Origin of the sequence: Streptomyces sp. NBC_00448 (assembly GCF_036014115.1) — a bacterium.
In the GTDB taxonomy this organism is placed as follows: Bacteria; Actinomycetota; Actinomycetes; order Streptomycetales; family Streptomycetaceae; genus Actinacidiphila.
This window is the reverse complement of record NZ_CP107913.1, coordinates 860,070-915,894: the sequence shown is the minus strand read 5'-3', so window position 1 is coordinate 915,894 and position 55,825 is coordinate 860,070. Positions and strand designations below refer to the sequence as shown.

53 protein-coding genes (2 of these 53 only partly in view) are annotated in these 55,825 nt (G+C 73.3%); 19 read left to right on the top strand and 34 right to left on the bottom strand.

Going from position 1 to position 55,825, the window contains the following annotated elements:
- Positions 1-1,913, top strand: partial view of a S53 family peptidase gene (locus tag OG370_RS03960; protein ID WP_328460624.1) — the 3' portion only. Its footprint begins 109 nt before the window's first position; only the last 1,913 of its 2,022 coding nucleotides appear in the window; its start codon lies beyond the left edge, outside the window; it ends in the stop codon at positions 1,911-1,913.
- A gap of 99 nt (positions 1,914-2,012) precedes the next feature.
- Here the strand turns inward: OG370_RS03960 and OG370_RS03955 are convergent, their stop codons facing one another.
- Positions 2,013-3,677 (bottom strand): MFS transporter, encoded by a 1,665-nt coding sequence (locus OG370_RS03955; protein WP_443060611.1) that lies wholly within the window; start codon positions 3,675-3,677, stop codon positions 2,013-2,015.
- A gap of 268 nt (positions 3,678-3,945) precedes the next feature.
- Positions 3,946-4,983, bottom strand: coding sequence for an NAD(P)/FAD-dependent oxidoreductase (locus OG370_RS03950; RefSeq protein WP_328460622.1), 1,038 nt, complete (start codon positions 4,981-4,983; stop codon positions 3,946-3,948).
- Positions 4,984-5,083: 100 nt separating this feature from the next.
- Here OG370_RS03950 and OG370_RS03945 point away from each other — a divergent pair, with 100 nt between their 5' ends.
- From OG370_RS03945 to OG370_RS03920, 6 genes are all read left to right on the top strand, one after another.
- Positions 5,084-5,653: a helix-turn-helix domain-containing protein gene (locus OG370_RS03945; RefSeq protein ID WP_328460620.1), complete on the top strand. Its 570-nt coding sequence runs from the start codon at positions 5,084-5,086 to the stop codon at positions 5,651-5,653.
- 106 nt (positions 5,654-5,759) lie between these two features.
- Positions 5,760-6,701, top strand: a complete 942-nt coding sequence (locus tag OG370_RS03940) for a class I SAM-dependent methyltransferase (protein ID WP_328460618.1) — start codon at positions 5,760-5,762, stop codon at positions 6,699-6,701.
- Positions 6,702-6,798: 97 nt separating this feature from the next.
- Entirely contained in the window at positions 6,799-6,990 is a 192-nt protein-coding gene (locus OG370_RS03935; protein WP_328460616.1) for a hypothetical protein, read from the top strand.
- A 3-nt stretch (positions 6,991-6,993) separates the two neighbouring features.
- A complete protein-coding gene (locus tag OG370_RS03930) occupies positions 6,994-7,878 on the top strand; it encodes an FAD:protein FMN transferase (protein ID WP_328460614.1) in 885 nt (294 codons plus the stop codon).
- 4 nt (positions 7,879-7,882) lie between these two features.
- Positions 7,883-8,542, top strand: a complete 660-nt coding sequence (locus OG370_RS03925) for a response regulator transcription factor (protein ID WP_328460612.1) — start codon at positions 7,883-7,885, stop codon at positions 8,540-8,542.
- The gene (locus OG370_RS03920) at positions 8,539-9,747 is read left to right on the top strand and encodes a sensor histidine kinase (protein ID WP_328460610.1); all 1,209 of its coding nucleotides are present in this window, start codon (positions 8,539-8,541) and stop codon (positions 9,745-9,747) included. The genes OG370_RS03925 and OG370_RS03920 overlap by 4 nt, the downstream gene beginning before the upstream one ends.
- Positions 9,748-9,759: 12 nt before the next feature.
- On the opposite strand, the gene OG370_RS03915 is transcribed toward OG370_RS03920, so the two are convergent.
- Positions 9,760-12,018 (bottom strand): DUF7507 domain-containing protein, encoded by a 2,259-nt coding sequence (locus OG370_RS03915; protein ID WP_328460608.1) that lies wholly within the window; start codon positions 12,016-12,018, stop codon positions 9,760-9,762.
- A gap of 111 nt (positions 12,019-12,129) precedes the next feature.
- Here OG370_RS03915 and OG370_RS03910 point away from each other — a divergent pair, with 111 nt between their 5' ends.
- Positions 12,130-12,861 carry an SOS response-associated peptidase gene (locus OG370_RS03910; protein ID WP_328460606.1) on the top strand — a complete coding sequence of 244 codons (732 nt, stop codon included), beginning with the start codon at positions 12,130-12,132 and terminating at the stop codon, positions 12,859-12,861.
- A 47-nt stretch (positions 12,862-12,908) separates the two neighbouring features.
- Here the strand turns inward: OG370_RS03910 and OG370_RS03905 are convergent, their stop codons facing one another.
- From OG370_RS03905 to OG370_RS03890, 4 genes are all read right to left on the bottom strand, one after another.
- Positions 12,909-14,645 carry an alpha/beta hydrolase gene (locus OG370_RS03905; RefSeq protein WP_328460604.1) on the bottom strand — a complete coding sequence of 579 codons (1,737 nt, stop codon included), beginning with the start codon at positions 14,643-14,645 and terminating at the stop codon, positions 12,909-12,911.
- An 89-nt stretch (positions 14,646-14,734) separates the two neighbouring features.
- Complete coding sequence (locus tag OG370_RS03900; RefSeq protein WP_328473762.1) at positions 14,735-15,379, bottom strand: response regulator transcription factor; 645 nt, start codon at positions 15,377-15,379, stop codon at positions 14,735-14,737.
- Positions 15,380-15,432: 53 nt separating this feature from the next.
- On the bottom strand, positions 15,433-16,833 hold the full coding sequence (locus OG370_RS03895) for a sensor histidine kinase (protein ID WP_328460602.1): 1,401 nt from the start codon (positions 16,831-16,833) through the stop codon (positions 15,433-15,435).
- 178 nt (positions 16,834-17,011) lie between these two features.
- A complete protein-coding gene (locus OG370_RS03890) occupies positions 17,012-17,818 on the bottom strand; it encodes an SAM-dependent methyltransferase (protein WP_328460600.1) in 807 nt (268 codons plus the stop codon).
- 248 nt (positions 17,819-18,066) lie between these two features.
- Between OG370_RS03890 and OG370_RS03885 the strand changes: the two genes are divergently transcribed.
- The 3 genes from OG370_RS03885 (at position 18,067) to OG370_RS03875 (ending at position 20,033) form a co-directional block, all read left to right on the top strand.
- On the top strand, positions 18,067-18,858 hold the full coding sequence (locus OG370_RS03885; RefSeq protein WP_328473760.1) for an ArsR/SmtB family transcription factor: 792 nt from the start codon (positions 18,067-18,069) through the stop codon (positions 18,856-18,858).
- Positions 18,859-18,908: 50 nt separating this feature from the next.
- Positions 18,909-19,436: a hypothetical protein gene (locus tag OG370_RS03880; protein WP_328460598.1), complete on the top strand. Its 528-nt coding sequence runs from the start codon at positions 18,909-18,911 to the stop codon at positions 19,434-19,436.
- Positions 19,437-19,505: 69 nt separating this feature from the next.
- On the top strand, positions 19,506-20,033 hold the full coding sequence (locus tag OG370_RS03875; protein ID WP_328460596.1) for a flavodoxin domain-containing protein: 528 nt from the start codon (positions 19,506-19,508) through the stop codon (positions 20,031-20,033).
- Positions 20,034-20,212: 179 nt separating this feature from the next.
- Here the strand turns inward: OG370_RS03875 and OG370_RS03870 are convergent, their stop codons facing one another.
- From OG370_RS03870 to OG370_RS03845, 6 genes are all read right to left on the bottom strand, one after another.
- On the bottom strand, positions 20,213-20,638 hold the full coding sequence (locus tag OG370_RS03870; RefSeq protein ID WP_328460594.1) for a hypothetical protein: 426 nt from the start codon (positions 20,636-20,638) through the stop codon (positions 20,213-20,215).
- 199 nt (positions 20,639-20,837) lie between these two features.
- On the bottom strand, positions 20,838-21,242 hold the full coding sequence (locus OG370_RS03865; protein ID WP_328460592.1) for a nuclear transport factor 2 family protein: 405 nt from the start codon (positions 21,240-21,242) through the stop codon (positions 20,838-20,840).
- A 97-nt stretch (positions 21,243-21,339) separates the two neighbouring features.
- Complete coding sequence (locus OG370_RS03860; RefSeq protein ID WP_328460590.1) at positions 21,340-21,945, bottom strand: GrpB family protein; 606 nt, start codon at positions 21,943-21,945, stop codon at positions 21,340-21,342.
- A 34-nt stretch (positions 21,946-21,979) separates the two neighbouring features.
- Entirely contained in the window at positions 21,980-23,329 is a 1,350-nt protein-coding gene (locus OG370_RS03855) for an MFS transporter (RefSeq protein ID WP_328460588.1), read from the bottom strand.
- 173 nt (positions 23,330-23,502) lie between these two features.
- Positions 23,503-24,282 (bottom strand): aminoglycoside adenylyltransferase family protein, encoded by a 780-nt coding sequence (locus OG370_RS03850; RefSeq protein ID WP_328460586.1) that lies wholly within the window; start codon positions 24,280-24,282, stop codon positions 23,503-23,505.
- Between the two features lie 153 nt (positions 24,283-24,435).
- On the bottom strand, positions 24,436-25,170 hold the full coding sequence (locus OG370_RS03845) for an alpha/beta fold hydrolase (protein WP_328460584.1): 735 nt from the start codon (positions 25,168-25,170) through the stop codon (positions 24,436-24,438).
- Positions 25,171-25,277: 107 nt separating this feature from the next.
- On the opposite strand from OG370_RS03845, the gene OG370_RS03840 reads away from it, so the two are divergent.
- Positions 25,278-26,267, top strand: coding sequence for a helix-turn-helix transcriptional regulator (locus OG370_RS03840; RefSeq protein ID WP_328460582.1), 990 nt, complete (start codon positions 25,278-25,280; stop codon positions 26,265-26,267).
- 2 nt (positions 26,268-26,269) lie between these two features.
- Here the strand turns inward: OG370_RS03840 and OG370_RS03835 are convergent, their stop codons facing one another.
- The 7 genes from OG370_RS03835 to OG370_RS03805 form a co-directional block, all read right to left on the bottom strand.
- On the bottom strand, positions 26,270-26,872 hold the full coding sequence (locus OG370_RS03835) for a hypothetical protein (protein WP_328460581.1): 603 nt from the start codon (positions 26,870-26,872) through the stop codon (positions 26,270-26,272).
- A gap of 12 nt (positions 26,873-26,884) precedes the next feature.
- The gene (locus OG370_RS03830) at positions 26,885-27,901 is read right to left on the bottom strand and encodes a LacI family DNA-binding transcriptional regulator (RefSeq protein WP_328460580.1); all 1,017 of its coding nucleotides are present in this window, start codon (positions 27,899-27,901) and stop codon (positions 26,885-26,887) included.
- Between the two features lie 39 nt (positions 27,902-27,940).
- Positions 27,941-30,217 carry an alpha-xylosidase gene (gene yicI / locus OG370_RS03825; protein WP_328460579.1) on the bottom strand — a complete coding sequence of 759 codons (2,277 nt, stop codon included), beginning with the start codon at positions 30,215-30,217 and terminating at the stop codon, positions 27,941-27,943.
- Between the two features lie 160 nt (positions 30,218-30,377).
- The gene (locus tag OG370_RS03820; RefSeq protein WP_328473758.1) at positions 30,378-31,142 is read right to left on the bottom strand and encodes a carbohydrate ABC transporter permease; all 765 of its coding nucleotides are present in this window, start codon (positions 31,140-31,142) and stop codon (positions 30,378-30,380) included.
- Between the two features lie 53 nt (positions 31,143-31,195).
- On the bottom strand, positions 31,196-32,098 hold the full coding sequence (locus tag OG370_RS03815; protein WP_328460578.1) for a carbohydrate ABC transporter permease: 903 nt from the start codon (positions 32,096-32,098) through the stop codon (positions 31,196-31,198).
- Positions 32,095-33,387 (bottom strand): ABC transporter substrate-binding protein, encoded by a 1,293-nt coding sequence (locus tag OG370_RS03810; RefSeq protein WP_328460576.1) that lies wholly within the window; start codon positions 33,385-33,387, stop codon positions 32,095-32,097. Before OG370_RS03810 ends, OG370_RS03815 begins: the two co-directional genes overlap by 4 nt.
- Positions 33,388-33,604: 217 nt before the next feature.
- The gene (locus OG370_RS03805; protein WP_328460574.1) at positions 33,605-34,684 is read right to left on the bottom strand and encodes an Lrp/AsnC family transcriptional regulator; all 1,080 of its coding nucleotides are present in this window, start codon (positions 34,682-34,684) and stop codon (positions 33,605-33,607) included.
- A 317-nt stretch (positions 34,685-35,001) separates the two neighbouring features.
- On the opposite strand from OG370_RS03805, the gene OG370_RS03800 reads away from it, so the two are divergent.
- Positions 35,002-35,916: an alpha/beta hydrolase gene (locus tag OG370_RS03800; protein ID WP_328460572.1), complete on the top strand. Its 915-nt coding sequence runs from the start codon at positions 35,002-35,004 to the stop codon at positions 35,914-35,916.
- A 341-nt stretch (positions 35,917-36,257) separates the two neighbouring features.
- Here the strand turns inward: OG370_RS03800 and OG370_RS03795 are convergent, their stop codons facing one another.
- Positions 36,258-36,605, bottom strand: coding sequence for a hypothetical protein (locus OG370_RS03795; RefSeq protein ID WP_328460570.1), 348 nt, complete (start codon positions 36,603-36,605; stop codon positions 36,258-36,260).
- Positions 36,606-36,759: 154 nt separating this feature from the next.
- Here OG370_RS03795 and OG370_RS03790 point away from each other — a divergent pair, with 154 nt between their 5' ends.
- Positions 36,760-37,707 carry a cobalamin-binding protein gene (locus tag OG370_RS03790; RefSeq protein ID WP_328460568.1) on the top strand — a complete coding sequence of 316 codons (948 nt, stop codon included), beginning with the start codon at positions 36,760-36,762 and terminating at the stop codon, positions 37,705-37,707.
- 146 nt (positions 37,708-37,853) lie between these two features.
- On the opposite strand, the gene OG370_RS03785 is transcribed toward OG370_RS03790, so the two are convergent.
- Positions 37,854-38,801: a hypothetical protein gene (locus OG370_RS03785; protein ID WP_328460566.1), complete on the bottom strand. Its 948-nt coding sequence runs from the start codon at positions 38,799-38,801 to the stop codon at positions 37,854-37,856.
- Between the two features lie 137 nt (positions 38,802-38,938).
- Positions 38,939-39,358 (bottom strand): winged helix-turn-helix transcriptional regulator, encoded by a 420-nt coding sequence (locus OG370_RS03780; protein ID WP_328473757.1) that lies wholly within the window; start codon positions 39,356-39,358, stop codon positions 38,939-38,941.
- A gap of 97 nt (positions 39,359-39,455) precedes the next feature.
- Between OG370_RS03780 and OG370_RS03775 the strand changes: the two genes are divergently transcribed.
- A complete protein-coding gene (locus OG370_RS03775) occupies positions 39,456-39,833 on the top strand; it encodes a VOC family protein (protein WP_328460564.1) in 378 nt (125 codons plus the stop codon).
- 178 nt (positions 39,834-40,011) lie between these two features.
- The gene (locus tag OG370_RS03770; protein WP_443060843.1) at positions 40,012-41,970 is read left to right on the top strand and encodes a Xaa-Pro dipeptidyl-peptidase; all 1,959 of its coding nucleotides are present in this window, start codon (positions 40,012-40,014) and stop codon (positions 41,968-41,970) included.
- A gap of 333 nt (positions 41,971-42,303) precedes the next feature.
- Here the strand turns inward: OG370_RS03770 and OG370_RS03765 are convergent, their stop codons facing one another.
- From OG370_RS03765 to OG370_RS03740, 6 genes are all read right to left on the bottom strand, one after another.
- A complete protein-coding gene (locus OG370_RS03765) occupies positions 42,304-44,070 on the bottom strand; it encodes an MDR family MFS transporter (RefSeq protein ID WP_328460562.1) in 1,767 nt (588 codons plus the stop codon).
- Positions 44,067-44,678: a MarR family winged helix-turn-helix transcriptional regulator gene (locus OG370_RS03760; RefSeq protein ID WP_328460560.1), complete on the bottom strand. Its 612-nt coding sequence runs from the start codon at positions 44,676-44,678 to the stop codon at positions 44,067-44,069. Before OG370_RS03760 ends, OG370_RS03765 begins: the two co-directional genes overlap by 4 nt.
- Positions 44,679-44,805: 127 nt before the next feature.
- Positions 44,806-45,129: a plasmid stabilization protein gene (locus tag OG370_RS03755; RefSeq protein ID WP_328460558.1), complete on the bottom strand. Its 324-nt coding sequence runs from the start codon at positions 45,127-45,129 to the stop codon at positions 44,806-44,808.
- 249 nt (positions 45,130-45,378) lie between these two features.
- Positions 45,379-45,768, bottom strand: coding sequence for a RidA family protein (locus OG370_RS03750; RefSeq protein WP_328460556.1), 390 nt, complete (start codon positions 45,766-45,768; stop codon positions 45,379-45,381).
- Positions 45,765-46,892, bottom strand: a complete 1,128-nt coding sequence (locus OG370_RS03745; RefSeq protein ID WP_328460554.1) for a mandelate racemase/muconate lactonizing enzyme family protein — start codon at positions 46,890-46,892, stop codon at positions 45,765-45,767. The genes OG370_RS03750 and OG370_RS03745 overlap by 4 nt, the downstream gene beginning before the upstream one ends.
- A 160-nt stretch (positions 46,893-47,052) precedes the next feature.
- Positions 47,053-47,817 (bottom strand): creatininase family protein, encoded by a 765-nt coding sequence (locus tag OG370_RS03740; RefSeq protein WP_328460552.1) that lies wholly within the window; start codon positions 47,815-47,817, stop codon positions 47,053-47,055.
- Positions 47,818-47,858: 41 nt separating this feature from the next.
- On the opposite strand from OG370_RS03740, the gene OG370_RS03735 reads away from it, so the two are divergent.
- On the top strand, positions 47,859-48,818 hold the full coding sequence (locus tag OG370_RS03735; RefSeq protein WP_443060610.1) for an ROK family protein: 960 nt from the start codon (positions 47,859-47,861) through the stop codon (positions 48,816-48,818).
- A 71-nt stretch (positions 48,819-48,889) separates the two neighbouring features.
- On the opposite strand, the gene OG370_RS03730 is transcribed toward OG370_RS03735, so the two are convergent.
- From OG370_RS03730 to OG370_RS03710, 5 genes are read right to left on the bottom strand one after another with little or no spacing between them, the layout of a single operon-like run.
- Complete coding sequence (locus OG370_RS03730) at positions 48,890-49,798, bottom strand: ATP-binding cassette domain-containing protein (RefSeq protein ID WP_328460550.1); 909 nt, start codon at positions 49,796-49,798, stop codon at positions 48,890-48,892.
- Entirely contained in the window at positions 49,795-50,685 is an 891-nt protein-coding gene (locus OG370_RS03725; protein WP_328460548.1) for an ABC transporter ATP-binding protein, read from the bottom strand. Before OG370_RS03725 ends, OG370_RS03730 begins: the two co-directional genes overlap by 4 nt.
- On the bottom strand, positions 50,682-51,596 hold the full coding sequence (locus OG370_RS03720) for an ABC transporter permease (RefSeq protein WP_328460546.1): 915 nt from the start codon (positions 51,594-51,596) through the stop codon (positions 50,682-50,684). Before OG370_RS03720 ends, OG370_RS03725 begins: the two co-directional genes overlap by 4 nt.
- The gene (locus OG370_RS03715) at positions 51,593-52,585 is read right to left on the bottom strand and encodes an ABC transporter permease (protein WP_328460544.1); all 993 of its coding nucleotides are present in this window, start codon (positions 52,583-52,585) and stop codon (positions 51,593-51,595) included. The genes OG370_RS03720 and OG370_RS03715 overlap by 4 nt, the downstream gene beginning before the upstream one ends.
- A complete protein-coding gene (locus OG370_RS03710; protein ID WP_328473751.1) occupies positions 52,582-54,099 on the bottom strand; it encodes an ABC transporter substrate-binding protein in 1,518 nt (505 codons plus the stop codon). The genes OG370_RS03715 and OG370_RS03710 overlap by 4 nt, the downstream gene beginning before the upstream one ends.
- Before the next feature lie 108 nt (positions 54,100-54,207).
- Here OG370_RS03710 and OG370_RS03705 point away from each other — a divergent pair, with 108 nt between their 5' ends.
- Together OG370_RS03705 and OG370_RS03700 are read left to right on the top strand one after the other, a co-directional pair.
- Positions 54,208-55,068 carry an IclR family transcriptional regulator gene (locus OG370_RS03705; protein ID WP_328460542.1) on the top strand — a complete coding sequence of 287 codons (861 nt, stop codon included), beginning with the start codon at positions 54,208-54,210 and terminating at the stop codon, positions 55,066-55,068.
- Positions 55,065-55,825 carry the 5' portion of a serine hydrolase domain-containing protein gene (locus OG370_RS03700; protein WP_328460540.1) on the top strand. The gene runs 259 nt beyond the window's last position, so the window shows 761 of its 1,020 coding nt (coding positions 1-761); it begins with the start codon at positions 55,065-55,067; the stop codon falls past the right edge of the window. Before OG370_RS03705 ends, OG370_RS03700 begins: the two co-directional genes overlap by 4 nt.

Here is a 55,825-nt window from a genome sequence, read left to right as displayed (position 1 = left end):
GCGCGGTGCTGGGGGCGCCCGGCACCGCACGCGCGGCGTCCACCGCCACGGTGCCGGGCTCGGTCTCCCCGGCGGTGCCCGCCGCGACTCTCGTCGGGACCGCGCCCGCCGCCCAGGCGATGACCGTCCAGGTGTGGCTGGCGCCTGACCTGGCGGGCGCCGAGGCGTTCGCGGACGCGGTCGCCACGCCGGGCAACGCCGAGTACCGGCACTACCTGGCGCCGAGCGCCTACACCGCGCGGTTCGCCCCCTCGGCCGCACGCGCCGAGGCGGTCGCGTCGTGGCTGACCGCCAAGGGGCTGAAGGCCGTTCACGTCGACGGCGGCCGTGACTACGTCTCGGCGACCGGGCCGGTGTCCGCGGTCCAGTCGGCGTTCCGGGTGCGGATCGGCCGGTACCGGGCGAAGGACGCGGCGGGCGGTGGCACGGAGTTCCAGTCCAACGACCGCGAGGTGTCGGTGCCGGCCGCGCTCGCGCCCGACGTGCTGGGCGTGACCGGGCTCGGCGACGGCTCCGCGGGAGGACGCGGCACCGCTCAGTCGGCCCCGACGGTTCCGACGGCTCCGACGGTATCGAACTCCCCGAACTCCTCGAAGCCGGCGACGTGTTCCCGCTCCTGGGCGCAGCACGTGCACAGCTTCCACCCGGCCTACCGGGGGCTGACCAAGGCGTCGCTCCCGATCTGCGGCTACTCCGCCGCCCAGTTGCGCGCGGCCTACGGGGCGACGTGGACGGCCACCGGGAAGGGCCAGACCGTCGCCCTCACCGAGGAGACACCGCCGACCGCGATGTTCCAGACGCTGACGGACTACGCGAAGAGCAACCGTCTGCCGCTGCCGACGCGCTCCCAGTTCAGGCAGGTCACCGCCGGCAGCGCCTGCGCGTCGCCGACCCGGGCGCGCGACGCGGCGGACGGGCCCGCCGTCGACGACGAGGCGGAGATGGACTCCGAGGCGGTCTACGCGATGGCGCCCGGCGCCGACCAGTTGATGGTCGTGGGCCAGGGCTGCGACGAGGACCAGGCGCTGCTCGACGCCGCGCTCGCGGTACTGAACGGGAAGGGCGACCGTCCGCAAGCCTCCCTCGTGTCCAACTCGTGGCAGATCCCGCTGGGAGAGGTGCCGGCGAAGACCGTGCACGCGATCGACGTACGGGCCGCCGCCGAGGGGGTCGGCATGTACTTCGCGTCCGGTGACACCACCGGCCTGACGGTCACCGACTCCGACCCGTACGCGGTCGCGGTCGGCGGCACCACCGTCGGCCTCGGGCCGGCCGGGAACCGGGTGTTCGAGACCGGCTGGTCCGACGACTACGGCTACCTGGACGGCGGCAAGTGGAACGACGTCGGCATCAGCGGCGGCGGCGGAGGCACCAGCGGTGTGTACCGGCAACCCGGCTACCAGAAGGGCGTCGTGCCCGCGTCGATGGCGCGGGTCCGCGTCGGCAAGCACACGGTCACCGGCCGGGCGGTGCCCGACATCGCGGCCGACGCCGACCCCGACACCGGCATGCTGACCGGCTACATCGACACGGTCAGCCACGGCAAGCCGGGGCGGTACCACACGATGCCGAACGCCGGCACCAGCCTGGCGTGCCCGCTGATCGCCGGGCTGGTCGCCGACGCGCAGCAGGGCCGCGAGCCCTTCGGCTTCATCAACCCGCTGCTCTACCGCCTGGCCGGCAGCCGCGCCCTCCACGACGTCCTGCCGATCCGCCCCTCGGCGCCGCAGCAGGACCGGAGCGCCTGGATCGCGGCCGACGGCGCCGGGACCAGCCCGGGCATCGACGTCTTCGACGCCCAGGACCCCGCCCAGACCCAGCAGGTCACCGCCAAGGGCTACGACACGATGACAGGCGTCGGCACCCCGAACGGCCCCGCCTTCCTCACCGCCCTGCGCCACGCCCCCCGCTGACCGTCCCCCCGACGCGCACCCGCTGGACCCGCGCGCCGGCGCACTTCTCCACCAGAGGTCGTGCCCGAGGGGTCGCCGAGATGCCTGCCGGCGCGGTCGTCACGCCGGGTCCGGGCCGCCCGGGGGCGGGAGGGGACCGGCGGGGGAGACGGGGATGGCGGCGGGGGAGACGGGTTCGGTGGTGATCGGTCGTTCCGTCGACGTGGGTGCGGGGTGGAGGGGGCCGCGGGCGAGGAGGTAGAGGAAGAGGGCGGCCATGACGGCGACGCCCGCCCACATGGCCCGCTGCCAGCCGTCGACGAAGGACTGCTGGGCCGCGTCGACCAGTTCGTGGGCGTGGGGGCCGGCGCCGTTCGCGGCCTCGACCGCGTTGGCGACGCCTTCGCGCGCGGTGGCGGCGGAGCCGGAGGGTATGCCGTCGAGCCGCCCGTCGATGGCATGGCGGTAGCCGGCGGACAGCAGCGCGCCGAGGAGCGCGACGCCGAGCGCGGTGCCGAACTCCCGGGTGACGTCGTTGAGCGCGGAGGCCACGCCCTGGCGCTCCCGCGGAAGCGCGCTGGTGATGGCCTCCGTCGAGGGCGTCATCGACAGTCCCATGCCGATCCCCATCGCGAGCATGCCGGGCAGCACCGACAGGTAGCCGCCGCTGACGGAGACGAGCGCCGCCATCAGGGCCAGCCCGGCGCCGGCCAGGAAGACGCCGGCCGCCATGGTGGACCGGCCGCCGATCCGCGCGGCGAGTTTGGGCGCGAGGCCGGACGTGAGCATCATGAGCACCGCCATGGGCATGAGCGCCACCGTGGACAGCAGCCCGGACCAGCCCAACACGGCCTGGAAGAACGGGAAGAGGACCACGAAGATGCCCGCCTGCACGCCGAAGACCGCGAGCAGCGTGATCGATCCGCCGGCCGGCCCGCGCGCGCGGAAGAGGCGTACGTCCAGCAACGCTGCGTCGCGAAGGCGCAGTTGCCACGCCACGAACCCGGCGGCGGCGACCACCCCGACGGTGAGGGCGAGCAGCGTCGCGGGAGCGGTCCAGCCGTGTTCGGGACCGTCCTGCAGGACGAAGATGAGGCCGACCACCGCGACGATCGAGGTCAGCGCGCCGACGGTGTCGAAGCCGTGCCCCGACCGCTCACGGGAGTGGGGAACGAACCGCAGCGCCATCACGAACGCCACGACGACGAGCACGACCGGCAGGACGAACAGCCAGCGCCAACTCGCCAGGTCCACCAGGGCGGCGGACAGGAACATGCCGACGATGCCGCCGCCTCCGGCGACCCCGGTCCACACGCCGATCGCCCGGCCGCGCTCCTCCGGCGGGAAGGTGGAGGTGATGACGGCGAGCGTGATGGGCATGATGATCGCCGCGCCCACCCCGCTGAGCACCCGCGCGGCGAGCATCACCTCCGTCGACGGGGCGAGCCCGGCCGCCGCGCTGGCCGCACCGAAGACGGCCAGACCGGTCAGCAGCATCGGTTTGCGGCCCACCCGGTCGCCGAGCGAGCCGAGCGGCAGGAGCAGCGCGGCCAGGGTGAGCGTGTAGATGTTGATGATCCACAGGATGGTGCTCTGCGAGGCGCCGAACGCGACCGCGAGGTCCGGCTGGGCCACGTTGAGCCCGGACACCGACGCGATCACGGCCATCAACGCGACGCAGACGGCCACCAGGATCGTGCGACGCCGGCGGGCGTCCGGCACGCGCTCGCCGGTCGCGCCGACCGGATCAACGGCGCCCACCTGGGGGAGCGGGTTCGTACTCAAGGGGTCCTCCGGACAGCGCGAAACGGGCAGCGGACAGCGGAAAGAGGCATGCGGACAGCGGCGCGCGGCGGTCGCCGGGCGCCAGGGCGGGTGTCGTGAACAGGCCCGCGGGGCACGTTCGTCCGCGGATACCCGCGCGTGCGGGAGTGCGGGCCCGCGGCTACGTCGCGCCGCGGGTGACGGGTCTACGGGCCTACGGGATCGGGGAGTTGCGCGGCCGCTGGGCGTGCACCGGCGTCAGGCGGCGTCAGGCGGGCGTCGGCGGATTTCAGGCGGCGCTGTCGTCGCGCCGCACCGCCGCGAGCGCCGCCTCGGTGTCGGCCGCGGCCAGGTCGGCGTTGATATGGGCGCCGGCCAGCGCACCGGCCGCCGCCGAGGCGCCGACCTGGGCGGTGAGGTCGGTGGCGTTGCCGGCCACCCACACCCCGGGCACGTCGGTGACGCCGGCCGGGCCGGCGGAGAAGCGGCGGCCCATTCCGCCGGGGAAGTCCTCCATCGGAAGGCCGAGCCCCTCCAGCCCGTCGGTGCGGGCGAGCATGCGGGTCACGACCGCGAGGACCCGGCGGTCCACGAGCTGCCCGTCGGCCAGGCGCACGCCCGCGATGCCGCCCTCCCGGTCGGTGACGACCCGTTCCAGCGGGGCATCGACGATCCGGATGCCGCGGGCGGCGAAGCGCGCTCGGGTGTCGCCGTCGGGTTCGGTGCCGCGGCTGAAGTAGACGAGGTCGTCGGTCAACTGGCGGAAGAGCAGGGCGTGGTGGACCGAGGCGGGGCCCACGGCCAGCACCCCGATGGACTCGTCGCGCACCTCCCAGCCGTGGCAGTACGGACAGTGCACCACGCCGTGGCCCCAGTGCTCGGCGAGCCCGCGCACGTCGGGCAGGACATCGCGCAGCCCGGTGGCGACGAGCAGGCGTCGCGCGGTCAGGGCGCCGCCGTCGGCGAGGGTGACGGTGAAGCGAGGGTCGTTCCCCTCGGCGGAAGCGGAGGCTGAAGGGGTCGAAGCGGAGGCGGGTGCGGCCGAGGCCACCTCACCGGCCACGACCAGGCCGCCGTAGCTGCGTACCTCCTCGCGCCCCCTTCGCAGCAGTTCGGCCGGCGCGGTGCCCTCCAGGCCGAGCAGGCCGTGCACGGCGTCGGCGGGTGCGTTGCGCGGGGTGCCGCTGTCGACCACGACGACCGAGCGGCGGGAGCGGGCGAGCATCAGCGCGCCGTTCAGCCCCGCGGCGCCGCCGCCGATCACCACGGCGTCGACCGTCCCGCCCGGCAGCTGGTCGGTCTCCCACCCGGAAGCGGTCACAGCCATGGCGTCGTCCCTTTCCCTCTGGCCGGCCGCGGCTGTTCCGGGCCGTACGCGTACTCACGACGATAGGCACGCCTTGCGAGAGGGGCATAGGATCTTGCCTATGGCGCAAGACGATGGCGAGCTGGAAAGCCTGGTACGCAAACGGATCAGGGCCCTGCGGGTGGCGCAGGGCTGGTCCCTGGAGGAACTGGCCGGCCGGGCCAAGGTCAGCCAGTCCACGCTCAGCCGGATCGAGAACGGCCAGCGCCGGCTGGCGCTCGACCAGCTCGTCACCCTCGCGCGGGCGCTGGACACCTCCCTGGACCAGCTCGTCGAGACCGCCACCGACGACGTCATCACCAGCCCGACGATCGACGCGGCCCACGGGCTGATGCGCTGGCCGATGAAGGCGTACCCGGGCATGAGCGTGCTGCGGCAGCGCATGACGAACCCGCCGCCCGACAACCCGGCCCGCATGCGCGCCCATCCGGGCCGCGAGTGGCTCGTGGTCCTGTCCGGCACCGCGGTCCTGCTGCTCGGCAACCGGCGCATCCGCGTGGAGGCGAACCAGTCCGCGGAGTTCCCCACGATGCTGCCGCACGCGATCGGCGCCGAGGGCGGGCCCTGCGAGATCCTGGGCATCTTCGACCGCGACGCGCGCCGCGGCCATCAGCGTGGCGAGGACGCCTGAGCCGGTACCCCGGGCCTCTTGCGCGTCCGGCAGCCCATCCGGCCATCGTCTTGCGCACCCCGGGAACCGTGGTGCCGCGTCGGCGCGGTCCTCCTAGCGTGGCCGTATGACCGACGCTTCCCCGCACCAGGCGCACCAGGCGCACCAGGCGCACCAGGCGCACCAGGCGCACCAGGCTCGCCAAGCAGACCCGGCGCACCCGGCGCTCCACGGCGCGCACCCCCTTCCCCCGCACACCCCCGACTCCGAGGGCCAGGCGGAGCTGCTCGACCTGGACGCGGAGGTGCTCGCCGAGCACACCGCGGCCATCACCGCGTGGCTGCCGGTCGACGTCGAGCCGCGCCACATCGTGGACCTGGGCTGCGGCACCGGGGCCGGCACCTTCGCCCTGCTCGCGCGCTTCCCCGCGGCGGAACTGACCGCCGTGGACGCCTCCGCGGGCCACCTGGAGCGGTTGCGGGAGAAGGCCGAGGCGCTCGGGGTCGCCGACCGGGTGCGCACGGTGGCGGCCGACCTCGACGGGGAGTGGCCCGACCTCGGCCGGCCCGAGCTGGTGTGGGCGTCGGCGTCGCTGCACCACCTGGCCGACCCCGACCGCACGCTGCGCGCGGTCCGTGAACTGCTCGCGCCCGGTGGCCTGTTCGCCGTCGTCGAACTGGCCGGCTTCCCGCGCTTCCTGCCCGCCGACGCGCCGCGGGAGCGGCCCGGCCTGGAGGACCGCTGCCACGCCGCCCTCGCCCGCCACCACACCGAGCACGTGCCGCACCGCGGCGCCGACTGGGGCCCCAGGCTGGCCGCCGCCGGGTTCGCCGCCGCGGGCGAGCGGACGGTCAGCGTGCGCGTCGACGCCTCCCGTGACGACGCCGTCGGCCGCTACGCGCTCAGCAGCCTCGAGCGTCTGCGCGCCGGCGCCGCCTCCGCCCTTCCCGCCGAGGACCTCCGCGCGCTCGACCAACTGCTCGACACCGGCGGCCCCTTCAGCATCCTGCGCCGCGACGATCTCGCGGTCCGCACCGAACGCGCCGTATGGGCCGCCCGCCGCGCCTGACCCGAGGGCAGGACCGCCGGCGGACGTGTTACCCGGACGTTAGGTCGCGGCGGGAACAGTGGACGGGCAAGCAGCCCGCCTGCTGGAAGAAGCTGCCATGACGAGGACGAGTGGTGCGCTCAGCCGTCCGGACGGCCGGCACCGTGCCCGGGCCCTGCCGCCGCTGCGACGGCCGCTGCGAGGACCGTTACGTCCCGGCGCCGTGCACAGCACCGAGTACGGCACGGCGTACGCGTCGGCCGCCCGCGCGCGGTCCCGGCGGGCGGCCGACTCCGCGGCCGGGCGCTGACCGGTGCGCACCGCGAGGGACGGCGTCCTGGGCGCCAGGATCTCGATCGCGGCCCCGGACGCCGCCGACTTCGGCACCTTCCACCGCGCGACCGGGGCCGCCTTCGCCTTGCTGCACCGCGTCGAGGAGGCCATCTGCGCTCCCCGGCAGGGCAGTTCGGTCCGCCTGATCTGCGAGGGACTGCTCGGCGCCGCCGACCTCGACGGCCACCTCGGCGGCCAGGAGAGCCACGAGGCGCGGGAGCTGTGCGAGACCCTGCGGGCCGTCGGGGAGCGCGCTTCAGCCGCCTGGGACGGCGGAGGCCGCGCCGGACGCGGCCGGGACGGACGCGGGCCCGTACACACGGGACAGGACGGCGGAGCTCCGCGGTTCGATCCGCGCGAAGCGGTCAAGTGCTGGGCGGCGGAACGCGCGAGCGCGCTGCTGGCCGCCCGCGGACTGACCCGGCACGTCCTGAACGCGGGCGGCGACCTGCGGCTGCGATCCGATGCCGGCGCCGCCTGGCGGGTGCGGCTGGCCCACCCGCGCGTGACGGGCGGGCTGCTCGCCACGCTGGAGATCCACGAAGGAGCGGTCGCCACCTGCCAGGCCGCCGAGCGCGCCGCGTACGTCCGCACCCCCGCGACCGGACCAGGTGCCACCGACCTCACCCAGGTCACCGTGACCGGCCCCGACCTGGCCCGGGCCGACCTCCATGCCGCGGCCGCGATGGCGCAGCCGACCACGGCGCGCGCCCGCGCCTGGCTCGACCGTCTCGCCGCCGCCACCCCGTACCAGGCGCTGAGTGTCGACACCCGGGGCCGTATCCACGCCACCTCCGGGCTGGCCGGCCTGATCCGCCTGGAAGGGGAGCCGGCGGCCGGGGAAGGCGGCCAGAGGACAGGATGAGGCCATGCGTATCCTGATAGTCGAGGACGAGCAGCGGCTGGCCGCCGTCATAGCCGAAGGGCTGCGGGACCAGGGCATGGCGGTGGACGTCAGCCACGACGGCGACGACGCGCTGACCAAGGTCGAGATCAACGGCGGCTACGACGTCCTCATCCTCGACCGCGACCTGCCCGGCCGGTCCGGCGACGAGGTCTGCGCGGAACTCGCGGGCCGGGCCGAACCGCCGATGATCCTCATGCTCACCGCCCTGTCGGGCATCGACGACCGCGTCGACGGGCTGACCCTCGGCGCCGACGACTACCTGGGCAAGCCCTTCTCCTTCGCCGAACTCACCCTGCGCGTACGGGCCTTGGGCCGGCGCAAGGGATCGCACGGAGTGACCCTGGTCTGCGGTGACCTGACCATGGACACGTTGCGGCGGACCGTGGTGCGCGGCGGCCGGCCGGTGCCCCTCACCGCCAAGGAGTTCACCGTGCTGCGGCTGCTGCTGGCCGCGGACGGGGCGGTGCTCAGCCATGAACAGCTCCTGGAGCGGGCCTGGGACGAGAACGCGGACCCGTTCACCAACACCGTGCGGGTGACCGTCAACCGGCTCCGGCGCAAGCTCGGCCCGCCCGACCTGATCGACACCCTCGTGGGCGCCGGCTACCGGATCGCCCGGTGAACGCGCCCGGCCCCACGGCCGGACTGCTGCGTCGTACGGTGCGCCGGCTGCGTCGGCCGTCGCTGACCATTCGCACGCGCCTCACCCTCACCTACGCCGCCTTGTTCACGGTCGGCGGCAGTGCCCTGGTGCTGGCCATGACCACCGCGCTGTACCACGAGATCTTCCGCCCGCTGCCCGCCTCCAAATTACCCAGCAGCCTGGACCCCGACCACGACAACTTCGTGGGCCTGTCCGACCAGATCCGTGACGCGGCGGCGTCGCGCCTTCTGGTCATCGCGCTGCTGCTGCTGACGGTCGTCGTGGCGCTGTCCACCCTGGTGGGCTGGTGGGTCGCGGGCCGGCTGCTGCGGCCGATCGCCGAGATCACCGCCGCCGCGCGCAAGGCCACCGACGCGACCCTGCACGTACGGCTGCGCCTGTCCGGGCCGTCCGACGAACTCAGGGAACTCGGCGACACGTTCGACGAGATGCTCGAACGCCTCGACCACGCCTTCGGCGCCCAACGCCGGTTCGTCGCCAACGCCAGCCATGAACTGCGCACACCGCTGGCGCTGACCCGGGCGGCCGTCGAGGTCACCCTCGCCAAACCCGTCGTCACCGAGGCGCAGTGGCGCACCATGGCGGCCGACGTCGCGGACGCCACCGGCAGCGCCCAGCGGCTGATCGCCGCGCTGCTGGTACTCGCCCGCTCCGAGCGCGGCGCCACCGACCTGGTCGAGGACGACCTCGCCGACGTCGCGGCGGAAGCGCTCGACCAGGTGGCCGGCCGGGTCCGGGCGCAGGGCCTGTGCCTGGAGACCGACCTCGTCTCCACCCCGCTGCTCGCCAACATCGCGCTGCTGGGCATCGCGGTCTCCAACCTGCTGGAGAACGCGGTCCGTTACAACAGCGACGGCGGCCTGTTGCGGGTCACCGCCGCCCCGACCGGCGACGGCGCGGCGCGGCTCACCGTGGTCAACGACGGGCCCGCCCTGCGACCCGACCACGTGGAGGAGCTGTTCGAGCCGTTCAACCGCGGCGACCGCACCCGACGCCGCAGCGGCCCGCGCGACCTTCCGGACGGCACGGGCCTGGGCCTGTCCATCGTGCGGGCCGTCGCCCGCGCCCACAGCGGCAGCGCCACGGCGACGGCCCGCACGGAGGGCGGCCTGAGCGTGACCTTGCGACTCCCCGCGGACGCCGGCCGCGACACTCCGCCCTGACAGGCACGCCCCTTATGCGTGCTGGTCCTGGTGCGCGGGCTTCCGGTGGATGGGCTTGCCGTGCGACGGCTTCTGGTGCGGCGGTTTGTGGTGCGGGGGCCGCGGGTGCGGAGCGCTGCCGACGGTGATGGTGACGCTCGCGGGCCGGCTGGCGACCTGGTTGCCGTGCGGATCGGTCCCGGCGGCCACGGCCACGTTGGTGACCGGGCAGTCGCAGTCGTCCCCGCCCTTGCCCTTGGTCGTCCCCTCGGCCTTCCCGCATGCCTCGGCGTCGGCCTTGGTGATGGTGTAGCTGCCCTGGCAGGTGGTGCTCGCCCCGGGCGCCAGCGTGGTGGCGTCGCAGGTGATGCCGGTGACGCGGTCGTCGCTGACCAGCACGTCGTGGAGGTCCGTGCTGCCGGTGTTGGTGACGGTGTAGGTGTAGCGCACGGTGTCGCCGGCGGCGTAGGGGCCGGGGGTCGCCACGCGCTTCTTCAGGGTGAGGTGCGGTGCCCCGACCGGCAGCGTCTGCCGGGTCGGCGGGGAGGTCACCGTGCGTTCGTCCGAAGTGCCGCTCGCCGTGGCGGTGTTGGTGACGAAGCCGGCCGTTCCGTCGGCCGCCGTGATGGTGTAGCTGCCGTGGCAGGTGGTGCTGTCGTCAGGGCTCCCCGCGGGGGCGAGCGTGGTGGCGTCGCAGGTGATGCCGGTGATGTGGTCGTCGTCGACGTGGACACCGGTCAGCCGCGTGCCGCCGGTGTTGCGTACGGCGTAGGAGAACTCGACCGTCTGGCCGACGGAGTACGGTCCGGGGGTCTGCGCCTTCTTCTCCACCACGATGCCGGGCGGCAGTTCGATCGGCACGTGCTCCGACGACGGCGGTGACGTGACCGTCTGGTCGTCGGAGGTGCCGCTGGCGGTGGCGGTGTTCTCGATGGAGCCGTGTGCCACGTCCGCGGCGGTGACCGTGTACGTCGCGGTGCAGGTCGTCGTCTCGCCGGGGGCGAGCGTCGTGGTCGGGCACGACACGGGGCCGACCTTCGGGTCGTCGACGTTGAGGCCGGTGAGGTCCGTCCCGCCGGAGTTGGTGACCACGAAGTCGTAGGGGACCCGCGTGCCGGCCACCAGGTCGCCGGGCAGCGGCTGCCGCACCTGCTTGACCAGGTCGAGCCGGGGCAGCGGCTGATCGGTGCTGACGGCCACGTTCCGGATGAGGTGGACGTCGGTGAACAGACCGGTGGAGGCCGCGAACCCGAACTTGTACGTGGCGGGCAGCGGCTGCGGTGCGGGAGTGCTCAGCACCTGGTGGGGGCCGGTGCCGTCGTTGAAGTCCACCGAGACGTTCACCACCGGGTCGGGCGCCGGGGTGATCTGCACGTGGACCCGGCGGCGCGACGGTTCGAGCGCGGCCTCGGCCTGGACCGGGGTGGCGCCCGCCGGCAGCTCGGTCAGGGGCCCTTGCAACCGCCCGGGAAGGGTCGAGGGCCAGGGCCCGGTGGTGCTGAAGTTGTTCGTGGTGGCGGTCAGGAAGCAGTAGCCCTCGGTGCCGTCGCCGGGGCCGCGCAGCGTGACCATGTTGGCCCCGGGGGCCGGCACGCGGAACTGGGTCCCGGCGGGGGACCGGTCGGCGCAGCCGTTCCCGCGGTGCTCCCAGTCACCGAAGTAGTTGCCGAGGACGTCGAGGCCGACGCCGAGGTAGCCACCGTCCACGCCGGGCAGGAAGGTGGCGGCGGGGTCGTCGTCGGGGAGCTTCTGGGCGTAGCCGAGACTGCCGCCGAAGGCCCCGGGGTGGGTCAGCGCGCGGTCGCCGTCGACCAGGAAGAACGAGATGCCGTCGGCGGGGGTGGCCGGGGTGGTGCTGCCGTACTGCCACTGGTCGAAGGTGACGTCGAGACCCTGGGTGGCGGGCAGCGCGTGGTTGTAGAGGACCGCTCCTGACTGGTCGTTGGACGCGTCGGTGAGCCGCAGGTAGCCGTGCGGCGCCCCGTCGGCCGGCGGCACCGGCCCGGTCCCGTCCGGACAGCCGCCCAGCGGATGGTCCCCCGCGCCCGGCGCCGGCGCGGCGGCGGCCCCGGTCAGGCAGGCCGACCCCACACCGGTGAAGTCCGGCGCGGTGGCCTGGGTGAACGTCTCGCCGATCAGGGGCGTGCCGCCGGCGCGGGGCTGGGCGTGGGCGCTGGTGTCCAGCGACAGGGCCGCTCCGGCGCCGAGCGCGAGGGTCAGCGCGGCCGCGGTGACCCTGGCGGTCCCGACCCGGGGCAGGCCGAACCTCCATGGCTGCAATCGTCTCGTCATACCTTCACATATCGACCGTTCGCCGGGAGTTCGACCCAGGTCGGTCCGCCGGGTACGCCGGACGGCTGCGCGATGATCCCCACCTGGCGGCGGGCGTGGCACCGTGGAGGGATGTGCGGAAGGTATGTCGCGGCCAGGGCCGCGCAGGATCTCGCGACCGCGTTCGCCGCCCAGGTGCAGGTCAGGGAGGGGGAGCAGGCACCGGCGGTGAGCTGGAACGTGGCACCGACCGACCAGGTGTGGGGCGTGGTGGAACGCAGGGGCGAGGAGGCCGCCGAGCCGGTCCGGCAGCTGCGCCCGCTGCGCTGGGGGCTGGTGCCGTCCTGGGCGAAGTCGCCGTCCGCGGGGGCGAAGCTGATCAACGCGCGGGCCGAGAGCGTCCACGAGAAGCCCGCCTTCCGCAAGGCGTTCACCACCCGGCGCTGCCTGCTCCCCGCCGACGGCTACTACGAATGGGAGACCGTTCCGGCGACCGAGCACAGGAAGGCGGCGAAGAAGCCGTACTACCTGCACCCGGCCGACGGCTCGCTGCTGGCGATGGCCGGCCTCTACGAGTTCTGGCGGGACCGGTCGCTGCCGGAGGACGAGCGGGAGTGGATCGTCTCCTGCACGATCATCACCACCGACGCGACCGACTCCTCCGGCCGCGTCCATCCCCGGATGCCCCTCACGATCGCCCCCGAGCACTACGCCGAGTGGCTCGACCCGGACCAGCACGCCCCGGACGACCTGCGCGCCCTCCTGGCGCTCCCGTCCGACGGCGACCTGGACCTGCGCCCGGTCCCGCCCACCGTCAACAGCGTCCGCAACGACGGGCCCGAACTGATCGCCGAGGCACGCTGAGGGCATGAGCACGGGCCGGGGCGGGTCGGCCGGGGTGGGCGGGCGGTTCAGGTGGCGGACGGCTCCTGGCCGAAGGGCTGGACGTCGCCGCGGCAGTGGGTGACCTTTGGGGCGCGGGCCAGCGGCCTGAGCAGGTAGCCGAACGCCGTGTCGTCCACGCAGGCCGACGTCCCCAGCGCCTCGTGGCCCCAGCTGTCGCTGGAGACCAGGCGGCTGTTGGGCAGCAGCCCGGCCACCTTCACCGCGCTGTCGTCACTGGTCGCCGGGTCCCACAGGTCGCCGATCACCAGCACGGGCGCGGCGGTGCGCCGGTCGAACGGGCCCCGGTAGACGGCCTCGTCCTGCGCGGGCCAGGTGCTGCCCGCGCACTGCACGCTCAGCCAGGCGTAGTACGCCCCGAAGTACGGGGCGGCACGGTCCGCCGCCGCGGCGGCGGCCGGCCACGACGCGGCGCGCGCGGCGTGCGGACCGTCCGCGCACACCTTCCCGGAGAAGGCTTCGAGCCGGTTGTCGTAGCCCGCCGCGGGCTGCGCGGCGGGGTGGCGCGCGAGGAAGCGCCGGACCACGGCGGCCTGATCGTCGCCCGCGCCGCCGGCCGCGGTGAGCCGCGCCAGGTCGGTCAGGTCGGCGAACAGGCCGACGTATCCGTCCGGGTCGTGCAGCCACTGCTCCGTGTCGCGGACCAGGTTCGCGTACGTGTAGGTGGTCGTGGTGACGCCGGGCGCGGCGAGGCGCAGCGGGTGGGCCCGCAGCCGGTCGGCCAGCCGGCCGAACCGGGCCTGGGGGTCCGCGTCGGCGAAGGAGCAGACGGACGGGCCGGCCCGCCCGCAGCGGTCGAGCAGTTCGTGCAGCGCGCGGTAGCTGGCGGTGGCCGAGCCCATCCGGTCGAAGACCGGCTGATCCGCGCCGGCCGCGGTGCCGGCGATCGCCTGCGGGTCGACGATGCCGTCGAGCGCGATCGCCCGGACCCGGTCCGGGAACATGTTCGCGTAGACCTGCCCGAGGTAGGACCCGAAGGACTCGCCGAGGTAGGTCAGCTTGCCGTCGCCCACGGCCCGCCGCAGCACGTCCATGTCGCGGGCGTCCTGCGTGGTGGACATCGCCGAGGCGACCTGCCGGCCGGTGGTCGCGCAGGCCCGGCCGAACGTCTCGGCGGCGCCGACCCAGGAGAGCTGCTCGGCCGCCGTCACGGGAAAGGGGGCGGAGGTGAGCGGGCCCAGCGCGCGGGCCTGCCGCGCCGTCGTGCCGAAGCACCGGATCTGCCGGCTGCCGCCGACCCCGCGGGGGTCCACACCGACGATGTCGAACCGGTCGAGGATCGCCTGGCTCACGCCCTGCGGCAGCAACGCGGCGAAGTCCCTGGCCGAGTCGCCGGGCCCGCCGGGGTTGACGAAGAGCGTGCCCAGGCGGTGCGCGGGGTCCTTCGCCCCGACCCGCAGGAGCGCCACGTCGATGGTCGCGCCGAGCGGCTTGCCGTAGTCCAGCGGGAGCCGGGCGGTCGCGCACGCGTCGGTCTTGCGGCAGGCCGTCCAGTGCAGGACGGGCGTGGGCACGCGGTCCACCAGGCGGGCCTCGGCGCCGGCGGTACGGGCCGGGGCCGAGGTCGAGGCCGTGACCGGTGCGGCGGCCCCTACCGCCCGCGCCGGTCCGGGTATCCAGGCCAGGCCGGCCAGGGCGAGCAGGGCCGCGGCCACCGCGAAGGCCACGACGAAGGGTGTACGGCGCCGGCCGTGCCGGGTCCTGGGCCGCCGCGGCATGCCCGGGAAGTGAGGTCTCGCTGTCATGCGGACCACCGTCGCGTACCGGCGGGACCTAGGTCACCGGAGTACGCCGGAGGGTTCGGGGTGTGGCTGGCCCCACCCCCGTGCGGCGGTCAGGCCCTGAGGTAGGCGAGGACGGCGAGCACCCGCCGGTGCCGGGCGTCGTCGGGCGGCAGCCCGAGCTTGGTGAAGACGTTGCCGATGTGCTTCTCGACCGCGCTGGCGGAGACCACCAGCCGCCGGGCGATGGCCGCGTTGGAGTGGCCCTCGGCGATCAGCGCCAGGATCTCCCGTTCGCGGGCGGTCAGCCGCGCGAGGGCGCTCTCGCGGCGCCGCCCGGTCAGCAACTGCGCGACGACCTGCGGATCGAGGACCGTCGCACCGCGGGCGACCCGGGCCAGTCCGTCCAGGAACTCCTCGACCCGGGCGACCCGGTCCTTCAGGAGATAGCCGACCGCGCCGGCCCCGTCCGCCAGCAGGTCGGCGGCGTAGGACGCCTCCACGTACTGGCTGAGCACCAGCATGGGGGCGCCGGGTAGTTGCGAGCGGGCGGTGATCGCCGCGCGCAGGCCCTCGTCGGTGTGGGTGGGCGGCATCCGCACGTCGACGACCGAGACGTCGGGGCGGTGCCGCAGCACGGCCTCGACCAGGGTGGGGCCGTCGCCGACCGCGGCCACCACCTCGTGGCCGTCCTCGGCGAGCAGGCGGACCAGGCCCTCGCGCAGCAGCACCGCGTCGTCGGCCACCACGATCCGCAGCGGGTCGCGGGCGGCGCCTTCCAGCGGCGGTACGGGCGCCGTCCCGTACGGGGTCAGCACGGCAGCTCCGCGGTCACCGTGGTCGGGCCGCCCTCGGGGCTGCTGATCCGCAGCCGGCCGCCGACCGCGTGCAGCCGGTCGTCCAGTCCCCGCAACCCGTGCCCCTTGTCCAGTGCCGCGCCACCCGCTCCGTCGTCCGTCACCCGGACCCGCAGGACGCCCGCAGCGTAGCGCAGCCCGACCGTGCACCGGCCGGCGTGGCTGTGCTTGGCCACGTTGGTCAGCGCCTCGGCGACCACGAAGTACGCGGCCGTCTCGACGGCGGCGTCCAGCCGGCGCTCCAGCGGTTCGGCGTCGATCTCGACCGGGACGGTGGAGCGCGCGGCCAGCGCGGTGAGCGCCTCGCGCAGGCCGCGGTCGACGAGGATCGGCGGGGCGATGCCGCGCGAGAGGCCGCGCAGCTCCTCCAGCGCCTCCTGGGTCTGGACGATCGCGTCGGCGAGCGCCGCCCTGACCGCCTCCGGCCGGCTGTCGAGGTGGCGCTGGGCGCGGCCCAACTCCATGGCCAGCAGCACCAGTCGCTGTTGCGGCCCGTCGTGGATGTCGCGTTCGAGCCGGCGCAGCGCGCTCGCCTCGGCCGTCACCGCGGCGACGGTCTGGGCGCGCGCGGTGTCGCGTTCCTGCTCCAGCCCGCTGATCCGGCGGCGCACCGCGGTCGCGCCGGACAGCAGCGACCGCCCGAGCCCGGTCTGGGCGGCGACGCACGCCCGCGTCAGCAGCGGCAGGGTGACCAGCACCAGGACGCCGAGCGCGGTCCCGAACGCGGCCCGCTCGGCCGGTGACGCCAGCCCCAGGCTCAACGCGACATGCGAGCGGTCGCTGCCCGCGTACAGGGACATGGGCCGCATGTGCTGCGACCCGGAGGGCGCGTACTGGTAGCGCAGCGCGGCCGTGGCGCCGCTGACGCCGACGAACCACCACAGTGCCGTGACGGCCGCGGTGACCAGGGCGAGCGGGAGCACGACCACCGGGTGCGCCACCTCCAGCCACAGCCCCGGGTCGGCTCCGGCGGCCGTCTGCTTCGGCGCGGCCTCCTTCTGCCGGAACCTCCTCGGCCCGGACACCTTCGGCCCCGGCCCCGGTCCCGGTCCCGCGCCCGTGCGCCGCGCCCCGGCGGGGAGAGGGCGGACCGCGGCGATCCGCCACCGTTCCACGTCGGCGAACCACCGCACCGGTGCCAGTGCCCACGCCGGAACCCGCGGCCCGCCCGGCAGCAGCGCACCGGCGGCCCGGACACCCAGGCCGCCCAGCACCAGCAGCAGGCCGGCCGCGGCGGCCACGGGCGCGGTGAGCAGGTACGACGACTCCACGAGCGCGCGGCGCCCGGTACGCAGGAGATACCGGCCGCCCGGCCGCCACCAGCCCCGAACCGCAGCGGGGAACGACTCGGTCATGGCCGCAGCCTAACCAAGCGCGCAGCCGCCCGGTCCGTCCACGGGGCCGCGGACGCGGCGCTGACCAGGCGGCTCACACGGGCCCGCACGGCTCACGCAGCTCACACGGCTCACACGGCCCACGCGGCCCGGGCGGCAGCCGGAGTTGCCGGCCGGCTTCGGCTCGGTCGGCCGCGGCTCAGCCGGTTCTGACGAGTACCGCCTGGAGGAGTCGGGCCCGGTCCTGCTCCAGGTTGTCGAGATACGTCTCCAGCTTCCGCTCGAAGTCCGGGACGTACACCTGCAGCCCGAGCGGGGGCAGCGGCTCGGCCAGGAGCGCGCGCGTGAACGCCGCCGAGTCCGCCGTCAGGTCGTTCCACGCGCGGACCTCGAACCTGGCCGCCCGCACGATCTGCCGCAGGACCTCCGGGGTCACCAGGTGGCTCAGTTCCGGGCGCTCGGCCCACATCACGGGGAAGCGCAGCGGGCGGACGGGGCCGGCCACCACGTCCCACAGCGCCAGCCGGCCGCCCGGCGCCAGGACCCGGGACGCCTCGGCGTACAGCCGCGCCTTGTCGGCGATGTTCATCTGGACGTGCTGGCTGACGACGACGTCGAACGCGCCGTCGGGGAACGGCAGGTCGAGCACGTCGCCCTCGCGGACGTCGATCAGGTCGCCCAGGCCCGTCCGCGCGTTGAGCCGGCGGGCGGTGTCGCAGTACTCGGGGGTGAGGTCCACGGTGGCCACCGGGCAGCCGACCTGCCCCGCGAGATGGCGCGCGGTGCCGCCCACGCCGCTGCCCGCGTCGAGCACCCGGTCCCCGGCGGTCACCTCCGCGAGCCGGACCAGGGAGTCGGTCGCGAGGCGGCCGAGGAGGTGGAACTCCTCCAGGAAGTCGAGGTCGGACGGGCTCAGGGAGCCGCCGGGCGGGTGCCCGGCGGCCAGCAGCGCGCGTTCGATCCGGTCCCACGTGCTGCCGGTGGCATAGGGCATGTCGGTGGTCATCCGCGGTGTCCTCGGTGGTCGGCGGGCGGGGACGGAGGGGCAGGGAGTTCTGCCCTGACGATACGTCAGGAAGTCGACCTGGGTGGTGTCTTGGGGTATCGGGGCGACCGCACCGGGCGGGCGGGGGGTGGGGCGTCGCCCGCCGCCGCGCGGCCGGGCTCGCGGGTGGTGCGGGGCGCGGCGGCGGTCGCGGCTGGCATTATGCAGGTGAATACCTGCATAATGGGAGGGTGAGCTTCCCGAGAGCGATGGACGCGGTGTTCAAAGCACTGGCCGACCCGACCCGGCGCCTGCTGCTGGACCGGCTGCGCGAGCAGAACGGCCAGACGCTGGGCGAGCTGTGCGAGCGGCTGGACATGGCACGCCAGTCGGCGACGCAGCACCTCGACGTCCTGGTCCGGGCCGGCCTCGTGACCGTCGTGCGACGCGGACGGGAGCGGCTGCACTACCTGGACCCGACGCCGATCCACGAGATCGAGGAGCGCTGGATCTCGGGGTTCGACCGGCCCCGCCTGCAAGCGATCAGCGCCATCAGGAACCGAGCAGAGGAGTACGCCATGAACGACGCACCCACGACCGTGCCGACCTATGTCTACGTCACCTACATCCGCGCGAGCGCCGAGCACGTGTGGCGGGCCCTGACGGACGCGGACCTCACGGCGCGCTACTGGGGCCACGCCAACGTCTCGGACTGGCAGCCCGGCTCGCCCTGGGAGCACCGGCGGACCGACGGGTCAGGCGCCGTCGACGTCGTCGGCCAGGTGATCGAGGCGGAGCCCCCGACGCGCCTGGTCATCACCTTCGAGGACCTCCCCGACGCCCGGACCACGAGGGAGCCCTCGGTCGTCACCTTCCTCGTCGAGCCGCACGAGGACATCGTCCGCCTCACCGTGACCCACGAGAAGCTGCCCGACGAGGACATGCGCAAGGGGATCTCGCAGGGCTGGCCGGCCGTGCTGGCGAACCTCAAGTCGCTGCTCGAAACCGGCGACGTGCTGCCTCAGGCCCCCTGGGAGATGTCCTCCGGCGGACACGCCTGACCCGGCCCGCACCGACCGCCCGCCGCCCGAACCGACCGAAGGAAGCGGACATGATGGACACCACCCCGCTGCGGGACGCCTACCGCGCGCTGCTGGACGCGGCCGCCACCGTGGCGGACTCCGCCGACGCCGACGCCGGTTCCGTGCCGCCGGCCGGCGAGTGGAACGCCGACCAGATCCTCGCGCACGTCACCCTCGTCAACGCCGCGACCCTCGCCGCCCTCGCCCTGGTCGCCGCCGGGTCGAGCGCGACCTACGACAACCGCGTCGCGCTCGACCCCTGGACCCTCGCGCGCACCATCGCGCGCGCCGGCGGCAACGAGGGGCTGCGGGACCGCGTCCGCCACCAAGCGGACGCCCTGTGCGCGCTCGCCGGTCCCGCTCTCGGTGAGGCCGAACTCGACACGCCGGTCCCCACGTTGCTGCTGTCCAACGGCACGCTCCTGGTCGACCGGCCGATGCCGCTCAGGGACCTCGTCACGGGTCTGGCGGAAGCGGAACTGCCCGGCCACACCGCACAGCTCCTGGCGCTGCTGCCGCGGTCGCGCCGCGAGCCCGATTGTTCGATGATGAACTAGAGGCGTACGGAACGAGGGGCGTACGGAAGCGGAGGCACCGGGCAGCGCGACCGGACGAGGTGAACGCTCATGGGCGCAGACCATCGGGTCCTCGTCGCCTATGCGTCGAAGAACGGATCGACCGCGCAGATCGCGGAGTGGATCGGCGCGCGGCTGCGGGAGCGCGGCCTGGAGGTCGAGGTGCGGGCCGCGCGGGGAACGCCCGACTGCTCGTACTACACCGCCGTCGTCCTCGGCTCGGGACTGTACGAGAGGCGCTGGCTGCGCGACGCCGTCCGCTTCGTCCGGCGGCATCGGCACGAGCTGCTGAAGGTGCCGGTGTGGCTGTTCAGCAGCGGTCCGCTGGACGGGGCCGCCGGGGTGCGGGAGATCCCGCCGGTCGAGCGGGTGGCCCGGCTCGCCGAGCGGGTCGACAGCGCGGAGCACGTCACCTTCGGCGGCAGGCTCGCGGAGGGGGCCGGCGGTCTCGTGGCCCGCCAGCTCCTGGCCCAGGGCAAGGGCGGGGACTTCCGCGACCGCGACCGGATCGTGCGCTGGGCCGACCACATCGCCGACGAGCTGCTCGCCGGGGCGGACACCCCGCCCGCGCGGGTGTAGCCCGGCGGGTGGGAGCGCCCCGCGGGTGGAGGGCCGCGACCACGCGACCCGCCCCTGCACGGGTTCCGGGCGGGGGCGGGGCGCGTGGTCCGCGATGCCGGGGCGGGCCGGCCCTGGGTGCGGCCCTCGGCGCCACCGGTTCGCGGGACCGACGCTGATGGTGCGTCAGTTCCGGTGCGTCAGTTGACCGTGACGTTCACCGTCGGAGAGTGGACGTTCCCGGAGGTCACCCGGTAGTGCCACGTGCCCTTGGAGCTGGGGTGGGTGCTGAGCGTGTACGGCCCGTTGTTCTTGAGCTGCACCTGGACGGGCTTGCCGGAGCTGGTGACCGTCTGCCACTTGCTGTTGACCTCGCGCTTGAGCGTCACCGTCGCTCCGGACTTCAGTCCCTTGGCCTGGCCGGTGAAGGTCACCTTGGCGCCGGTCTTCACCGTGGTCGGGCTCGCCTGCGCGGTGATCGAGGCGGCCGCCGCGGTCGAGGCGGGTGCCTTCGCCGCGTGGGACGGAGCGGCGACGGCGCTCGCGGCGCCTCCCGCGACGAGGCCCACGGACAGGACGCCGGCCGCCATCGCACGGCCAGGACGTATGCGGAACGTGTTGCGCATGACGAATCCCCATCGGGTTGACGAGTTCTCCTGGGACGGCGACTTTGTGATCGCCTTCACCAACGTCACACGCGCGATGTCCGCCCGCATCCCAGGCCGGGCGGCAACCGGCGCACCAGCGCCTCATATATCGCATAGCGGCAGGTCGCGGCATATGCAGGGCCCGAGGACCTTTACCCGCTTTACCCGTCGCCCGGGATCAGGCGCCGTCGATGGTCCGGCCCGGCATCGGCTCGGCGAGCGCGATCCGCCCGGCCGCTGCGCGGAAGGGGGCGGCGAAGTACTGCGTCTCGTGCACCACCTGCCGGTCGGCGAACTGCATGACGCTCACCGCGTACGACGGCACACCGTCGTAGGTGATGGTGCACTCGCTCACCCACAACTCGGCGTGGCCGGTGATCCGTCGGACGGTGAAGTGCCGGTCGGCCGGGTGCCCGCCGCGTTGCGCCGCGATCGTCGCGCGGCCCCGGAACCGCTCACCCGACTGCGGGTAGTCGAGGATCGCGTCGGTGGCGTAGAGGGCGTGCTCGGCTTCGATGTCGCCGCGCTCCGAGGCGCGCCAGTGCTCCTCGATCGCCGCCCTGATCAGGGAGTCGGCATCCATGGCACCACCTTTCCGGGGTGCTGCCAGGCTAGGCGCTCCCGGCCGCGTCAGGTGCGGCGGCGGGCGGGGGCGGGGCCGGGAGTCCTTCGTTCGGCCCCTACGCTCCAGGGCTCGCGTCGGCGTGCGGGGTCCAACCGTTCGCGGTGGCCCAGGACTCGGCGACCGCGATGACGAGGTCGACCACGGGGTCCTTGACGTCGGCGTAGGTGCCGACGTCGTTCACGGTGCCGGCGAGCACGCTCTTGAAGCGGGCATAGCCGGGGACCGCCTCCGGGTGGGCCCGGAACCAGTCGCGGAACAGCAGGGCCAGCCGCTCGTTGGGGGCTCCGAAGAGGCGGACGTGCAGATTGACGTCCTCGCCCGCGGTGCCGCGCCGTGACCACTGTCGCTTCGTCCAGTGCTCCCGGTCGTCGTCGAGCCCGGCGGGAACGTGGTCGTGCTGGTAGGGGGACCGCTGGAAACCCCGGTCGGCCAGGGGCCGGTCGAACGCGCGCTCCGCCGCCCGCAGATCGTCGACGGTGACCTGCAGGTCGAAGACCGGTTTGGCGGCCATGCCGGGGATCGCGGTGCTGCCGATGTGCTCGGCGTACCGCGCCGACGGCCCGAGCACGGTACGCAGTTCGTCGGCGAGGGCGAGTCCCCGCGCCTGCCAGGTGGGGTCGGGTTCGACCACGATCGGGGCGAGCGTCACGTCTTCGGGCATGCGACCCAGTGTAGGGAGGGCGGCCGGCGGCCCTTTACGAAGCGGCCGCGCTGTCGCTGTCGGCGACCTGCCCGGGCTGCGCGGACTGCGCGACCTGTTCAGGCTGTTCGGGCTGCCCGGGCTGCGCGACCTGTTCGGGCTGTTCGGGCTGCGCGGGCGAGGAGGCCACGACGCCCTGCGGCGGGGTGACGGCCGCGGTGATCGCCGCGGCGATACCGAGGAGGACGGCGACGGAGGTGAGCGCCCGCAGGATGGTGATGTGGTCGGCGAGCAGACCGATCGAGGGCGGGCCCGCGAGGAACGCACAGTAGCCGATGGACGCGATGACACTGACCCGGCCGGCGGCGTACTGCGGCTCGTCGGCCCCCGCGCTCATGCCGACCGGAAAGCCCAGCGAGACACCGAGTCCCCACAGCACCGCGCCGACGAACGCCAGCGGCGTCGCGGGGGCGAACACGAACAGCACCGTGCCCGCGATGCCGAGCACGGCCAGCACGCGGATGACGGGGACCCGGCCGTGGCGGTCGAGCAGCGTGGGCCCGAACCAGCGGCCGAGCGTCATCGTGGACAGGAACGCGGCGAACGCGAGGGTGCCGACCAGCGCCGAGGTGCCGTAGCCGTCGATGGTGGCGATCCCGATCCAGTCGTTCCCGGTGCCCTCGGCGAAGGCGAAGGCGAGCACGAAGACGCCGATCAGCAGCGTACGGGGTTCGCGCCATGCCGCCAGGGCGCTGCGCGCGGCGGGGGCGGGCTCGCCGGAACGCTCTCCGGACGGCTCCTCGACCGGGGAGCGGTCGGACACGAAGCCGCGGGTCCCCCAGGGGACGGCCACCGCGACCGCCGCCGCGGCCAGCAACAGGTGTGCGGTGACCGGCACATGGAGGGCGACCATCCCCGCGCCGATCAGCGCGCCCGCGACCGTACCGAGGCTGTAGCCGGCGTGGAAGCGGGACATGATCGACCGGCCGAGGTGCTTCTCGACCAGCGCCCCGTGCACGTTCATCGCCACGTCCCACGCGCCGGTGGCGAAGCCGAGCAGGAACAGCCCGGCCACCACCGGGATCGGGCCGCTGGGGTACCCGACGGCGACGGTGGCCAGCCCCGCGGACAGCAGCACCGACATGCCCGCGACCGTGCGCCTGGTGCCGATGCGGTGGATGACCGGCCCGGCCATCGGCAGCGCGATCAGCGAGCCCGCGGCGATGGCGAGCAGCACGAGGCCGAGCCGCGCGGGGGAGAGGTGGAGGTGGTCGCGGACCTGCGGAATTCGCGAGGCCCAACTCGCGAACGCGAGACCGCAACCGGTGAAGGCGATGTACGTGCCCCGGACGGCACCGCGTATCTGCGCGGGCGAGGGCACGGCGAGGGCGGGAGTGGACGGCATGGGTGGCGACTCCGTTGCGGATGGTGGTCGGGCTGCCGCGGTTCCCCTGCTGGCCAGCGGGCCAACCGTAGCAGCCGGCGGCGGGGACCTGGCCGGGTTCTGACGTGCGGAAAACGGCGCGGGGGTCGGGATTCCGCCCCCCGGGGCGCGCGCTTTCCCGTCCGCTAGGACCGCTAGGTCCGCTGGATGCGCGGGGCCCTGGTACGCAACCGGTCGATCTCGCCGCGCACATGGTCCACGTGCGGCCGGGCCCGCGCCCGCAGCGTCGGGCTCCACCTCTCCTCGGCGTACGTGCGGTCGAGGTAGAGCTGCCGGGCGTGTTCGAGGACGGGGTGGTGTTCGGGCGGGAGACGCGCCAGCGCCCAGTCGGCGGCGGCGTCCTTCGACCGGATCTCGCCGGTGCCGAGCGTGGTCCAGATACGGGCGAAGGTCAGCGGCACGTTGCGGGTGTCGGCCGCCAAGTCGTCGATGAGGCCGGGGATGCCGGCCACGCCCGCCCGGACCAGGTCGGTGTGCGGGACCGGGTCGAGGACCCGCGCGGGGTGCGGACCGGTGAGGGCCCGGCCGCCGGCGAGCGCCATGCTGATCAGCAGCGCGAGATCGGGCATCGGCTCCGGCCGGGGCACCTGCCCGGCCAGGTACGCGGCGCGCAGCCACTCGCCGTACTGGAAGTCGCAGGTCGGCGCGGGGCGCCACGGGGTGACCTCGGAGTGGACGACCACGGTGAGTTCGACCGGGCGGGCGCCGTTCGGGGACCCGGAGATCCCGAGCAGGCCGTCGAGCAGGGCCCGCCGCTCCGGCTCGGCCGTCCGCCGCCGGGAGACGACCAGCACGTCCACGTCGCCGGCCGGGCGGAGACCGCCGAGGGTGGCGGAACCGTGCAGGTAGCTGCCGACGACGGCCGGCCCCAGCACGCGCCCGACCAGCGCCACGATCTCCTTCGTCTGATCCACTCCACCAGTCTCCCCGCTGACCCGGCCCGATCACACAGGATTAAGGGTCTGCCGGTGGATCTCCGCCGGCCGTCGCCGGCTCCAGGCGTCCAGCGGGCGGAGCACGTGCCGCGTCGGCGTCGGACGCGCCGCGGGCTCGCGGGCCCGCGAGCGTCAGGAGATGGCCGTGTGGAGGACCTCGGCGAGTTCGGTGGCGGCGGACAGCATGGGCCAGTGCCCCGTAGAAATGTCGACTCGTCGCCACGGCGGCTGGTCGAGGAACGCCAGCATCGGCACCCCGGCTTCCAGCAGCGTCCTGAAGTCGTCGCAGGCGACGAGGACACGGTCCACCTCGGGGCCGACGGCGACGGAACCGGTGAGCCGCTGCTCGTAGGTGCCGAACGGCTGGGGAACCGCCTGCGCGCGCATGAGGTGGCGCTGGTCCTCGCCGAGTCCCTCCAGGCTGCCGAACGAGCTGAGAGCCTCGAAGCGCGGCAGCGGCAGTCGCCACCCCTCCCCGTGGTCGGCGACCTCTTTGCTCAACTGCTCGGCCACCTGCGGCGGCATGAGGTCCAGCATGCGCATGCCCTCGGCGAGCGGGGCGCTGTCGAGATGGATCAGACGCTCCAGCCGCGATCCCAGGCGCCCGGCGGCCCCGGTGACGGGCGCAGCGGCGTAACTGTGCGCCACCAGGGTGACATCGTGCAGGCCGTGCTGGTCGACGGCCGCGACGATGTCGTCGATGTGGGTGTCCAGGTTCGTCTCCGGAGTCGCCTCGCCGACGCGTTCGCCGAGTCCCGTCAGCGTCACCGGCAGCACCGTGTGGCCCCGTTCGCGCAGCGCGCGGGTGGTGCCCTCCCAGGCCCAGGCGCCCAGCCAGGCGCCGGGTACGAGTACGAAGGTAGCCATGGGTCTTCTCCCGTTCGAGGTGGTGGAATCCGTGGTGGAATCCGTGGTGGTGGACGGAGCGTAGGGTCGATGCAGGACAGTTCCCGCCCTGCTTTTGCGAGTGATCCATGTCTCACCCTCTGACGCGTGTGCTCGCCCTGCTCGAACTCCTCCAGACCCACCCGGGACTCACCGGCCCCCAACTCGCGGACCGGCTGGGCACCGACGTCCGCACCGTGCGCCGATACGCGGCGCATCTGCGGGAGTTGGGCATTCCGGTGGAGTCCGAGCGCGGCCGTTACGGTGGCTACCGGCTGGCCCGCGGCTACCGGATGCCGCCCCTGGTGCTCACCAATGACGAGGCCCTCGCGGTCGTCCTGGGCCTGCTCGCGGGAGAACGGCTGGGCATGAGCGGCACCGCCCCGGCCGGCGCCGGCGCTCTGGCCAAGATCGAGCGCGTGCTGCCGCAGACGGTGCGGGAACCGCTCGCCGCCATGCGCGACGCCCTGTCGTTCACCGCCGGCACCGTCACCGCGCGACTCCCCGAAACGGGGGTCCTGTTGGCCCTGGCTCAGGCGTCCCGCTCCCGCCACGGCGTCGCTCTGCGCTACCGGTCCTGGCGCCAGGAACACAGCGAACGCGTCCTCGATCCCTACGGCGTGGTCTTCCACGACGCGCGCTGGTACGTCATCGGCCATGACCACCTCCGCGGCGCCCTGCGCACCTTCCGTATCGACCGGATCGCCTCCGTCGCACCCCGAGACGCGACCTTCATCCCGCCCGCGGGCTTCGACCCGGTCGCCCACCTCACCGCCACCCTTGCGCAGGCGCCCTACCGCTGGCAGGTCGAAGTCCTCGTCGACGGCCCCCTCGGTGAGCTCGCGCGTCGGCTGCCGAACGGCACCGCCACTCTCACGCCCCGACCCGACGGTGTCCTGATGCGTGCCCGGGCGGACCGCCTCGACGGCATGGCCCGGCTCCTCGCCTCCCTGGAATGGCCCTTCACCGTCCACAGTCCGGACGAACTACGCCAATCCCTCAGGGACTTGGCACGTCAGCTCACCGCGGCCGCCGACCGACCGCCGGAGTTCCCGTCGCACCGCTGCGGTACCCCGTGACCTCAGAGGCGCGGGAGCCGTGCCATCCAGGCGTCGAAGAGATCCACGTCGTAGCGGCCGCGCCGCTCGGGCGGGTGGGTCTCCTCCGGCCAGTGCCGGATCACGCGCCCGGGGTCGGTGGCCTCCAGCGCGGCGTACCACTCCGCGAGGGGGCCGGCCAGCCGGACATGCGACGCGAAGTGGCGACGGCGCCTAGTGGTGTCGCCGGCCCGGCGCTCCCGCAGCGCGGCCTCGGAGGGCACGACACACGCGACGAGGTCGGCGACGCCGAGGCGGCGTCGGGTGATCGCCCCCCGCGTCAGGCGCAGTTGGCGTGCGAACTCGTCCGCCGCCGACGTCTGTCCGGCGCGCGCCAGGGTCCAGGCGTAGTGCAGCTTCAACGGGTCCGTGTCGCACACGGCAAGTCCGTGCGCGGCCTCCGTGCGCAGCGCCAGGGCCCAGCGTGCCTCGTTCTGCCGGACCCAGAAGTGGCTCTGCTCCTCAAGGCTTGCCGTCGCGTCCGGCGTGACGTGGCCCGGGTGCTCGCCGACCACCAGCGTCGGCCGGAACGCGCCGACGTGGGTGCTCTTGCCCGCGGCGCTCGGCCCTTCGACGACGGTGATCACCCCGGCACCGTCTCACAGGGTCGCGGCTGGGGGCGGGGCCGTGGTGGCGCGGGGGGTGAGGTGGGTGGGGAGGATGGTGGTCTCGGGGACTTCGTGGCCCTGGAGTTTGGACATCAGGAGGTCGACCGCGCGGGCGCCGACCTGGGCGGTGGGGATGGAGACGGACGTGATCGGGGTCGCGGCCGGTTCGGCGATCTCGTCGGGGCAGATCGCGGCGACCGAGATGTCCTGGGGGATGCGCAGCCCGAGTGCGGTGAGCGCGTCGATGAGCGGGTGCACGATCGGTTCGTTGTGGACCACGATGCCGGTGAGGTCGGGCTGTTCCCGCACCAGCCGCTCGGCGAGGGTGCGGGCCGCGACCGGGGTGTCGACGCAGGGGTGGATGGAGGAGAGCAGGCCGTGCCGGTCGGCGGCCGCCGTGAACCCGGTGGCCACCCGCCGCGCGAACCCGGTCTCGCGGACGTAGACCTCGGGGTGCGAGCCGATCAGGGCGACCCGGCGGTGCCCGAGCGCGGCCAGATGGTCGACGCACGCCTCGGCGGCCTGCTGGAAGTCGAGGTCGACGCAGGTCAGACCGGTCGGGTCGGCCGGGTAGCCGATCAGCACCGACGGCTGGTCCAAGGTGCGCAGCAGCGGCAGCCGGCGGTCGTCCAACTCCACGTCCATGATGACGAAGGCGTCCGCCATGGCGCTTCCGGAGACCCGGACCAGCCCCTCCTCACCCTCGCTCTGGGTGAGGAGGAGCACGTCGTGGTCGTAGTCCCGCGCCGCGGTGACCACCGACGTCGCGAACTGCATGACCACCGGCAGGTGCATGCCCTTGCGCAGCGGCAGCACGAGTGCGAGCACCCGGGCCCGGCTGCTGGCCAGTGAACGGGCGCCGGCGTGCGGCCGGTACCCCAACTCGCGGATGCTCTGCTCGATCCGCAGCCGCGTCTCCTGGGAGATCGGGCGCTTGCCGCTGAGCGCGTAGCTGACGGTGCTCGGCGAGACGCCCGCGTGCGCCGCGACGTCAGTGATCTTGACCATGGCGCTCCCTCGGCCGGCGGCCCACCCTGCGGGCTTCCATCAGAAGCCGGACAGATCGATGGCGAGATTACCCGTTCCGGCCGCGGCCCGGGCCGAGGGCCCTCCCACCACCTCCACGCCCCACGGCAGCGACGCGTCGGTGGTCTCGGCCCGCAGCGCGTCCCCGTCCCGGACGACGGTGACCTCGACCGCGGCGCCGCCGTCCGGGCGCGGCACGCGCACCGTCCGGCGTTCGCCGTCGGCCGGCCGGAACACCCGCAGCGTCATGTCGTCGGCCCAGACCCGGTCCGGACGGTCGTCGGCCGCGGCGACCGGGACGACGGCGCCGGGGCGCACCAGCAGCGGGACGCTGAGGTAGCCGTGTGTCTCGTGCACCCAGCGCGGCCCGGTGACCTGCTCGCCGGTGCCGAAGTGCGTCCAGGTGCCGTCGGGCACGTAGTACGACACCTCGCCGGTGGGGGAGAGCACCGGCGCCACCAGCAGGTCGCCGCCCAGCATGTACTGCCGCTCCAGGTGGGTGCACCCGGGGTCGTCGGGGAACTCCAGCACCATCGCGCGCATCACCGGGACGCCGTCGGAGTGCGCCTGGTGGGCGGCCTGGTAGAGGTACGGCATCAGGCGGTGCTTGAGCCGGGTGAAGGCGCGCAGCACGTCCACCGCCTCCTCGTCGAACAGCCACGGCGCCCGGTAGGAGGACGAGCCGTGCAGACGGCTGTGCGAGGAGAGCATGCCGAAGGCGATCCAGCGTTTGAACAGCCCCGGGTCCGGCCGCCCTTCGAAGCCGCCGATGTCGTGGCTCCAGAAGCCGAAGCCGGACAGGCCCAGCGAGAGCCCGCCGCGCAGCGACTCGGCCATGGACACCCAGGTCGACTCGCAGTCGCCGCCCCAGTGCACCGGGAACTGCTGGCTGCCGGCCGACGCCGAGCGGGCGAACACCACGGCCTCCGCGTCGCCGCGGTGCTCGCGCAGCACGTCGAAGACGGTCCGGTTGTACAGGAACGCGTAGTAGTTGTGCATGCGTTCGGGGTCGGAGCCGTCGAAGTAGGCGACGTCGGTGGGGACCCGCTCGCCGAAGTCCGTCTTGAAGCAGTCGACGCCCATCGCCAGCAGCGTCTCCAGCTTGCCGGCGTACCAGGCGCGCGCGTCGGGGTTGGTGAAGTCCACCAGCGCCATGCCGGGTTGCCACAGGTCCCACTGCCAGACGCTGCCGTCGGGCCGCTTGAGCAGGTAGCCGCCCGCCTTGCCCTCGGCGAACAGCGGGGAGCGCTGGGCGATGTAGGGGTTGATCCACAGCGAGATCCGTAGCCCGCGCTCCTTCAGCCGGCGCAGCATCCCCTCCGGGTCGGGGAAGACCCGCGGGTCCCAGACGAAGTCGCACCAGTTGAACTCGCGCATCCAGAAGCAGTCGAAGTGGAAGACGGACAGCGGCAGTTCGCGTTCCGCCATGCCCTCGACGAAGCCGGTGACGGTCGGCTCGTCGTAGGAGGTGGTGAAGGAGGTGGTGAGCCACAGGCCGAAGGACCAGGCCGGCGGGAGCGCCGGACGGCCGGTCAGGGCGGTGTACTTGCGCAGGATCTCCTTGGGGGTCGGTCCGTGGATGACGTAGTACTGGAGCTGCTGGCCCTCGATGCTGAAGCCGACCCGGGAGACCTGCTCCGAGGCGACCTCGAAGGAGACCCGGCCCGGGTCGTCGACGAAGACGCCGTAGCCGGCGTCGGTGAGGTAGAACGGGATGTTCTTGTAGGACTGCTCGCTGCTGGTGCCGCCGTCGGCGTTCCACATGTCGACGCTCTGGCCGTTCTTGACCAGCGGCCCGAACCGCTCGCCGAGTCCGTAGACGCTGGTGCCGACGGCGAGCCGGAGCTGCTCGCGGACGTGGTGGTGGCCGTCGGCGGTCTCCATGAAGCCCATGGACTTCCGGCCGCTGCCGGTCAGGGTGCGGCCGCCGGCGAGAAAGTCCATCGTCCACTCCTCGCCCTTGCCGAAGCGCACGCTCAACGCGCCCGAGGTGAGGGTGGCTTCTCCGTCGGAGACGGCGGCGACGGGATCGTGGTCGGCGCCGGCGACCGTGAACCGCGGGCTCTTGGGGTGCCCGCCGTCGAAGTGCGTGACGCGGACGCCGATCACGTCCGGCATCGGCGCGGTGCAGTCGACGGTGACGAGCGGGCCCTTGAGCAGGTCGCCGCGGTGCCGGACGGGCTGGGTGGGCGCGTGGACGGTCAACGTGCCCTGGCCGGCGGTGGCGTCGAGCACCTGGGCCGGGTAGGCGGCCGTGACCCCCTCGCGCAGCAGCCAGTATCCGTCGGTGAACTTCATCGTCAGGGCCTCTCCTGGTAGGGCCACCCGCACGCGGGGCAAGGTGGGGCGGGGCAGGCTGGGGTGATACGGCGAAGGTGGTGTGGGGCGGGGTGGAGCGGGAGGTGGCGGGGTGCTGCGGAGGGCGGGGGCCGCGGGCGGCGCCGGGCGGCCCCTCGCCTCACTTGACCGCGCCCACGGCGATGCCGCGGGTCAGCGTCCGCTGGAAGACCAGGAAGAAGGCGATGGCGGGCAGCGCGCCGAGCAGGCCGGCCGCGTTCGTCATCGTCGCGTCCATCAACCGCTGTCCCTGGAGCACCCCGAGGGCGACCGACACCGTCTGGTTGTCGTTCGACGGCAGCAGGACCAGCGGCAGCAGGAACTCGTTCCAGGTCCAGATGAAGAAGAACACCATCAGGACGCCGAGCGTGGACCGGCTGACCGGTACCACGATCCGCCACAGCACCTGCCAGCTGTTGGCGCCGTCGATCCGGGCCGCCTCGATGATCTCCCGGGGGAAGGCGCCCAGCACCGACGACAGCAGGTAGGTGCCGAACGCCGACTGGATGACGCTGAAGACGATGACCAGGCTCAACCGGGTGTCGTACAGGCCGAGTTGCTTGGACAGGTAGTAGAGCGGATAGACCAGGGCCTCCTGCGGCAGGACGTTCGCCAGCACGAAGGAGGCGAGTATCCAGGCGCGGCCCCTGATCCGGCCGATGCCGATCGCGTAGGCGTTGAGGACCGACAGCAGGACGCCCGCCAGGGCCACCGACCCTGAGATCAGCGTGGAGTTGAGGAGCACCCGGCCGAAGTCCACCCGGGTCCAGAAGCTCTTCAGGCCGTCCAGGTAGATCCCGTGCGGCAAGGCGAGCGGGCCGTGGGCGGAGTAGTCGCCGGGCGACTTCAGCGCGTTGTTCAGCACGATCAGCAGGGGCAGCACCATGAAGACGGCGCCCAGGGCGATCGCTGTCAGCGCGGGGAAGCGCTTCACCGTGTTCACCGCGCGTCCTCCGCCCGGGTCTGGAAGCTCAGACCGACCACCGTCAGCGCGAGGATGAGCACGGTCATGACGGTCGCGATCGCCGATCCGTATCCCACCTGGGTCTTCTCGAAGAAGGTCGCGAACGAGAAGTACGACGGGACGTCCGTGGCGTCGGCGGGGCCGCCCTTGGTCAGGACGTAGACCGCGCCGAAGACCTTGAGCGCCGCGATGGTGCACCAGAGCATCACCACGTAGATCTCCGGGCGCAGTTGGGGCAGCGTGACATGCCAGAACCGCTGCCACCAGGAGGTGCCGTCGAGTTCGGCGGCCTCGTGCAGCGCCGGGTCGACGCGTTGCAGGCCCGACATGAAGATGACCACGGGGAAGCCCAGTTGGACCCAGACCATGACCGCCATCACGCTGTACAGCGCGAAGTGCGGGTCACCCAGCCAGTCCTGCCGCAGTCCGCCCAGGCCCACCGCCTTGAGCAGCTCGTTGAGCGAGCCGTTCTCGGGGGCGAGTATCCAGCTCCAGACGATGCCCGCCACCGTGATCGGCAGCACCTGGGGCAGGTAGAAGCAGGCCCGCAGGACGGCGGCGAGCTTCGACCCGAAGTGCTTGGCGACGAAGTCGAACAGGGCGGCGGCCACCACCAGCCCGATGACGGTGGGGACGACCGCCATCGCCACCACCATGGCGAGGCTGTGCTGGAAGGACTGCCAGAACTGCGAATCCTTCATCAGCTGCCGGTAGTTGGCCAGCCCCGCCCAGCTCGGCGAGCCCACCCCCTGCCAGTTCGTGAAGCTGTAGTAGACGTTCAGCGCGAACGGGTAGACGATGACCGCGAGAAAGGCGACGGCCCCGGGTATCAGGTAGAGCGGGTAGGTGTTCGCCGGCTGGTGGCGTCGGGCGGTCATGACTTCGGCGCACCCGCGTCGTACGCCTTCTGCAACTCGTCCAGTACCTGGTCCGGCTTGGCGCTGCCGGTGAGGAGTTTCTGGACGGCGGAGACGAGGTCGTCGTAGAAGCCGGGCACCGGCCAGTCGGGGTAGAAGGCGAGGCCGTCGGCGGCGGAGATCTTGTTGAAGTTCTCGATCAGCGTCTTCGAGGCCGGGTCGGTGATGGCCGTGGGAGAGGCCGCCACCGGAATTCCGCCGTTGTTTCCGAGGGTGTTCTGGATGCCCTGCTTCATGGTGATGTTGATGAAGTCGTAGGCGAGTTGCTTGTTCTTGGCCTTCTTGGGAACGACCCAGAGATTGCCGCCGGAGCCGAGCGTCAGTTTCGATCCGGGCCACAGGAACGAGCCCCAGGCGAACTTGTTCTCGGTCTTGAACCGCCCGTACCACCAGCTCCCCGAGAAGAAGATCGGGTACTTGCCGCTGATGAAGGAGACGCCGGCGTCCTCGGCCTTGGCGCCGCTGGAGGTCTTGGCGAGGTAGCCCTTGGCGACCCAGTCCGCGAAGGTGTTCGCCGCGTAGGTCCAGGCCGCGTCGTGGAAGTCCACCTTGCCCTGGTAGAGCTGGTAGGCGTTCACCCAGGCGCGGTCGGCCTTGGTCAGCGCCAGCTGGTAGAGGTACTGCTGGGCGGGGTACTCGGCGCCCGCGTCGGCGAGCGGGGTGATGCCCTTGGCCTTGAAGGCGGCCAGCGCGGCGGTGAACTCCTCGGGCGTGGTGGGGACCTGGACGCCGTTCTTGGCGAAGAGGTCCTTGTTGTAATACACCATCGTGTACTCGCCGAAGTTCGGGACGCCGTACCAGTCGCCCGAACCCATCACGCCCTGCGTGTTGTACCTGCTGGTGGTGGTCACACTCGGGCTGAGCAGCTTGTCCCAGCCGTACTTGGTGACTTCGGGGGTCAGGTCGGTGAGCAGTCCCTGCTTGGCCAGCAGCCCGGCGGTGGAGTTGCCCTTGTTGTACTCCATCACGTCCGGTGCGTCATCGGAGTTGAGGACCATCGAGGCGGTCTTCTGGATCTGCTCGAAGCCCTTTGCCTCGAACTCCACCTTGACGCCCGGGTGGGTCTTCTTGAATTCGGCGATCGCCTGGTTCCAGGCGATGCCCATCGCGCTGTCGGGGCCTTCGTAGTGCCAGAGCTTGAGGGTCTTGCCGTCGCCTGTCGAGCCGCCCGAACTCCCGCACGAAGCGAGGAGCAGGGCGCTTGCCAAGGCCATCGCGGTCACGACTGTTCGGCTGCGCGCCTTCGACATTGAAGGGACCTCCACGGGGGTCGGAAGGGTGGCGAACGCTGCGTCGAATCGCTTCGACGGACCGCGTCGAAGCGATTCGACGGTGAAACGTAGAGGGGTGCCAGGTATATGTCAATGGCGTTGACAAATCGGGTGGGTGGGGGTGGGGACGGGGTCGCTTCGGGGTGGGCGAAGGTGCGGCGGGGGCGTCCCGGGTCGGCGTACGCGCGGGCGCCGCCTACCTCTGGGGGGCCGGGTGGGTCTGTCGGGCGGCCCGGGCCGCGCGCACGGGTGGGGCCGGCCGCACCGGCTGAACCGGCTGCGGCAGCGCGGGAGTCCGCTTGGCGGCGCGGCTGACGACGGCCGTCTCGACGTGGGTGATGCCCAGGCCGACCAGGTCCCGGGAGAGGAAGTTGTAAAGGGCCGTCAGATCCGGGAAGTACGCGGCCGCGTGCAGGTTCGAGGGGCCCGATGTCGCGAACGCGCCGTGCACCGCGGGGTGATCGGCCAGCGCCTGCCCCGCGGCGGCCAGGTGGTCCGGCGCCACGTGCAGCAGCAGCTTGGCCTCGATGGGCAGCCCGAGGCGGCGCGGATCGACCAGCACCTGGGTGACCAGCCGGCCCTGGTCGGCCAGCCGGGCCAGGCGGCGGCGCACGGTGCTCTCCGGGTGGCCGGTGCGCTCGGCCAGCGCCGCCGAGGACAGCCGCGCGTCGGGAGTGAGAGCGTCGATCAGAGCCTGCTCCACCGCGTCGGTGTCGACACCGTACGGGCCGGGGGAGCCGTCGGCGGCCGACCCGGGTCCCGGGCCGGCCGGGCTCAGCGCCGCGCGTTCCGCCGCGGTCAGCACCTGGTGGCGCCACTCGGAGGTGAGCCGGAAGACGTGCAGGATCGTGGCGCTCTCCAGGGACGTCACCGCCTGGGTGGAGGGCAGTTGGCGGAAGACCAGCGGGTCGCGCGACCCCGGCTCGGTCCGGGCGACCGCGAAGATCTCGTCACCCGAGGTGGTGATGTCGATGAACGGGATGTCCTCGCGCGCGGCGAGCGCGGCCACGATCGTGTCGAGCTTCCCCCGCAGCACCCGGATGCGCAGGAACAGGGCGCCGGCCGAGCCTCCGTTGCGCGGCCGCGCGACCGGCGAGACCACGACACGCAGCGTGCCGTCGGCGCCGAGCGCGTGCAGGCGGCGGCGCACGGTGGCGGGGTTGAGCCCCAGCACCTGGGCCGCCCGCTCCGCGGTCAGACGGCCGTCGCACTGCAGCGCGGCCACCAGCCGCTGGTCGATGAGGCTCAGTACGGAATCCGCCGTTGCGCGCGCCATGCGAGCAAGTTTCGCCCATTCCACCGCCTCGCGCTGCCCGTTTCGGGGACGGCGGCCCAAGCATGGAGGACATCCACCCCGCACCGTCCCGAAGGCGCCTCGCCGCTCGTGGACCCGAGCCATGGAAGGAGCGCACGATGATCCTCGACCCGCGCAACTGGTTCCCCGTCCTGACCGGCTGACCGCCGGTACCCCGGGCCGCCACCGCCGGTGGCGACCCGGCGCGGGGGCCCGCGGCCACGACGACGCCGCGGGCCCCCGCACCCCAGCGCACCCACATCGCACCCGCGTACGACGGAATCACCACGGAGGTCCACGTGCCCGTGATCAGGCAACGGGAGAAGGTACGTTTCGCCAGCGGCGGCACCTCATGCGCCGGCTGGCACTATCCGGGGTCCAACGGCGGCTGCGTGATCATGGCCGGCGGGACCTCGGTCACCAAGGAACCGGCCTCGGACCAGTTCGCCGCGCGGTTCAACGAGGCCGGGTTCGCGGTCCTGGCCTTCGACCACCGGCGGTTCGGGGAGAGCGGCGGCACGCCGCGCCAGATCGTCGACTTCGACGAGCAGGTCGCCGACTGGCACGCCGCGATCGACTGCGCGGCCGGCCTGCCCGACGTCGACCCGGACCGGATCTCGGCCTGGGGCTTCTCGCTCGCGGGCGGCCACCTCTTCCGCGTCGCGGCCGACAACCCGCAACTGGCCTGCGCGATCTCCCAGACCCCGCTGGTCGACGGCCGCGCGGTCGCACCCCACGCGCTGCGCTGCATGACGCCCCTCGCGGCGCTGCGGCTCTTCGGCCGGGGCGTCGCGGACGCGCTCGGCGGCGCCTTCGGGCGCCCGCCGTTGCTGGTCCCGACCGCCGGGCCGCGCGGCGCCGTCGCCTCGCTCACCACGCCCGACGCCATGGACGGCGACCTGGCCCTGGACCCCGACGGCCGGCACACCGGCTGGGAGCAGACCGTCGCCGCCCGGATCGCCCTGCGGATCGGCGGCTACCGGCCCGGCCGCCACGCCTCCCGGATACGCTGCCCGCTGCTGGTGGTCGTCTGCGACCAGGACCAGAGCGTGCTCGCCGACCCCGCCGTCCGCGCGGCCGGGAACGCGCCGGCCGCCGAGGTGGTCCACCTGCCCGGCAGCCACTACGCCCCGTTCCTCGCCGCGCACGAAGAGGCCGTCGAGGCGGAACTCGCGTTCCTGCGGAAGCACGTGGGTCCCCGTGAAGCCGTCTGAGCCGGACCGTTCGTGGCGCGTTCGCGCATCGTCGTTTCCGGGGTGTGTCCGGCCGTCGCGGGGGTGGGGTCGGGGGGCGGTGGAGGCGGCTGTCGGTGCCGGGCGGGTGGCGCGGATGCGGTGGCGTCGTGGGGTCCCGCTGTTTAGGCGGGAGCCGGACCGGTCGCGGCATGATCGCGCATCGTCGTCTCCGGTGCGTGCCCGGCCGCCACGGGGGTGTGGCCGGGGGGTGGTGAAGGTGGCAGGCGGGACCGGCCGGGTGCCGCGGATGCGGTGGCGTCGTGGGGTCCCGCTGTCCGGGCGTCGCGTCAACGGTCGTGCGGGCAGGCCGGGTCGGTGCGTTACCGGGGCGCGGGGTGGCGACGGCGGCGGGTGTGTTCGAGCAGCAGGACGTTGGCGAGGGCCGCGCCGACCAGGAGGGCGACGTTGAGCGTGGCGCTGCCGGCGGTGAGCCAGGCGGCGTCGCTGCCGTCGGGGCGGGTGGCCGGCGCCAGGAGGCTGCCGACGCCCTTGAGGACGGCGTACCCGCCGTAGACGAGCACGAGCGCCGGCACTCCGAACGGCAGCGTCAAGGCGACCGCCAGCAGGTAGAAGAGGGCCTCGCCATGGACGGCGCCGAGCACCGCGAGGGCACCCACGGCCGCCACGTACAGCCCCTCCACGGACCGAAGTCCCCGTCGTACGGCCATCGTTGACCTCCCCTCCGCCGGCGGACCCGGGTCCGCCGATGCCCCGTCCCCAGTGTGCGCCCGCGGTGGGCGTTCCGTCGCCGGTTCGGGCCCCAGGCGCGGCCGGGTGCGCCGTGCGTCCCGCGCGCCGTACGGGGCGGTCTACCGTTCGGGTATGCGCATCGTCTCCCTGCTTCCCGCCGCGACCGACATCGTCGTCGAACTCGGCCTCGGCGGCGACCTCGTCGGGCGCACCCACGAGTGCGACTGGCCGCCGGACGTGGTCGGTCCGGTGCCGGTGGTGACGTCCGCCGAGTTCGACGCCGACGCGCTGAGCAGCCGGGAGATCTCCGAGGCGGTCGGGGGAGCGGCGCACCGGGGTTCCTCCCTGTACACCCTGGACGCCGGCCTGCTCGCGGACCTCGCGCCCGACGTGGTGCTCACCCAGGACCTCTGCCAGGTCTGCGCGGTCTCCTACGAGGCGGTCGCCGACTCGGTACGCGTACTGGACGGCGACGGGCCCCGCGTCATCAGCCTGGAACCGCGGACCCTGCCCGACGTGCTCGCCTGCGTGCGGCGGGTCGGCGACGTCCTCGGCGTACCGGAGACCGCCGCGCGCCGGGTGGCCGAGGCGTACCGGCGGCTGGACGCCGTACGGGACCGGACCTCGGGTCTGCCCCGGCCCCGCGTGGCCGCGATCGAATGGCTCGACCCGCTGTGGCCGGCCGGGCACTGGGTGCCCGAACAGATCCGCCGCGCCGGCGGCGAACCCCTGCTGGCCCACCCGGGCGAGCACACCGCCGCCATGGACTGGGCCGCGCTGTGCGACGCGGCCCCGGAGGTGATCGTGCTGATGCCCTGCGGCTTCCCGCCCGAACGCACCTTCACGGAAGCGGACTTGCTGACCGGACACCCCGCGTGGGCGGACCTGCCGGCGGTCCGCGACGGCCGGGTCTGGGTCCTCGACGGCCCCGCCCACTTCAACCGCCCGGGCCCGCGGGTGGTGCGCGGCGCCGAGATCCTGGCGTACGTCCTGCACGGCATCGAGCCGGACGAGCCGGTGACGGACCGGGAGGCCCGCAGGCTCCTCCCCGCGGCCCCCCGGACTCCCGCGGGCCCGTGACACGTGTGCGCCGCAACTCGCCTGTCAGCGTGGCGCGTTGACCGGTTCCGCCGGCGCGCTCCGTGGACCGGGGGCGTCGGCTGCCCGGTGGGCGGCGCCCAGTCCCGGCGGCGCGGGACCGTCGCCCCGACCGGCCGCGGGACCCGCTAGGCGTCGGATCGGCGGGTGGGGTGGCCGGAGGGGGCCGCGGTGAGCCAGGAGCCGTCGCCGAGGGGGTGGAAGTCGTAGGGGTCGGCGGTGCGCGCGTCGAACTCGCCGCGGACGAGGCCGGAGTGCGCGTCGACGCGGTAGCGGCGGCACCACTCCTGCTCGTCCTCGGTCTCCCCGATGAGGGTGATGATGAGCGTGTCCGGGCTCAGGTACCCGCCGCTCCACTCGACGAAGACCTCGTCCGGGTCCTGCCCGAAGGCGTCCACGGTGAGCGTGAACACCACCTCGCCGTCGGGGTAGTTGTGGACGGCGGCGTCGGCCTGCCCGTGGTCGACGGTCATGAAGTACCGCCCGTCGGGCGACAGGTCGATGAGGCACCGATCCCACCAGGGATAGGTGAAGAGGTCCATCCGGCCGTCGGCCGGCGACGCGCGGTGGATGACCGAGCCGTCCTGCCCCTCGCCCACGTCGAGGAGGACCTCGCCGCTGACCGGGTGCGGCAGTTGGACCCCGGCGTGCCCGACGGTCGGCAGATCCGCCTGGGCGATCACCGCCCCGGTCCCCGCGTCCAGGGCGACCCACTGGTCGTCCCGGTCGCGGCCGGCCATGGCGTCGGGCCGGTAGACCCACACCGCACGTCCGTTCGGCGACAGTACGCAGCCGGGCCGGTGCCCGTGCTGCCTGTCCGACCGGGGCTCGAACCGGGACCGCCACACCTCGGCCCCGTCCGCCGCCACGCAGACGGCCGCGTCGAGCGTGGTGTAGTACGCGTGGCGCAGGCCGGTGTCGGCGGCGTGGTCGACGACGTCGTCGTCCCCGGCGGACGGCCGCCAGCTCATGACCGGCGCAAGCACGCCGGTGGCGTCGCCGCTCACGTCGTACGCGCGGATGCGGCCGTCGACGAGCCGGGTGACGATCCGCGGGGGACGGGGAGGTTGAGCCATGCCCCGGAGATTATCGTCTCGGCCGATCTTCGCTCTGGCGGACTTGTGCGCAGGATTCCGCCGGCCGGGCCGGCCAGGCCGCACCGGGGGCGCGGCGCGCGGTCGTGCGGGCGTGCGGGTGTGCTGTCGTGCCGGGCCTACCGGCCGGATGCCGCGCCGGCCTGCTCCCGGCGCGCGCGGTCGAAGCGTTCCCGGGACCCCTCGATGTGCTCCAGATGCAGCCGGGTCCACGCGCACATGCCGTAGACGGTCGCGCGCAGCGCCTGGCCCGCGTCCGTGAGCGCGTACTCCACGCGGGGCGGCACGGTCGGGTGGACGGTGCGCTCGACGAGCCCGTCGCGTTCGAGGCCGCGCAGCGTCTGCGTGAGCATCTTGTGGCTGATGCCCTCCACCTCGCCGCGGAGTTGGGTGAAGCGCAGGGTGCGCTCGCCGAGGACGGTGAGCACCAGCAGCGTCCACTTGTTCGCGATGCCGGAGAAGATCTCCCGCGCGAGGGAGTGGGCGCGCGTCACATCGGCGTCCGCGTCCCGTGAAACCCGGCCCGCCTCGTCGGTCACCACCAGGTGCCTCTCTTTCGAAAAAGTGCGTTCTTCCCTCTGACCTGCTCACTCTCCTACGGTGCCCAGGTTGCACAAGTGACCGTGAGGACCCGTCATGACCATTCTCAAGACCTACGCCCGCCGGTGGACCGACGAGCTCGACTCGTCGCTGCCCCTGCTGCGCGAACTGACCGGCGCCGAACCCGATCTCCGTTTCGCCTTCGACTCCGTCGAACTCGCGGCGATCGGCGACTTCCTCGTCATCGCGGGACCACCCGCGGAGCGGGCCCGCTACGCCCACGCCGGCGCCACCGTGATCGTCGACGACCTCGACGCCCTGACGGCGGTACTCGCGGCCGCCGGCGCCGAGATCACCACGCCGGAGAGCACCAGCGCCACCGGCCGGTTCCTGTACGCGCGCCACCGCGGCGGCGCGGAGGTCGAGTACGTGGAGTGGGCGCCGGAGTTGGTGGAGCGCATCGTCCGGGCGTAGCCGGGCGGTCGGCGTGGGGCGGTCGGCCGGCGTGAGGCGGTCGGCCGTCGCCACCGGGGGAACCCGCGAGTGTCTCGTAATCGCCCCGCTGTCTCGAAAGAGGGGGTGTTGTCATGGCGGTGTCAGGATGTAACGTCCCGGGGTGCTGTCACTGACGCGGAGACCCCGCACCCACTCGATGTCCGTCGTGGCGGTGGTCCTCACCGCCCTGATGTTCGTCCTCCTCGGCCCGGTCGCCGCGCACGCCGGTGCCGGCTCGCGGGACACCGGCAGTCAACCGGTCGACTCCTACGCCAACGCCATCCGGCAGTCCGTCTGGGTCGACACCGGCCTCGACGGCGACCGCGACGGCAAGCCCGACCGGGTGGCGGCGGACATCATCAGGCCCTCGGAACCCGCGGCGGCGGGTCAGCAGGTGCCGGTGATCATGGACGCCAGCCCGTACTACTCCTGCTGCGGCCGCGGCAACGAGAGCCAGGTCAAGACGTACGACCAGAGCGGCAACCCGGTGGGCTTCCCGCTCTACTACGACAACTACTTCGTACCGCGCGGCTACGCGGTCGTCCTCGTCGACCTCGCGGGCACCGACCGCTCCGACGGCTGCGTCGACGTCGGCGGCGCCTCCGACATCACCTCCGCCAAAGCCGTCATCGACTGGCTGAACGGCAGAGCGACCGCGTACACCACACGCACCGGGAGCACGACCGCGCAGGCGGGCTGGTCCAACGGGTCGGTCGGCATGATCGGCAAGAGCTGGGACGGCACCGTCGCCAACGGGGTCGCCGCGACGGGTGTCGAGGGCCTGAAGACCATCGTCGACATCAGCGGCATCAGCTCCTGGTACGACTACTACTTCGCGCAGGGCGCGGCCCTCTACGACGGCGGCCCCGACGAACTCGCCTCCGAGGTCGAGAGCTCCGGCGCGCAGTCGCACTGCTCCGCCGAGGAACAGGCGCTGCGCGACGGCGCACCGCGCAACGGTGACTGGACCAGCGCCTGGCAGGACCGCGACTACTACGCCAACGCGTCCAAGGTGAAGGCCAGCGTCTTCGTCGCGCAGGGCATGCAGGACCTCAACGTGCGCACCAAGAACTTCGGCCAGTGGTGGAACGCGCTCGCCGCGAACGGGGTGCAGCGCAAGATCTGGCTGTCGCAGACCGGCCACGTGGACCCGTTCGACTACCGGCGGTCCGACTGGGTCGACACCCTGCACCAGTGGTTCGACCACTACCTGATGGGCGTCGACAACGGCGTCCAGAGCCAGCCGATGGCCGACATCGAGCGCACCCCCGACCACTGGACCACCGACCCGGTCTGGCCCGCGCCGGGCACCGCCGCGACCCAGGTCGGCCTGGTGGCGAGCGGCACGAACGGCCTCGGCACGCTGAGCGCCGGGGCCCCGCCGGCGAGCGGCACCGAGCGCTATACCGACAACCCCGCGCAGGACGAGGACGACTGGGCGGCGCAGGCGGACCAGGCGACCGCGAGCAAGGCGTCGTTCACCACCGGCACGCTCGCCAGTGACCTGCGGCTGTCGGGCGGCGGCACGGTGACCCTCACCGCGACCCCGACCACCACCAGTGCCCACCTGTCCGCGGTCCTGGTCGACCTCGGTCCGGCGACCATCCGGAACTACGAGGCCGGCGCCGAGGGCATTACCACGCTCAACACCCGGTCCTGCTGGGGCGACAGCACGTCGGGCGACAGCGCCTGCTACCTCGACACCGCGGCGGACACCGAGAACGTCCAGCAGACCGTCTTCAGCCGCGGCTGGGCCGACCTCGGGCACTACGACCCGTCGCTGCACGGCGTGTCGCTCACCCCGGGCAAGCCCTACACCATCACCATCCAACTCGCCTCCACCGACCACGTGGTGCCCGCCGGGCACCGGCTCGCCCTGATCGTCGCCGGCACCGACAACGGGCTGATCGTCGCCCCCAGCACGAAGCCGACGATCAGCGTCGACCTCTCCCGGTCCGGCGCCGACCTGCCGCTGGTCGGCGGGCTGCCGGCCCTCGCGCACGCCCTGCGCGGCGGCTCCGGCCACCACCACCCCACGGCGACCACGCCGGCCTCCACCCCGTCCCGCGGCCCGGCGGCCGCGCTGCCCACCTCCCAGGCGGCCCGCCTCCGCTGACCCTCCCACGCGCCACCACGGGGGCCCGACCGGCAAGCCCGGTCGGGCCCCCGCTCTGCGTCAAGCCGTCCGCACACCCCACGAGTTCGACGGCACCGCCAACTCCCGCCCAAGCTCAGCCCAAGAACCCGGGGATCGGTCCGGATACGTTGGACACCGCCTCGACCACCTCCGGTAAGCCTGGAGGGACGACGAACACCCGCGGGACAGCCGTGACAGGTGCGATCGGCGCGGGTGGACGGGGCGTGGATAGCCGTCCGCCCCACGGCCCGGGGGTGGGCGGCGGGGCGGACGTGCGTGGAGAAGCGATTCTCCGGGGGGTACGGGACCGGGTCAGTGCTCGGTCGCGGTGCCGGTACGCGGGGTGTCCGGTGAGGGCGCGGCCGGGGCGCCCTGCGCGGTGTCGTCACCGGCCGGGGCCGGGGCCGGGGCGGGGACCGTGGCGGTGCCCGCGGCGCTCGCCGTGGCGGCGGTCTCCGCCTCGGTGCGGGCCTGGTTGCCCGAGACCATCCGCAGCGGGACCTCCTTGAGCCGGGTGGAGAGCACGATCGCCGCCAGCAGCAGTACGGCCACGATCGCGAAGACCACGTCGCCGGCCGCGGAGAAGCCCGCGAAGAACGGGTGGCTGAGCGGCTTGGCGAGCCCGTTGAGGAACGAGGTGTCGTCCAGCCCGCCGCCCAGGTGCTGGTGCAGCGCGGCGAGTTGGTCCGGGTGGGCCTTGCCCGCCGCGATGAACGCCGGGTCGGTGGCCGCCTTCGTGTACTCGTGGGCGATCTTGGTGCCGGCCTGCGAGAACAGCACGGACAGGAAGATCGCCGTGCCCAGGGTGCCGCCGATGGAGCGGAAGAACGTCGACGACGCGGAGGCGACGCCCATGTCCTTCGCGGGCACGGCGTTCTGCATCGCCAGCACCAGGCTCTGCATGTTCAGACCCAGGCCGATGCCGAAGATCGCCATGTAGATGTCGGTCTGCCACAGGGCCGTGTCGGCGCCTATCGTGATCATCAGGCCCATGCCGATGACCATGAGGAAGGACCCGACCACCGGCAGGATCTTGTAGCGGCCGGTGCGGGCGACGAACTGGCCCGAGCCGAGGGAGGCGAGCATCAGCCCGGCGACCATCGGCAGCAGCAGCAGGCCGGACTTGGTCGGTGAGGCGCCCTTGACGATCTGCAGGTAGAGCGGGATCACCGACATCCCGCCGAACATCGCCATACCGATGATCGTGACCTGGGCCGAGGCGACCGAGAAGGTGCTGCTGCGGAAGAGCCGCAGCGGAAGAAGCGCGTCGTCGCCCATCTTGTGCTGGACCCAGACGAAGAGCGCGAGGCCCGCCGCGCCGGTCAGGTAGCAGGCGAACGAGCCGGCCGAGTCCCAGCCCCAGCTCTGCCCCTGCTCCGCGACGACCAGCAACGGCACCAGGCCGATGGCCAGCAGCGCCGAGCCCCACCAGTCGATGCGCCGCTCGCGGCGGACGTGGTCGAGGTGCAGCACCTTGGCGATGACGACCAGCGCGAAGGCCGCGATGGGGACGTTGATGTAGAAGATCCAGCGCCAGCCCGCGGCGCCCAGGAAGCTGTCCGTGCCGGAGAGCAGACCGCCCAGCACCGGGCCGAGCACCGAGGCGCTGGCGAAGACGGCCATCATGTAGCCCTGGTAACGGGCGCGCTCACGCGGCGGGATGATGTCGCCGATCACCGCGAGGGCGAGCGGCATGATGCCGCCGGCGCCTATGCCCTGGAAGGCGCGGAACCCGGCCAGTTGGTACATCGACTGGGCCAGTCCGCACAGGGCCGAGCCGATCACGAAGATCACGATCGCGAGCATGAACAGCCGCTTGCGCCCGTAGATGTCCGACAGCTTGCCGAACAGCGGTGCGGCGATCGTCGAGGTGATCAGGAACGCGGTGGTGACCCACGCCTGCGCGGACAGGTCGTTGAGGTCGTTGCCTATGGTCTTGATCGCCGTCGAGACGATCGTCTGGTCCAGCGCGGCCAGGAACATGCCCAGGACGAGGCCGGACAGGATCGTCATGATCTGACGATGGGTCAGCGCGCCGTCCGGCGGCGAGCCTGTCTGACGGGTTGCGGTGGCGCTCATGCGGTACTGCCCTCTTTCAAGTCACTGGTGCGAGCGCCCTGTCGCGCCGCGTCGGTCGTCCAATGGGCGTGGGTCGTGTCATAGGCGGCGGTGAACCGCTCCAGGAGCCGTACGAACTGGCTGCGCTCCTCGGTGGACCAGCCGCTCACCACCTGCTCGAAGAAGGCCATCCGGGTCTGCTCGTGCTCGGCGATCACGGCCTGGCCGGCGTCGGTCACCACCAGCAGGCTGGCCCGGCCGTCCACCGGGTCCGCGCGGCGCTCCAGCAGCCCGCGGTTCACCAGCGCGGCGACCTGGCGGCTGACCGTCGACAGGTCCGACTGGACGCTGGTGGCCAGCGCGCTCGCCCGTATCGGGCCGTCGACCGCGCAGTGGCGCAGCAGGATCTGCGTCGCGGAGTCGACGTCGTCGCTCGCCGCGGCCAGCAGCCGGGCCTTGGAGCGCCGCACCGTCCGCAGGAGTTCGACCACCGCGTCCGCGACCGAGGCCACGCCGGCGCCGGGTGTGCCCCCGGCCCCCTCCTCCGCGCCGCCCTGATCCGTGCCGCCCTGATCCCCGCGGCCCGCCCCGCCTTGCCCTGCGACGGACTCCGCGCCTGTCCGGTCCACCAAAAGTGCCCACCTCCACGTGTTTCGTTACTTGTATAACACAAGCGCTTGGGGTGTACAAGTAACAGCATGGAGACGGACCCGGGCCCGGACCGCCGCGTGGCGATCCGGGCCCGGGGGAGCGTGCTCAGCGGCCGAGTGCCTTGTTGAGCTCGGCCTTGGTCATGGTCGAACGGCCCTCGATGCCGCGTTGCCGGGCCTCGTTGTAGAGCTGTTCCTTCGTGGGGCCGCCGGACCCGGAGTGCGAGCGCTGCCCGCCCCGCCTGGACGACGACATGTCCTCGGTCGAGCTGCGGCTGGCGGTGCGCGACTCGCCGGCGCGGGCCCGCTCCTTGTTCACGGTGCGCGCCGCGATCTCCTCGGCCCGCCGCTCGGACGTGCCGCGCTCCTTCGCGCTGTCCTTGATGTGCTCGTACTGGCGCTCGCGCTTGGCGTTCGATCCTCTGGGCATGGTGCTCGCCTTTCTGGTCGGCCGGACGGGGGTACGCGACCTGGGCCGGCGCCGCTACCCGGCACCGCGCCCGGCGAACGGCCCGAGGGTCGCGGACCGCCGCCGTGCGCCTGCCCGCCCGGAAGCGCGGTACGCACCGGCCGCGGGGTACCGGTGGTCCGTACCCGGTGCGACCGGTGCGGGTCCGCGGCCGGACCGGAGTGCGTCCTGATGGCCCCGGCGGGGACGATCCGCCCGCGGAACCCGGCGTCAGGCGGGGATCGCGGCCACCACGTCGATCTCCACGAGGATGTTCATCAGGTCGGAGCCGACCGTGGTGCGCACCGGGTACGGCTCGGTGAAGAACTCCCGGTACACCGCGTCGTAGGCCGCGAAGTCCCGGCGCAGGTGCTGGAGGTGGACCGTCACCTTGACCACGTCGTCCATGGTCAGCCCGCGCGCCGCGAGCACCGCCCGCACGTTGCGCAGGACCTGCGCGGTCTGCTCCGCGACCGTCTCGGGCACCGCTCCCGTCGCCGGGTCCTGCGGGCCGAACCCGGCGGTGAACAGCAGCCCGCCGGCCACCACGCCCTGGCTGTACGCCCCCGCGGGGTTCGGCGCGTCCTTCGTGCGTACCGCCTGCTTGCCCTGTGCGCTCATCCGGTCAGGTCTCCCTCTCGCTCGTTGACGGCGGCGAAGTGCCGCAGTTTCTCCTCGTCCACGCTGACGCCGAGACCGGGCCCCTCCGGCACCCGCAGCCGCCCGTTCTCCAGGTGCAGCGGCTCGATGATGTCGTCGGCGTGCAGGTAGTACATGCTGTCGATGGCGCGGGAGAGCACCGGGGTGCTGGCCACGACCGCGAGGTGCGCCGCGGTCGCGATGCCCAGTTCCCCGCCGCTGTGCAGGTTCATGCCGAGCCCGAAGGTCTCGCAGTGCGCGGCGAGCGCCTTGGTGGCCGCGATGCCGCCCCACTTGTAGACGTCACCGTGGATGACGTCCACGGCGTTGAGCCGCATCGCGGGGGCGAACTCCTCGAACCGCACGACGCACATGTTGGTGCACAGCGGTATCCGCACCTTCGCCTTGACCTGGCTCATGCCCTCGATGCCGGAGCACGGGTCCTCCAGGTACTCCAGGTTCAGCTCCTCCAGGGCGATGCCCGCCCGCACCGAGTCCGGCACCGACCAGGCCGCGTTGGGGTCGACCCGCAGGTTCACCTCGGGAAGCGCCGCGCGCAGCGCCCGCAGGATCGCCACGTCGCCCCGGACGTCCGTGGTGCCCTTGAGCTTGACCGCCTCGAAGCCGCCCTCCTCGACCACCCGCACGGTGTGCTCGGCCAGCGCCTCGGCCAGTGCCGCGCCGCTCGCCCCGGGGGCGTCGGCGCGGGTGATCAGCGCCGTGATCGGGACCTCGTCCCGGACCCGGCCGCCCAGCAGGTCCGTCACGGACTGCTCGGTCGCCTTGCCCATCGCGTCCCAGCACGCCACGTCGATGGCGGCGATCGCCGCGTAGCCGAGGTAGCCGTGGAAGAAGGGCACCATGTGGTGCCTGCGGTGGAAGCTCTCCAGGGCGAACGGGCTGGTGCCGATCAGCTCCTTGCCCAGCGCCTTGACGATCGCGGCGACCGGCCGGCCCCACATGGTCTCGCCCCAGCCCTCGACGCCGCTGTCGGTACGGATGCGCACCACGGTGCGGGTCTCTCCCGTCTTCGTCTCGAACGAGCTCGTGAAGGGGTTGACCAGCGGGAGGTTGACGACCCACACATCGACATCGACGATCTTCATACGTTTCTCTCCAACTCGGTGGTGACAGGTGCGGCGCCCGCGGGCACCGGCTCGGCGGCCGAGGACCGCGTCGAACGCAGCGGTGCTCGCTTCGAACCCGGCGGTGCTCGCTTCGAACCCGGCGGACGGCCGCGCCGACTCAGCGGTGCTCGCTTCGAACTCAGCGGGTGGCCTCGTCGAACGCCTGGATCGCCCGGGCCAGCCCGGCGGCTCGGTCGTCCAGCAGCCGCCGGCCGCGCGCGGCGTCGGCGGCGGAGGCGTCGTCGGTCGACCCGCCGACCCGGGCCCACTCGCCGTGGCGCTCCACGGTCAGGCCGGGGTAGGGCGGGTGGTCGAACAGGGGCGGCGGCTCCACCGGGGCGCGGGCCGGCACGGGGGTGCGGACGAGGTCCGGACGGGCCGCCAGCATCAGCGACGTCTCGAACCAGCCGGCGTGCCCCGGGGTGACCTCCGGCCGCCCGCCGTCGTCCTCGCCGGAGGTGACCGTCCAGTACGAGCAGGCCGCCACGGTGACCTCGGTGCGCAGCGCGAACCGCTTGACGGCCAGCCGCATGATCTCGTCGTTGCCGCCGTGGCCGTTGACCACCATGATCCGGTGGTAGCCGGAGGTGGCGAGCGAGTCCAGCACGTCGTCGAGGACCGCCCCGAGGGTGGCCGCGCTGAGCGACACCGCGGCCGCGAACAGGTGGTGCGGGCTGTGGCCGAAGGGCAGCGCGGGCAGGCGCACCAGCTCCGTACCGCCCTCGTCCCGCGCGAGCAGGGCCGTGGCCCGGTCGACCACCGCCTCCGCGAGGAGGGTGTCGGTGCCCATGGGCAGGTGGGCGGCGTGCTGCTCCTGGGAGCCGATGGGCAGCAGGGCGATGCCCCGCGCGCCGGCCGCGCGCACCTCCTGCCAGGTCGACTCGGTCAAGTTCGTGTGGATCACAGCACTACCTTCCTGAAACCCGGTCGTGGCAGAGTCGGCCCATGGCCGACGAACGTTTCCCCTTGCGACTGGTGCCCGCGCTCGAACCGGAGCCGGTCGCACCGCGTGGTCCACGCAGGCTGGGGGCGGTCGAACTGGTGCCCGGCCGGATCAGGGCCGCGGTGCTGGACCTGTCCGGCACCGTGGTGGAGCGGACCGAGACGGGGTACGACGCGGCGACCGCGCTGCCCGCCGATCTCGACGCCGCGCTGGCCCGCGCCGCCCGCGTCTTCGCCGGCGGCCGTCCGGAGGGCATAGGGGTGGCGGCGGCCGGACTGGTCGATCCCGACGCCGGGCTGATCACCGAGGTCAACGACGTGCCGGCGCTGCGCGGCTATCCGGTGGCGACCCGGCTGGAGGCGCTGACCGGGGTGCCGGTGCGGGTGGAGCACCACGCCAGGCTCCAGGTGCTCGGCGACCGGTGGTTCGGTCCCGGCCGCGGCCGGCGCACCTTCGCGTCGGTCTCGACCGGCGAGGTGCTGGGCGTGGGCATCCTCTACGCCGGCCAGGTGCTGGCCCCGCCCGGCGGCCGCAGCGGCGCCCACATGACGGTGTCGGCCAGCGGTGAGCGCTGCACCTGCGGCAGCCGCGGCTGCTGGAAGACCGTGGCCACCACCCGCTGGCTGCACGCCAGGGCGCGGGAGGCCGGCCTGGGGCAGGCGGTGTCGCTGGGTGCCCTGGTGGCACGCGAGGACGGCGCCGCGCGGCGGGTGGTCGAGGAGTACGCGGAGAACGTCGCCCTGGGCCTGGTCAACGTCCAGCAGCTCTTCGCCCCTGGGCTGTTCGTGCTGCACGGTGAGGCGCGTGAGGGCGGCGAGCGGTTCCGCGGGCTGATCGAGGAGCGGCTGCGCTCCGGCCTGGTGGGGGACGGCGCGGAGCAGCCGCGGGTCCTGGTGAGCACGGCCGCGGTCGACGACGTGGCGCTGCTGGGCGGCGCCGGGCTGGTGCTGTCGCAGTTGTAGCGGGGAGTGCCGGGGAGATCGTCGCGGGGGCTGCCGTGGCGGCGACGCGCGACGGCCCGGCTCGTATCCGGTCATCGCGGGTCCCCGGAGCCGGCGGGGCCGGGCGCGTCCGGGCCGGTGGTGGCGGCCGTCGCGGTCGGTACGGCGCGCCCGCGGCGGCCCCGGCGCGGATCGGGCACCGGCACCGCGTCCAGCAGTTGACGGGTGTACTCGTGGCGGGGGCGGCGCAGCACCTGGTCCGCGTCGCCGACCTCCACCAGCCGGCCCTGCCGCATCACGGCGATCCGGTCGGCCACCTGCTGCACGACGGCGAGGTTGTGGGAGACGAAGAAGTAGGTCAGGCCGCGCCGCTGCTGGAGCTCGGCGAGCAGGTCGAGGACGCGGGCCTGCACCGACACGTCCAGGGCGCTGGTCGGCTCGTCGAGCACGATCAGCCGGGGCTCGACCGCCAGCGCCCGAGCGATGGACACCCGCTGGCGCTGCCCGCCGGAGAACTCGTGCGGGTAGCGGTCCTGGATACCGGCGTCCAGGCCGACCGACTCCAGCAGCTCGCCCACCCGCTCACGGATGTACGCCCGCCCGCGCCTGCCGCGTGCCGCCGGGTCGTGGGTGACCATCGGCTCCGCCACGATGTCGGTGATCTTCATGCGCGGGTTCATGCTGGAGTACGGGTCCTGCAGCACGACCTGTATCTGGCGGCGCAGGCGGCGCAGTTCGGCCGGGGGAAGGGCGGAGAGGTCCTGCCCGTCGAAGCGGACGCTGCCCGCGGTGGGTTCCACCAGCCGCAGCAGCAGCCGGGTCAGCGTGGTCTTGCCGCAGCCCGACTCGCCGACCAGCGCGAGCGTCTCGCCCTCGCCGACCGTCAAGGACACGTCGTCCACCGCGACGGCGCCGTGCCGCCCGCCGAACTCCTTGCGCAGTCCGGCCAGTTCCAGCAGCGGCCGGCGGGTCTGGGGTGCCGTGCCGGCGTCGGTCGTCATGCCAGCTCCAATCGGGGGGTGGCGGCCAGCAGCCGGCGGGTGTAGTCGTCGGCCGGGTGGTCGAAGACGTCCAGCACGTCACCGGTCTCCACGACCGCGCCCTGGTTCATGACGGCCACCCGGTCGGCGGTCTCCGCGACCACCCCGAGGTCGTGGGTGATCAGCAGGACGGCCATGCCGTGCCGTTCCTGCAGCGAGACCAGCAGGTCGAGGATCTGCCGCTGCACGGTGACGTCCAGTGCGGTCGTCGGTTCGTCGGCGATGAGCACGCGGGGCCGGCCGACCAGCGCCGCGGCGATCATCACGCGCTGCCGCAGACCGCCGGAGAGCTCGTGCGGGTACTGCCGGAACCGGCGTTCGGGGTCGGGAATGCCGACCTCGTCCAGCGCCTCGACGGCCGCGGCGCCCGCCTGCGCGCGGGACATCCCCTGGTGGTGCCGGAGCACCTCGGCGACCTGGGCGCCGACCCGCCGCAGCGGGTCGAGGCTGGTCATCGGGTCCTGGAAGACCATGGCGATGTCCTGGCCCCTGATCCGGCCGAGTTCCTTCTCGGGGAGGGTGAGCAGGTCACGCCCGTCGAACAGGACCCGGCCGCCCGCGTAGACGCAAGGCGGCTGCGGGTTGAGCCGCAGCACCGACAGGGCGGTGGCCGTCTTGCCGCTGCCGGACTCGCCGACGACGGCGAGCGTTTCGCCCTGCGCCAGGCTCAGGCTGACCCCGCGGACGGCGTGCACGGTGGTGGTGTCCAGCCGGAAGTCGACGCTCAGGTCGGCGATCTCCAGGACCGGCTCGCGGGCCGGTGCGCCGGTGCCGACCGGCGGGTGGCCGGTGATCGGCTGGTCATGGGGGATCGGCTGGTCAGTGCTCATCGGCTTGTCAGTGGTCATCGGCGGTACGCCTTCGGGTCCGCGACGTCCCGCAGGGCGTCGCCGGTGATGTTGATGGCGAGCGAGGTGAGCATCAGTGCGATGCCCGGGAAGACCGCGACCCACCAGGAGGTGCCCAGGTACAGCTGGCCGTCGGCGAGCATCGACCCCCAGGTGACGGTCTCCTTGGGCACGCCCAGTCCCAGGTAGCTCAGCGACGCCTCGGCGACGATCGCGGCGGCGATGTGCAGCGTGCCGATGGTGGCCAGCGGCGCCATCACGTTGGGCAGCAGGTGGCGGCGCATGATGGCGACGTCGGTGACGCCGATCGCCCGCGCCTCGGTGACGAAGTCGCGGGAGCGCAGCGACATCACCTCCGAGCGCACCACCCGGGCGTACGACACCCAGCCGGTGATGCCCAGCACCAGGATCACGTACCACAGCCCGGAGCCGAAGAACCCGACGATGGCCAGGGCCAGCAGGATCGAGGGGAAGGCGAGCTGGACGTCGGCCAGCCGCATCAGCACCCGGTCGGGCCAGCCGCCGAAGTAGCCGGCGGCCAGGCCGATCACGGTGCCGATCACGCCGGCGAGCAGCGCCGCCCCGGCGCCGACCAGGAGCGAGACGCGGGTGCCGTAGATGACCCGGGAGAGCATGTCGCGGCCGAGCTGGTCGGTGCCCAGCAGGTGGGCGCCGCTGCCGCCGTGCTGCCAGGCGGGCGGCTTGAGCCGCATCAGCAGGTCCTGCGCGTTGGGGTTGTCGGGCGCGAGCAGCGGGGCGAAGAGCGCGGCGATCAGCAGGACCGCCAGGACGGCGAGCGCGACCACGGCGAGCTTGTTGCGCAGCAGGCCGGTCAGTACGGCGGAGCGCCGGCCGCGGGTCGCCGCGCGGGCGGGAGCCGCGGCGGGCGCGGCTGGTGAGGTCAGGGTCATCGGGAGTTCCTCACCCTCGGGTCGAGGAGGCTGTAGGAGAGGTCGACCAGCAGGTTGACCACGACGAAGGTGGTCGCGAAGAACAGCACGGTCGCCTGGACCAGCGGGAAGTCGCGGTTGGAGATGGCCTCGATCGTCAACTGGCCGACGCCGGGCCAGGAGAAGACCTGCTCGGTGAGGATCGCGCCGCCCAGCAGGCTGCCGACCTCAAGGCCCACCACCGTGACCACCGGCAGCGACGCGTTGCGCAGGCCGTGCGTGAGCACCGTCTTCACCGGGCCGAAGCCCTTGGCGCGGGCGGTGCGGATGTGGTCGGAGGAGAGCACGTCGATCAGCGACGAGCGCAGCAGCCTGGCGACGACCGCGATCGAGTAGACGGAGAGCGTGACGGCCGGCAGCACCAGGTTGGCGAAGGTGCCGTAGCCGGAGGCGGGCAGAGCGTGCAGGCCCACGGCGAAGACCAGGATCAGCAGGATGCCGACCCAGAACGGCGGGGTGGACTGCCCGAGCAGGACGCCGGTCATGATGCCGCGGTCCGAGGCGCGCCCGCGCCGCATGGCCGCCACGATGCCGGCGGGCACGGCGATGACGAGCGTCACCACCAGGGCCGCGGCGGCCAGTTCCAGGGTGGCCGGCAGCCGGTCGGCGAGCACATGGCCGACGGGCTCGTTGTAGGAGATGGAGTTGCCGAAGTCGAAGTGCAGCAGGCCCCAGATGTAGTCGAGGTACTGCGTGATCAGGGGCTTGTCCAGGCCGAGGCTGGCGCGCAGCACCGACTCCTGCTTGGCGGTGGCGTCCGGCGGGAGCAGCAGCTTGACCGGGTCGCCGGAGAGCCGGACGAGGAAGAAGGAGACGGTCGCGGTGCACAGCAGGACGAGCAGTGCCGTGCCGACCCGGATCAGGACCGCGCGCAGCAGCCCGGAACGGACGTCGAGCCGGGGCCGGCCCGTCCCCGCGGCGCGTGGCGGTCGGAGGGTGAGTTCGCTCATGTGGAGATCTCCGCACTCTGCATGGCCAGCACGCCGGCCGAACCCGGCTTCCAGCGCGGGCGGCTGTTGCGGGCGTAGATGTTGTCGATCTGGTACAGCGGGACGAAGGGGGCCTCGCGCTGGATGAGTCGCTGGAGGTCGGAGAAGGCGCGCTTGCGCTCGGCGGGGTCCTCGGACAGTTCCTCGACGTCGATGAGGTGGTCCGCGTCCTTGTCGTGCCACCTGCTCTGGCGGCGGTCGCTGCGGACGTTGGACTGGAGCATGCTCTCGCCGTCCAGCGTCCAGACGGTGCTGGCGGCCAGGTACATCGGCCCGAGCGCGTTGTGGTCGTCGGAGGTGAGCCGGTCGGCGTAGGTGCCGGGGTCGAGCAGCTGGACCTTGGCGTGCACGCCGGCCCGGGACAGCAGCCCGGAGATCGCCTCGGCGACGTTGGAGTCGATGTTGGAGGCGGTCAGCTGGGTGGAGAACCCGTTCGGGTGGCCGGCCTCGGCGAGCAGCTTGCGGGCGGTGTCCACGGAGCGGGTGAACGGCTGGACGGAGGGGTCGAAGCCGAACGCGCCGCGCGGGATCATCGCGGGCACCTCGGTGGCCTTGCCGCCGAGCACCGCCTTGATCAACAGCGGTACGTCCACCGCGTGGTTGAGCGCCTGGCGCACCCGACGGTCCTTCAGGGGCCCGTCGGCCAGGGTGTTCAGCGACAGGTAGGAGGTCCTGATGCCGGTGAAGCCGTCCAGCTTGACGCCGCCGTAGCCGTCCAACTGCTGCGCCGCGTCGGGGGTCAGGCCGGCCACGAGATCGACCTGGCCGCTTTGCAGCGCGGCGAGCGAGGAGGACGGGTTGGGTTGCGGGCTGAACACCAACTCGTCGACGTGCGGCCGGCCTTGCCAGTGGCCGGGGAAGGCGCGCATCCGCAACTGGTGGTCGCGCTGCCAGCGGACGAAGGTGAACGGCCCGGTGCCGACGGGGTGTTCGGCGAACCCGGCGTCCCCGACCTTGGCCAGGTAGCGCGGCGGGACGACCACGCCGCCGAAGAGCGAGAGCTTGTCCGGCAGGATCGGGTCGTGCAGGGTCGTGTGCACGTCGACGGTGAGCGGGTCGACGACGGTGACGTCCTTGACGTAACGCAGTTCGACGATCGGCGACTTGGTCGCGGGGTCCAGTACGCGCTCGATGCTGAACTTGACCGCCGCCGCGTCGCAGGGCTCGCCGTTGTGGAACGTGACGCCGGGGCGCAGGGTGAAGCGCCAGGTGGTCGCGCCGCGGGCGACCCAGGTCAGGGCGAGCCGCGGGTGCAGGAGGTTGTCCTGGCCGCGGGTGGTGAGCGTGTCGAACATGTTGATCAGGGCGTTCATCGACGTCATGTCGCCCTGTTTGTGCGGGTCCATGGTCTTGGGGTCGCCGGGCTGGGACACCCGCAGGACGTTTCCGGCGCTGCTCGCGGGGCTGGTGCCGCACCCGGTGAGCAGTGCCGGAGCCGCGACAGCCGGGATCAGCAAGCCGCCGAGCCGCAGGATGTCGCGGCGGGCCGGGCGATTACGGTCCACGTTCCTCCCTTGACGATGTCGTTCCATTGGGCAGCACATCCGTTCCGGCAGATGGAATGATGGGCTAAGCTAGGCGACATGGCGAAGATGGTCAACACTCGGATCGGCGAGCAGGGCCGCGCGAAGGGTCCGATCGACAAGGCGATGGAAGTGCTGGAAGCGCTCGTCGAACCCGGTGGGCCGCACCGGTTGGGCGATCTCGCCCGGCGCACCGGCCTGACGAAACCGACCGTCCACCGCCATCTGCAGACCATGGCCGAGTTCGGCTTCGCCCAGCCCGTCGACGGCGGCCGCTACCGCGCCGGGCCGCGCCTGCTCGGCCTCGCCGCCGCCGCCCTGCACGACGGCCAGGACCTGCGGCTGGCCCGCCCGGTGCTCGCCGAACTGCACCGCCGCACCGGCCAACTCGCCTGCTACGCCGTACGGCACGGGGACGACGCGGTCCACCTGGAGCACTCCGACGCGCCGCCTGAGTTCCGGATGGGCGTGCGACCTGGCGGCCGTACGCCGCTGTACCGCAGCGGACCGGGCCTGGCGATGCTCGCCGCGCTGCCGCCGGGGGAGTGCGCCGACGTGCTCGACGGCGTACCGCCGGAGGAATGGGCCGCGCACCCGATCGGCGACGCCGGCGCGCTGCGCGCGGTGCTGCGGGAGGCCGCCGAGCGCGGCTACGCCGTCGACGACGGATACGGCGAACCCGACGTGCGCTCGGTCGCCGCGCCCGTGCTCGACGAGACCGGGCAGGTGGTCGGCGCGGTCGGCGTCAGCGGGCTGACGTTCACCCTCGACGAGGAGAGCGTGCGGCTGTTCGGCCCGATGGTGCGCGCCGCCGCCCGCGCCGTCTCCGCCGGCCTCGGCGGACGCGCGCCGTCGCTCGGCGTGGTGGGCCGGACCGCGGAGGACGAGCGGGACCAGGGCGCGGAAGGGGAGCGGGTATGAGCTCCCTGCGCGATCTGCTCGCCGACGGCCGGGAGCGCGAGGTCTACTCCGCGGCGGCGTGGTCCGTCGGCGACGCGGCCGGAACCCGGGACCGGGGCTGGACCGGCACCAGGAGCTGGGGCGGCGAACCGCTGGACGGCACCGACCTGTGGGACCTCGCCTCCGTCACCAAGCCCGTGGTGGGGCTCGCGGTGATGGCCCTGGTCGACGCGGGCGCGCTACGGCTGACCGACACCATCGGCGACCACCTGCCGGAATACCGGGACGGCGACAAGGCGGAGTTGACGGTCGGTCAGCTGCTCGCGCACACCTCGGGCATCCCCGGCCAGGTCCCCCTCTACCGCGAACACCCCACCCGCGCCTCCCTCCTGGAGGCGATACGCCTGCTGCCGCTCACGGCCGCACCCGGGACGCTCGTGCAGTACTCCTCGCAAGGCTTCATCATCCTGGGCCTCATCGCCGAGGCCGCCGCGGGGGAGACCCTGGACGTCCTGGTGGAGCGGCTGGTGTGCGGCCCGCTCGGGATGACCGGCACCGGCTTCCGCCCGGCCGCCGAGGCCCGGCGGCGCGCGGTGGCCACCGAGGACTGCCCGTGGCGCGGCCGGGTCGTGGTCGGCGAGGTACACGACGAGAACGCGGTGGTGCTCGGCGGCGTCGGCGGGCACGCCGGCCTGTTCGCCCCGCTCGCCGACATGGAAGGGCTCGCCCTGTCCCTCGCCGGCGGCGCCCGGGAACTGCTGCGCCCCGACACCTTCCG

What these genes read in the sequence shown, in the direction of transcription:
- OG370_RS03950 (WP_328460622.1), bottom strand. Translation starts at nt 4,983, where the DNA reads ATGGCTGTGACCGCTTCCGGGTGGGAGACCGACCAGCTGCCGGGCGGG.
- OG370_RS03945 (WP_328460620.1), top strand. Translation starts at nt 5,084, where the DNA reads ATGGCGCAAGACGATGGCGAGCTGGAAAGCCTGGTACGCAAACGGATC.
- OG370_RS03940 (WP_328460618.1), top strand. Translation starts at nt 5,760, where the DNA reads ATGACCGACGCTTCCCCGCACCAGGCGCACCAGGCGCACCAGGCGCAC.
- OG370_RS03935 (WP_328460616.1), top strand. Translation starts at nt 6,799, where the DNA reads ATGACGAGGACGAGTGGTGCGCTCAGCCGTCCGGACGGCCGGCACCGT.
- OG370_RS03925 (WP_328460612.1), top strand. Translation starts at nt 7,883, where the DNA reads ATGCGTATCCTGATAGTCGAGGACGAGCAGCGGCTGGCCGCCGTCATA.
- OG370_RS03915 (WP_328460608.1), bottom strand. Translation starts at nt 12,018, where the DNA reads ATGACGAGACGATTGCAGCCATGGAGGTTCGGCCTGCCCCGGGTCGGG.
- OG370_RS03910 (WP_328460606.1), top strand. Translation starts at nt 12,130, where the DNA reads ATGTGCGGAAGGTATGTCGCGGCCAGGGCCGCGCAGGATCTCGCGACC.
- OG370_RS03905 (WP_328460604.1), bottom strand. Translation starts at nt 14,645, where the DNA reads ATGACAGCGAGACCTCACTTCCCGGGCATGCCGCGGCGGCCCAGGACC.
- OG370_RS03895 (WP_328460602.1), bottom strand. Translation starts at nt 16,833, where the DNA reads ATGACCGAGTCGTTCCCCGCTGCGGTTCGGGGCTGGTGGCGGCCGGGC.
- OG370_RS03890 (WP_328460600.1), bottom strand. Translation starts at nt 17,818, where the DNA reads ATGACCACCGACATGCCCTATGCCACCGGCAGCACGTGGGACCGGATC.
- OG370_RS03885 (WP_328473760.1), top strand. Translation starts at nt 18,067, where the DNA reads ATGGACGCGGTGTTCAAAGCACTGGCCGACCCGACCCGGCGCCTGCTG.
- OG370_RS03880 (WP_328460598.1), top strand. Translation starts at nt 18,909, where the DNA reads ATGATGGACACCACCCCGCTGCGGGACGCCTACCGCGCGCTGCTGGAC.
- OG370_RS03875 (WP_328460596.1), top strand. Translation starts at nt 19,506, where the DNA reads ATGGGCGCAGACCATCGGGTCCTCGTCGCCTATGCGTCGAAGAACGGA.
- OG370_RS03870 (WP_328460594.1), bottom strand. Translation starts at nt 20,638, where the DNA reads ATGCGCAACACGTTCCGCATACGTCCTGGCCGTGCGATGGCGGCCGGC.
- OG370_RS03865 (WP_328460592.1), bottom strand. Translation starts at nt 21,242, where the DNA reads ATGGATGCCGACTCCCTGATCAGGGCGGCGATCGAGGAGCACTGGCGC.
- OG370_RS03860 (WP_328460590.1), bottom strand. Translation starts at nt 21,945, where the DNA reads ATGCCCGAAGACGTGACGCTCGCCCCGATCGTGGTCGAACCCGACCCC.
- OG370_RS03855 (WP_328460588.1), bottom strand. Translation starts at nt 23,329, where the DNA reads ATGCCGTCCACTCCCGCCCTCGCCGTGCCCTCGCCCGCGCAGATACGC.
- OG370_RS03845 (WP_328460584.1), bottom strand. Translation starts at nt 25,170, where the DNA reads ATGGCTACCTTCGTACTCGTACCCGGCGCCTGGCTGGGCGCCTGGGCC.
- OG370_RS03840 (WP_328460582.1), top strand. Translation starts at nt 25,278, where the DNA reads ATGTCTCACCCTCTGACGCGTGTGCTCGCCCTGCTCGAACTCCTCCAG.
- OG370_RS03830 (WP_328460580.1), bottom strand. Translation starts at nt 27,901, where the DNA reads ATGGTCAAGATCACTGACGTCGCGGCGCACGCGGGCGTCTCGCCGAGC.
- yicI (WP_328460579.1), bottom strand. Translation starts at nt 30,217, where the DNA reads ATGAAGTTCACCGACGGATACTGGCTGCTGCGCGAGGGGGTCACGGCC.
- OG370_RS03820 (WP_328473758.1), bottom strand. Translation starts at nt 31,142, where the DNA reads ATGGTGCTGCCCCTGCTGATCGTGCTGAACAACGCGCTGAAGTCGCCC.
- OG370_RS03815 (WP_328460578.1), bottom strand. Translation starts at nt 32,098, where the DNA reads ATGACCGCCCGACGCCACCAGCCGGCGAACACCTACCCGCTCTACCTG.
- OG370_RS03810 (WP_328460576.1), bottom strand. Translation starts at nt 33,387, where the DNA reads ATGTCGAAGGCGCGCAGCCGAACAGTCGTGACCGCGATGGCCTTGGCA.
- OG370_RS03805 (WP_328460574.1), bottom strand. Translation starts at nt 34,684, where the DNA reads ATGGCGCGCGCAACGGCGGATTCCGTACTGAGCCTCATCGACCAGCGG.
- OG370_RS03795 (WP_328460570.1), bottom strand. Translation starts at nt 36,605, where the DNA reads ATGGCCGTACGACGGGGACTTCGGTCCGTGGAGGGGCTGTACGTGGCG.
- OG370_RS03790 (WP_328460568.1), top strand. Translation starts at nt 36,760, where the DNA reads ATGCGCATCGTCTCCCTGCTTCCCGCCGCGACCGACATCGTCGTCGAA.
- OG370_RS03785 (WP_328460566.1), bottom strand. Translation starts at nt 38,801, where the DNA reads ATGGCTCAACCTCCCCGTCCCCCGCGGATCGTCACCCGGCTCGTCGAC.
- OG370_RS03775 (WP_328460564.1), top strand. Translation starts at nt 39,456, where the DNA reads ATGACCATTCTCAAGACCTACGCCCGCCGGTGGACCGACGAGCTCGAC.
- OG370_RS03770 (WP_443060843.1), top strand. Translation starts at nt 40,012, where the DNA reads ATGTCCGTCGTGGCGGTGGTCCTCACCGCCCTGATGTTCGTCCTCCTC.
- OG370_RS03765 (WP_328460562.1), bottom strand. Translation starts at nt 44,070, where the DNA reads ATGAGCGCCACCGCAACCCGTCAGACAGGCTCGCCGCCGGACGGCGCG.
- OG370_RS03755 (WP_328460558.1), bottom strand. Translation starts at nt 45,129, where the DNA reads ATGCCCAGAGGATCGAACGCCAAGCGCGAGCGCCAGTACGAGCACATC.
- OG370_RS03750 (WP_328460556.1), bottom strand. Translation starts at nt 45,768, where the DNA reads ATGAGCGCACAGGGCAAGCAGGCGGTACGCACGAAGGACGCGCCGAAC.
- OG370_RS03745 (WP_328460554.1), bottom strand. Translation starts at nt 46,892, where the DNA reads ATGAAGATCGTCGATGTCGATGTGTGGGTCGTCAACCTCCCGCTGGTC.
- OG370_RS03735 (WP_443060610.1), top strand. Translation starts at nt 47,859, where the DNA reads ATGGCCGACGAACGTTTCCCCTTGCGACTGGTGCCCGCGCTCGAACCG.
- OG370_RS03730 (WP_328460550.1), bottom strand. Translation starts at nt 49,798, where the DNA reads ATGACGACCGACGCCGGCACGGCACCCCAGACCCGCCGGCCGCTGCTG.
- OG370_RS03725 (WP_328460548.1), bottom strand. Translation starts at nt 50,685, where the DNA reads ATGACCACTGACAAGCCGATGAGCACTGACCAGCCGATCCCCCATGAC.
- OG370_RS03720 (WP_328460546.1), bottom strand. Translation starts at nt 51,596, where the DNA reads ATGACCCTGACCTCACCAGCCGCGCCCGCCGCGGCTCCCGCCCGCGCG.
- OG370_RS03715 (WP_328460544.1), bottom strand. Translation starts at nt 52,585, where the DNA reads ATGAGCGAACTCACCCTCCGACCGCCACGCGCCGCGGGGACGGGCCGG.
- OG370_RS03705 (WP_328460542.1), top strand. Translation starts at nt 54,208, where the DNA reads ATGGCGAAGATGGTCAACACTCGGATCGGCGAGCAGGGCCGCGCGAAG.